Source organism: Streptomyces sp. NPDC059649, from assembly GCF_042734445.1.
Classification (GTDB): Bacteria; Actinomycetota; Actinomycetes; order Streptomycetales; family Streptomycetaceae; genus Streptomyces.
The window spans coordinates 359,000-402,419 of record NZ_JBHWDV010000002.1 but is presented as its reverse complement, the minus strand read 5'-3'; the positions used below and the strand labels follow the sequence as shown (position 1 = coordinate 402,419).

At 71.1% G+C, this 43,420-nt stretch carries 22 protein-coding genes; 7 read left to right on the top strand and 15 right to left on the bottom strand.

All coding sequences use genetic code 11. The features are described from left to right. Positions 1-125: 125 nt before the first annotated feature. The 7 genes from ACFV1J_RS04575 to ACFV1J_RS04545 all read right to left on the bottom strand — a co-directional run bounded on the left by ACFV1J_RS04575 (position 126) and on the right by ACFV1J_RS04545 (position 29,717). Positions 126-1,043 (bottom strand): SAM-dependent methyltransferase, encoded by a 918-nt coding sequence (locus ACFV1J_RS04575; RefSeq protein WP_385855738.1) that lies wholly within the window; start codon positions 1,041-1,043, stop codon positions 126-128. Between the two features lie 57 nt (positions 1,044-1,100). After that, positions 1,101-2,075, bottom strand: coding sequence for a diiron oxygenase (locus tag ACFV1J_RS04570; protein ID WP_385855737.1), 975 nt, complete (start codon positions 2,073-2,075; stop codon positions 1,101-1,103). Positions 2,076-2,233: 158 nt separating this feature from the next. Then, on the bottom strand, positions 2,234-3,436 hold the full coding sequence (locus tag ACFV1J_RS04565) for a multidrug effflux MFS transporter (RefSeq protein ID WP_385855736.1): 1,203 nt from the start codon (positions 3,434-3,436) through the stop codon (positions 2,234-2,236). Positions 3,437-3,685: 249 nt separating this feature from the next. Beyond that, positions 3,686-4,564, bottom strand: a complete 879-nt coding sequence (locus ACFV1J_RS04560; protein WP_385855735.1) for a proline iminopeptidase-family hydrolase — start codon at positions 4,562-4,564, stop codon at positions 3,686-3,688. After that, positions 4,557-20,747, bottom strand: coding sequence for an amino acid adenylation domain-containing protein (locus ACFV1J_RS04555; protein ID WP_385855734.1), 16,191 nt, complete (start codon positions 20,745-20,747; stop codon positions 4,557-4,559). The genes ACFV1J_RS04560 and ACFV1J_RS04555 overlap by 8 nt, the downstream gene beginning before the upstream one ends. After that, entirely contained in the window at positions 20,744-28,033 is a 7,290-nt protein-coding gene (locus ACFV1J_RS04550) for an amino acid adenylation domain-containing protein (RefSeq protein ID WP_385855733.1), read from the bottom strand. The genes ACFV1J_RS04555 and ACFV1J_RS04550 overlap by 4 nt, the downstream gene beginning before the upstream one ends. A gap of 757 nt (positions 28,034-28,790) precedes the next feature. Next, entirely contained in the window at positions 28,791-29,717 is a 927-nt protein-coding gene (locus tag ACFV1J_RS04545; RefSeq protein WP_385855995.1) for an MBL fold metallo-hydrolase, read from the bottom strand. A gap of 225 nt (positions 29,718-29,942) precedes the next feature. Between ACFV1J_RS04545 and ACFV1J_RS04540 the strand changes: the two genes are divergently transcribed. From ACFV1J_RS04540 to ACFV1J_RS04530, 3 genes are all read left to right on the top strand, one after another. Continuing rightward, a complete protein-coding gene (locus ACFV1J_RS04540; protein ID WP_385855732.1) occupies positions 29,943-30,182 on the top strand; it encodes a hypothetical protein in 240 nt (79 codons plus the stop codon). Beyond that, entirely contained in the window at positions 30,166-31,593 is a 1,428-nt protein-coding gene (locus tag ACFV1J_RS04535; RefSeq protein ID WP_385855731.1) for an amidase, read from the top strand. The genes ACFV1J_RS04540 and ACFV1J_RS04535 overlap by 17 nt, the downstream gene beginning before the upstream one ends. A 99-nt stretch (positions 31,594-31,692) precedes the next feature. Continuing rightward, entirely contained in the window at positions 31,693-32,265 is a 573-nt protein-coding gene (locus ACFV1J_RS04530) for a TetR/AcrR family transcriptional regulator (RefSeq protein WP_385855730.1), read from the top strand. Here the strand turns inward: ACFV1J_RS04530 and ACFV1J_RS04525 are convergent. Next, the gene (locus ACFV1J_RS04525; RefSeq protein WP_385855729.1) at positions 32,241-32,726 is read right to left on the bottom strand and encodes a 4-oxalocrotonate tautomerase family protein; all 486 of its coding nucleotides are present in this window, start codon (positions 32,724-32,726) and stop codon (positions 32,241-32,243) included. The two genes, ACFV1J_RS04530 and ACFV1J_RS04525, sit on opposite strands and share 25 nt — an antisense overlap. A gap of 169 nt (positions 32,727-32,895) precedes the next feature. On the opposite strand from ACFV1J_RS04525, the gene ACFV1J_RS04520 reads away from it, so the two are divergent. Beyond that, entirely contained in the window at positions 32,896-33,789 is an 894-nt protein-coding gene (locus ACFV1J_RS04520; protein WP_385855728.1) for a LysR family transcriptional regulator, read from the top strand. Positions 33,790-34,126: 337 nt separating this feature from the next. After that, complete coding sequence (locus ACFV1J_RS04515; RefSeq protein ID WP_385855727.1) at positions 34,127-34,573, top strand: hypothetical protein; 447 nt, start codon at positions 34,127-34,129, stop codon at positions 34,571-34,573. A gap of 100 nt (positions 34,574-34,673) precedes the next feature. On the opposite strand, the gene ACFV1J_RS04510 is transcribed toward ACFV1J_RS04515, so the two are convergent. From ACFV1J_RS04510 to ACFV1J_RS04480, 7 genes are all read right to left on the bottom strand, one after another. Continuing rightward, positions 34,674-35,846 (bottom strand): winged helix DNA-binding domain-containing protein, encoded by a 1,173-nt coding sequence (locus ACFV1J_RS04510; protein WP_385855726.1) that lies wholly within the window; start codon positions 35,844-35,846, stop codon positions 34,674-34,676. Positions 35,847-35,907: 61 nt separating this feature from the next. Continuing rightward, on the bottom strand, positions 35,908-36,801 hold the full coding sequence (locus ACFV1J_RS04505; RefSeq protein WP_385855724.1) for a DUF2268 domain-containing protein: 894 nt from the start codon (positions 36,799-36,801) through the stop codon (positions 35,908-35,910). A gap of 169 nt (positions 36,802-36,970) precedes the next feature. Next, complete coding sequence (locus ACFV1J_RS04500) at positions 36,971-37,384, bottom strand: hypothetical protein (protein WP_385855723.1); 414 nt, start codon at positions 37,382-37,384, stop codon at positions 36,971-36,973. 80 nt (positions 37,385-37,464) lie between these two features. Further along, positions 37,465-37,650: a hypothetical protein gene (locus tag ACFV1J_RS04495; protein WP_385855722.1), complete on the bottom strand. Its 186-nt coding sequence runs from the start codon at positions 37,648-37,650 to the stop codon at positions 37,465-37,467. A 262-nt stretch (positions 37,651-37,912) separates the two neighbouring features. Next, positions 37,913-39,115 carry a CaiB/BaiF CoA transferase family protein gene (locus tag ACFV1J_RS04490; protein ID WP_385855721.1) on the bottom strand — a complete coding sequence of 401 codons (1,203 nt, stop codon included), beginning with the start codon at positions 39,113-39,115 and terminating at the stop codon, positions 37,913-37,915. 69 nt (positions 39,116-39,184) lie between these two features. Next, the gene (locus ACFV1J_RS04485; protein WP_385855994.1) at positions 39,185-40,027 is read right to left on the bottom strand and encodes an SMP-30/gluconolactonase/LRE family protein; all 843 of its coding nucleotides are present in this window, start codon (positions 40,025-40,027) and stop codon (positions 39,185-39,187) included. Continuing rightward, positions 40,027-40,803 (bottom strand): IclR family transcriptional regulator, encoded by a 777-nt coding sequence (locus ACFV1J_RS04480; RefSeq protein ID WP_385855720.1) that lies wholly within the window; start codon positions 40,801-40,803, stop codon positions 40,027-40,029. Before ACFV1J_RS04480 ends, ACFV1J_RS04485 begins: the two co-directional genes overlap by 1 nt. Positions 40,804-41,027: 224 nt before the next feature. Here ACFV1J_RS04480 and ACFV1J_RS04475 point away from each other — a divergent pair, with 224 nt between their 5' ends. Together ACFV1J_RS04475 and ACFV1J_RS04470 are read left to right on the top strand one after the other, a co-directional pair. Beyond that, complete coding sequence (locus tag ACFV1J_RS04475) at positions 41,028-42,182, top strand: mandelate racemase/muconate lactonizing enzyme family protein (RefSeq protein WP_385855719.1); 1,155 nt, start codon at positions 41,028-41,030, stop codon at positions 42,180-42,182. After that, a complete protein-coding gene (locus ACFV1J_RS04470) occupies positions 42,179-43,288 on the top strand; it encodes a zinc-binding dehydrogenase (protein ID WP_385855718.1) in 1,110 nt (369 codons plus the stop codon). The genes ACFV1J_RS04475 and ACFV1J_RS04470 overlap by 4 nt, the downstream gene beginning before the upstream one ends. Positions 43,289-43,420 lie beyond the last annotated feature (132 nt).

Here is a 43,420-nt window from a genome sequence, read left to right as displayed (position 1 = left end):
CTGTCGAGGCGGCGCCCCTGGGCGGTTTTCCGGGGGGTGCGTGGGGTGGGGGCGCGGGGGCCGGTGCGGGTCGTCGCGCCGGCCGCCGCGGCCCGTCGGGGCGGGGGGTCAGATGAGCGCGGGCGTCACTTGACCGCGGTGACGATGGGCAGTACGCCCTGCGGGCTGTAGCGGATGTCCGCGACGCTCAGGCCGGCGGCCGCCAGCTGGCCGCGTACCTCCTCCTCGCTGGAGAAGTTCAGGTAGGTGGCCTGGATGATGTCGCCCATGATGGACAGTTCCCGGCGCAGGTCGGCCTCGGCGATCTGGTACTTCTGCCAGGCCGCGGCCTGCTCCGGGGCATCCCACGGGGGCGGGGGCGGCGGGGTGAGGAAGCTCAGCAGCAGCCGGCCGCCGGGGCGGAGCGCCTGGTGGAAGCTGCGGTAGAGGTCGGTGAGCCGCTCGGGGTCCGACTCGTACATGTTCAGGCCGTTGCTGACGATGAGGTCGAACTCGCCGTCCACGCCGAGGTTCCAGGCGTCGCGCACGTGGAACGTGGTGTGCTCGGCGAGGCCGCGCTCGGCGGCGTTCTTGCGGGCGTAGCCGATGGATTCCTCGTCGAGGTCGATCCCGACGAGGCGGAAGCCGGTGACGCCGTCGTAGTCCTGCTGGAGCAGGTCGTCCATGACGCCGCAGGGGACGGAGGCGAGGGTGGCGCCGTCGGTGATGCGGGCGGCGACCTCCTCCTTGAAGCGGTGGTAGCGCTCGCGGGCCTGGCACAGCAGGGAGTTGTTGAGCAGCCAGTGCTCCAGCGGCGTGGTCGGGCCGGTGGGTTCGTTGCGGAAGATGTAGGAGGTCCAGTAGCCGTTGAGGCCGCGGTTGTGCAGCAGGAAGCGGCCGAGCTCGAACTGCGTCAGCTGCGCGAGGAGTTCGAGGGTCTCGTCCAGCGGCAGTACGAGCCGGTCGGCCTGCCGGAGGCGCTGCTCGATCTCCGCGGCGATTTCCTTGGTGCGCCGGTCGTCGTCGACCTTGGTGGTGGTGTGGTGCGAGATCGTGGAATTCATGATGTTCCTCGTGAGTCCCGGTCGGTCCGGTACGGGTGAAAGGGTGGGCGGTGCGGGTCAGACGGTCCAGCCGATCCGGGTGAATCCGGCGCGGACGGAGGGGTGGTCGAGCATTCCCGCGTTGCGGAATGCGCGCAGGACGTTCTTGACGATCGGCACGTCCGGGGTGATCTCGAATCCGGCGTAGAGCGCTTCCACGGAGGTGCGGGCCTGCTCGCGGTCCTCGATGAAGGAGCCGAGCAATTCGATGTTGAAGAGCTTCTCCGATTCGACGGAGAGGTACCGCACGGTGAAGTCGGCGAGGTGGATGCCGATGGCCTGCCGGTAGTCCTCGGGGATCTCGGCCCACAGGTAGGTCATCAGGTCGTAGAAGAACGCGTAGTGCCGGGACTCGTCGTTCATGTGGTCGTTGACGTAGTACTTGATCGACGGATGGACGCCGGGGCTGTTGAAGAATTCCACGAGTTCGCGGACGAGCGTGGTCTCGAAACAGCAGTTGGCGAGGATCTCGAAGATGTCGTGGTACTTCGGGTCGAGGTGTTTCTTGGTCTCGATGACCGCGCGCCGCGAGTCGGATATCGGGTAGTCGAGCGGCTTGAGGTCCGGGTGGTGCTCCTGCAGTTGCAGGATCATGTCCTGGGCGATGTAGACGTGGTAGTACTCGTCGATGATCACCGAGTAGGTGTTGAGCTTGGTCTCCTCGGAGAACTCCACCGGAAGGTCCGCGTAGAGGATTTTCGAGCAGGCCGAGACGATTTCCTTGATTTCCAGGTTCACGATGTCGTGCAGGTACTTGTAGAAGGACTGCACGAGGATGTCGTTCTTGGCCTTCGGTCCGAGCGAGGCGACCTCGTCGGCCAGCAGCAGCGGCTGCTTGTCCTCGGGGAAGAAGTAGCCCTCCTCCTCGAAGTCGATGGTCTTGCGGGGGCGGGTACGAACGGAGGAGCGGGACTCCCAGCGGACGGTGTACTCGCCGGTCAGGCTGGACAGCGTCCGTCCGGTTTCGGTGGTTTCCTGGCCGTTGGCGTTCATGACGGGCCTCTTTCCGGGCGCGGGGTATCGCGGTGCGGCCCCGCGCCCCTGGTGCGGGTGCATCCGCACGGCGGCTGCCGGTGGGCGCCGCCGTGCGGACGAAGGGGGGAGGGAAGGAAGGGTGGGAAGCCGAACTTCCCGTCGGTGGACGGTGGTTGTCAGCCGGCCTCGGGCACCGGCTCGGCTTCCACCTGGTCCGCCGCGCTCTGCTTCGGCTTGACGAAGGCCAGGGGCGCGGCGATGACCACGGCGACGGCCATCACTCCGGCGGTCACGATCGAGTCACCGGTGAACAGGCTGCTGGCGACGCCGGTGAGCAGCGTCACCAGCAGCGCCCGTCCGCTCATGTTCAGCGAGGATGCGGCACCCTGGAGCTCCGGGAAGACCGCCAGGGAGCGCCCGAAGATGACCGGGTAGACCGCGGCGAAGCCGACGCAGAAGACGGCGATGGGGCCGGTGGTCGCCCATGCGCCCCCGCCGAACACCAGGAACAGGGCGATGCCGACGACGGTGGCGGCGATGCTGTAGACCACCGTGCGCTCCGGACCGCCCAGCACCCCGATGAGCTTCGAGGCGAACAGGCTGGTCACCGCGAACGAGGCCACGATGATCAGCAGATGGCCGGCGAACCCGATCGTGGACAGCCCGTAGGTGTCGGTGTAGAGGAACGAGCTGGACGCGATGAACACCATGTAGGCGGCGAACAGCAGGCTGGGGACGACCGAGGCCGCGAGGAACTCCTTGCTGGACAGCAGCTTGCGGTAGTCCGTAGCGACCTGACGGGCCGTCACCTTTGCCCGTTCGCCCTTGGTCTCGGGCAGGAAGCACGCCATCAGCAGCAGGGAGACCAGGGTGATGCCGCAGACGGTGGCGTAGTTACCGCGCCAGCCGATCGTGCGGTTGATGAGTCCGCCGAGCGCGGGCGCCACCGTCATGAACGTGGACATCGCGGCGTTGGTGAGCCCGAACATCTTGAACAGCTCGGTGCCTTGGTAGACGTCGCCGATGATGACGAAGACCAGGACCACGGAGGTGCTGGCGCCGACGCCCTGGACGAGCCGGGAGCCGAGCAGGAACTCGATGTTCGGCGCGATGGCGCAGCCCAGCGCGCCGGCCAGCATGATCGTGTTGCCGATCAGCATGACCTTGCGCCGGCCGAACCGGTCCGAGAGCGGGCCGTAGACCAGGGCGCCGAGGCAGTAGCCGAAGAAGTTGTAGGTGATCGTCAGCTGTACCGAGGACTCGGACGCCGTGAGGCTGTGGGCGATGTCCGGGAAGCTGGGCACGGACATGTCGAGTTCCATGATCGTGCCGATGAGCGTCACGACCAAAAGGGCAGGCAGATATCTGTGTTGTTTCATGGCCTCATGAAGGACGGACCTGATGGGAAGAAGGGATTGCGGGCACGCTGAGCAGAGCCGTGCCGGGTCGGCAGGCTCTGCGGTGCGGCTATGGTCTTCGGACCAAGGGCCACCAGGTGGCGTGGGCGTTGAGAGGCCGTCGGCTCGCCCGTTCACCACCTGCGGCACGTAATGCCGGCTGCAACGTGTCCCCTTCTGCGTCAAGGCTGTCGTCAAGCCCATCGTATGGGCGTGGTCGGATGGTGCAACTCATTTATGACCTGCGTCGATGCGGGCCAGCAGCTCCTTGGCGAACAGCTCGGGGGCCTCCAGATGGGGCATGTGTGAGGCCCCCGCGATGACCGCGGTGTCCGCGCCCGGTATCGCCCGGGCGTACGCCTGGCCGGCCCGCGGCGGTACGAAGTCGTGCTCACCGCAGAGGATGAGGGTGTCGGCCGACAGGCCGCCCAGCCGGTCGGTGCAGGTGTACGACCGCAGGTTGCCGGTCACCTGGAACTCGGTCCGACCCCACATGGTGTCGCGTACCGCGGCGGCGGTGTCCATGGTGGCGTCCAGCAGGGTGTCCGGCCATTCGGTGCGGCACATGTGCCGCTCGGCGAAGACCATCGCGGCGTCGACGTACTCCGGTGTGTCGTACCGGCCCGTGCGCAGGGCGTCGGTGAGTCCCTGGGCGGTGTCCGGCGGCAGCCGGAACAGCAGCTGCCGCATGTCGTCCTCGTACTTGCGGACGCTGAGCACCGGGGAGACCAGCACCAGCCACTCGGGGCGGTGCGGGCCGCCGCGCAGGGCGTACTCCCCGGCGATCATCGTGCCGAAGGAGTGCCCGAGCAGATGGAACCGCGGCAGGCCCAACTCGGCCAGGAGGGCGGCCAGTTCGTCGACGAAGCGGTCCAGCCGCCACAGCGACGGGTCGGCCGGCCGCTCGGAGCGGCCGCAGCCCAGCTGGTCGTAGACGACCACGGGGTGGCCCGGCAGCAGGTCGGCCAGCGGGCGCAGATAGTCGTGCGGGGTGCCGGGGCCGCCGTGGACGGTCACGACCGGCGTGCCGGGTGCGTCGGGGTTGAGGATCTCGTAGCGGATCCGGCCGCCGGGGACGGCGCACAGGGCCCCGTTCGTCTGCTCACTCACCGTCTTCTCCCTGGGTCGTTGCGAGGTGGGCGCCGACCGTCGCGACGTGCGGCATCCCGTTCATGCTGAGGTGGTTCCCGGGCACCGGCACCTCGGTCCAGCCGCCGGCGGCCAGCCGTCGCCAGTGCCGGGCCTGGTCCGCGGGGAACTCCGGGATCTCCTCCTGGTGCGCGAAGTACACGAGGTCGCCGGCGTAGGGGCGCGGGACGTATCCGTGCATGGCGCGGCCGTGCCGCTGCCAGGTGCGCAGGTAGCGGGGCAGGAACTCGGCCGAGAGCATGTCCTCGAACTCGGTGCCGCGGGCCTTGTCGGCGAGGTAGGCGATCTTCTCGTCGAGGGTGGGCAGCGCTTCGAGCTCGGCCATCGGGAAGTCCAGCCGGGCCAGGCCGTAGCGGAACAGGTAGTCGAGGATGTCCTCGCCGGACATCTCGGCGGGCAGGTTGCCGTGCGCGGGACTGTCGATCAGCACCACCTCGGGGCGGTACCCGTCGCGCGCGTCGAGCAGCTGGGCCATTTCGTAGGCGACGATGCCGCCGAACGAGGAGCCGCCGAGCCGGAACGGGGCCGTGAGGCCGAATTCCGTGAGCTGCTCCAGATAGTGCGCGGCCATCTCCTCGATGGTGCCGAGCTCCGCGGTGCCGTCCAGCATGGGCGAGCGGAGCGCGTAGACCGGCTGGTCGTCGGGCAGGCAGCCGGCCAGCTCGCGGTAGAAGAACACATCGCCGCCGATCGGGTGGACCAGGACCAGGGGCGGCCGGGACTGCGGTTCGCCCTTCTTGACGACGACGACCGACGGCGCGGCCGCCGCGGGGGCGTACCGGTTCGCCAGGTGTGCGGCCAGGTGCTCCGCGACGGCCTGGGGGGTGTGCTGTTCGAGGGCCATGAACTCCAGGCGGACGCCGGTCCGTTGCCGGATGCGGGCGACGAGCTGCACGGCGGCCAGCGAGTCCCCGCCGCGGGCGAAGAAGTCGTCGTCGGGCCGGACGTCCCGGACGCCGAGGACGGCGCGCCAGGCTTCCGCGACGACGGTGCTCACCTCGTCCTCCGCGACCGCCGCGGCCGGTTCTTCGGCCGTCGGCCGCGCCTCGGCCGGGGTGGCCCTCGACGGGGTGACGGCCGCGGTGCCGGTGCGGTCGATCCAGTGCTCGTGCCGCTGGAAGGCGTAGCCGGGCAGCCGCACCCGGTCGCGGGCGGTCAGGCCGTGGAAGGCGGCCGCGTCGACGTCGACGCCGGCGGCCCAGGCCGTGCCCAGGGCCGTCAGCGCGGTGGCCGGTTCCTCGCCGGCCCGGGCGGCCCGCGGCATGGCCGGGACCACCAGGTGGTCGGTGCGCGCTTGGTGGCCGCGCGCCGACCGGGTGAGGATCCCGCCGGGGCCCATTTCCAGCAGGACGGCGCCCCGGGTGCGCGCGTCCCCGTACAGCGTGGTCAACCCGCGGTGGAACTCCACCGTGCCGCGCAGCTGCGCCGTCCAGTACTCGGGGCGGGTCACCTGGGCGGGGTCGGCCCAGTCACCGGTCAGGTTGGACACGAACGGGACGGTGGGCGCGCGGAGTTCGATGCGCGCCAGCACGGCGGCGAACTCGTCCAGTACGGGGTCGAGCAGCCGGGAGTGGAAGGCGTGCGAGACCGCGACCCGGCGCCCGGTGACCCCGTCGGCGGCCAGCTCGGCGGCCAGCGCCTCGATGCCCTCGGGCGGGCCGGAGACCACACAGCTCAGGGCGTCGTTGACCGTGGCGAGGTCGAGGCCGTGCCGGTGCGCCACGGGCCGGATCCGTTCGGCGGGCAGCGGCACCGCGAGCATCGCCCCGGCGCCGGTGCCGGCGAGCAACCGGCCGCGTTCCAGGATCAGGGTCAGCGCGTCCTCCAGCGAGAACACGCCGGCCAGGCAGGCCGCGACGTACTCGCCGAGGCTGTGCCCGATCATCGCGACCGGCCGGACGCCGAGTCCGGTGAACCAGCGCGCCAGCGCGTACTCGACGATGAACAGCGCGGGGTGGGTGTAGCGGGTGTCCCCCACGCGCGCGGTGCGGCCCAGCAGATCGGCCTCGTCGAAGCCTTCGGGCAGGAGCGGCCGGAGGATCTCCAGACAGCGGTCCACCTCGGCCCGGAAGGCCGGTTCGCTGTCGTGGAGCGCCCGTCCCATCTCCTGGTACTGGGCTCCCTGGCCGGGGAAGAGGAACACCGCCGGGCGTCCTTCCTGCCAGGTGATCGGCTCGCGCTCCTCGGTGGTGAGCTTGCCGGCCAGGTCGGCGCGGCTGTCGCCGACGACGACGCGGTGGTGCCGGAAGCGGTGCCGTGCGGTGTGCAGGGTGTACGCGAGCCGGTCGAGCGGGACGTCCGGGTGGGTGGTCAGATGGTCCGCGAGGTCCCGCGACCGCTGTGCCAGCGCCTCCGGTGAGTGCGCCGACAGCATCAGCAGCTGCTGCGGGCGGGCGGGCGTCCCGGTGGACGCCGCGGCGGCCGGTGCCTCTTCCAGGACGACATGGGCGTTGGTGCCGCCGATCCCGAAGGAGCTGACGCCGGCCCGCAGCACGGGGTGCTCGCTGGTCCACGGCGTACAGGCGGTGTTGACGTAGAAGGGTCCCTTCTCCAGCTCCAGGCGGGGGTTGGGGGTGGTGTGGTGCAGCGTCGGGACCAGGGTGCGGTGCTCCAGGCACAGCACGGCCTTGATCAGGCCGGCGATGCCGGACGCGACGTCGAGGTGGCCGATGTTGGTCTTCACCGAGCCCAGCGCGATCCGCCGCGCGGGCACGTCGGCCTCGGCGAACGCCTCGTGCAGGGCGGCGACCTCGATGGGGTCCCCGAGGGCGGTGCCGGTGCCGTGTGCCTCGATGTAGCTGATCGTCGCCGGGTCGATGCCGGCCTTCCGGTGGGCGGTGCGGATCACCGCGGCCTGCCGCTGCCGGCTGGGCGCGGTGTAACCGATCTTCTGCCGGCCGTCGTTGTTGAGGGCGGTGGCCTTGATGACGGCACGGATCGGGTCGTTGTCGGCCAGCGCCCGGTCGAGCCGCTTCAGGACGACGATGCCGACGCCCTGCCCCTCGACGGTGCCCTGGGCGGCCTCGTCGAAGGCACGGCAGGAGCCGTCGGGGGAGAACACCATGCCGTCCTGGTGGACGTAGCCCTCGGTGCCCAGCTTGCCGATCGAGACACCGCCGGCCATGGCGATGTCGCAGTCCCCGGCCAGGAGTGCGGTGCACGCCTGGTGCACGGCGACCAGGGAGGTCGAGCAGGCGGTCTGCACGGTCACCGCGGGCCCGGTCAGGTTGAGCTTGTAGGCGACCTTGGTGCACAGGAAGTTCGCCTGGTTGTTGATCATCGCCTGGTAGCGGGTGGCCAGATCGGCGCCCTCCAGGCCCGGCAGGACGTGGTCCGGGGCGTAGTCGTTCTGGCCCGCGCCCGCGTACAGCCCGATGTCGCCCTCGTAGGTGTACGGGTCGCAGTGTGCGTCCTCCAGGGCGTGCCAGGCGCACTCCAGGAACACCCGGTGCTGGGGGTCCATGGTCTCGGCCTCGCGGCGGGAGTAGCCGAAGAACTCCGCGTCGAAGGAGGCGATGTCCCGCAGTCGGCTCTGCGCCCGGACGTATCCGGGCCGGTCGAGCTCGGCCTCCGGGACGCCGGCGGCCAGCAGCTCTTCCCGGCTGTAGTGGACGACCGATTCATGACCGGCCGTCAGGTTGCGCCAGTACTCCTCCAGGGTGTCGGCGTCCGGGAACCGGCCGGCCATGCCGATGACGGCGATGTCCGTGCCGCCGGGCTCCGCGGTGTCGCGTGCGGCCGGTGCGCGGTCCGGCCGGGTCTCGCCGTCGCGCGGCCCGTCGAGGTGCGCGGCGAGCGAGGCGATGGTCGGGTACGCGAACAGGTCGGTGAGGCTCAGCGTCCGCCGAATGGTCTCCGGCAGCCGGGCGTGCAGCTTGGTGAGCCGGATGGAGTTGCCGCCGGCCTCGAAGAACCGCTCGTGGACGCCGATCTCCTCGACGCCGAGTACCTCGCACCAGAGCCGGGCGAGCAGCTGCTCGGTCTCCCCCGCCGGGGCCACCGGCCGGCCGGTGCTCCGGCGGGCGGGCCGCGGCAGCGCCTTGACGTCCAGCTTGCCGCTGAAGGACAGCGGCAGCGCGGTCAGGTGCACCAGCGCGGCGGGCCGCATGTGCTCCGGCAGCAGCCCGGCCAGGTGGGCCCGGAGCGCCGGCTCGTCGAGGGGGGCGTCCGCGACGTAGTAGCCGATCAGGCTCTGGGCGCCGGCCGAGGTGTCCGGGCCGCCGTCCAGCGTCCCGACGAGCGCCGCGGTCTGTCGCACTCCGGGGAAGGCGGCGAGCGCGCTCTCCACCTCTCCCAGCTCGATGCGGTGGCCGCGCAGTTTGACCTGGGTGTCGATGCGGCCGACGAATTCCAGCTCGCCGTCGTCCAGCCAGCGGGCCAGGTCGCCGGTGCGGTACAGCCGGCCGTGCAGCGGGCTTTCGACGAACCGCGCCGCGGTCAGTTCGGGGTCGTGGAAGTAGCCGCGGGCGAGCCCGTCGCCGCTCAGGTACAGCTCACCCGTCGCGCCCACCGGCAGCGGCCGCAGCCGGGCGTCCAGGACGTGGGCCCGCTCGTTCGGCAGGGCGCGGCCGATGGTCACCTCCGGGCGGGCATCGGCCGCGGCGAGGTACTCGCGGGAGGTGGACCAGATGGTGGTCTCGGTCGGGCCGTAGACGTTCACCACCCGGGGGCAGCGCGCCAACGCGGCGTGCAGCAGGTGCCGTTCGAGCTTCTCGCCGCCGACGAGCAGCCGGGTCCGGTCGAGACCGCGCAGCGCGTCCAGCTTCATCTCCAGCAGGCTGGGCGTCAGCTGCACGAAGTCGTACGCCGAGCAGTCCAGTTCCGTGAAGAGGTGGTCACCGACGGTCATGCTGCCGCCGTCGAGCAACGTCAGACCGTATTCGAGGCCGAAGATGTCGAAGACGTAGTTGGTCATGCTGAAGGTGTGCAGCGGGCCGGCGCCGGGGAAGTGCCGGTCCCGCAGGGCCGCCATCGTCGCGGTGTAGGCGCGGTGTTCGACCATCACGCCCTTGGGCTGCCCGGTGGTGCCGGAGGTGAAGAGCACATACGCCAGGGCGTGCGCGGCGACCGGGAGATCCAGGTTGCCGGCGCTTTCCGCGGCGCATTCGGCGAGGGTCCGCGGGTCGTCCAGGGCGAGCACGGTCAGCTGGGGCCAGCGCGCCCGGACCCGCTCCTGGTGCCGGGAGTGGGTGAGCAGCAGCCTGGCGCCGCAGCTCTCGACGATGCGGGTGGTGCGCTCGTCCGGGTAGCCGGGGTCCAGCGGTACGTAGGCGGCGCCCGCCTTGAGCGTCGCGAGCAGTCCGACGAGGGTGTCGGCGCCGCGGTCGAGGAGCAGCAGAACGGGCTCCTCCGGCGCGGTCGCCACGTGTCGGCGGGCCACCCGGGCCAGCCGGTTGGCGGCCGCGTTGAGCTCCGCGTAGCTGAGCGTGCGGCCGTCGTGGTGCACGGCCGGCGCGTCGGGCGTACGGGCGGCCTGGGCCTCGAAGGCGCGGTGGATGACGGGCTCGGCGGGTTCCGCGGTGCCGGTGTCGTTCCACTGCCGCTGGCGTTCCAGGTCGGCGTCGTCGGCCGGGGCGAGGTCCGCCGGGGAGCTGTCCGGGGCGTCCGCGAAGCGCCGCAGCACCGACTCGACGCCGGCCAGCAGCCGTTCGGCGGTTCCGGGTGCGAAGAGTTCACCGGCGTGGTCGAGGGTGAGCTGGACCTCGTCGTCCTGTTCGGTCACCGAGACGACCAGCGGGTAGTCGCGCTTCTGGTGCCGGGAGACGAACCGGGGGCGCAGCAGCCGCTCGTGCTCGGTGTCGGTGACCGCCGGGTAGTTCTCGTAGATGAAGAGGCTGTCGAAGAGCCGGCGGCCGCCCGACTGGAGGGCCGCGAGGTCCACGACGGGCCGCCGGCCGATCTCGTGGATGTCCTCCTGCAGCCGCTGGACCTCCTCGATCAGGCTGTCGGCGCCGGTGTCGTGGCGGGCGATCAGCGGCACGGTGGAGAGGTAGAGGCCGACCGAGGTGTCGATGCCCTCCACGGGGAGGTCCCGGCCGGCGAGGACGGTGCCGACGACGGTGGTGTCGCAGTGGCCGTAGACGCTCAGCACCTTGTGCCAGGCGTACTGCAGCACGGCGTTGGTGGTGACCCCGTGCTGCCGGGCCGCGGACCGCAGCGCCGTGAGGAGTTCCGGACGCAGCGGGAGGGTCCGCTGCTCCTGGCGGAGCAGGTGCTTGTACGTGCCGAGGTCGAGGTGGCGGGAGTCGCTGTTCAGCAGTCCGCCGAGGTCGCAGCCGTTCTCCACGCCGGCCACGTAGTGCCGCCAGAACGCCTGGTGGTCGTCGGCGTGCCGGTGCAGATGGCGCTGGATCTCGGCGTAGTTCTCCGTCGGGAGTACGGGCGGCTCACCGGCGCGCAGCGCGAGGTAGCAGGTGTGCAGCGCCTGCAGCAGCAGCGGGCTGCTCCAGCCGTCGAGGATGGCGTGGTGGGTGTTGAGGACACAGGTGAAGTGGTCGGCGGCCCGCTTGACGAGGTGGACCCGGAACAGTCCGCCGACACCCAGGTCGTAGGGGATGCCACGGTCGCGCGCCAGCAGTGCGGCGAAGGCCGCGTCGGGGTCCTCGTGGTCGTTGAGGTCGACGTACTGCCAGGTCAGCCGGGATTCCCGGTCGACGACCTGGACCATCTCGTGGCGCCAGTCGAAGCGCATCCGCAGCGCGCTGAACGCCTGCTGGGTCCGGGCCCAGGCCTCGCGGTACAGGGCGGGGTCGATCTCCGCCGCGTAGTCCCAGACCGCCTGTACGCGATAGGCGTCGTCGACCTCGCCCTGGGTGAGGGCGTGGTGGATGAAGCCCTGCTGGAGGCCGGTGGCGGGGAAGACGCCGTCGAGCTCGCCGTGCTCCTGCAGCCGGTCCAGGTGCTCCTGCGGCAGCAGTCCGTCGATGTCGCTGGGCGTCAGGTACGTGCGCGGGCTGCGCGCCGTCGCCTCGACCAGGTCGTCCAGCCGTCGGGCGAACGCCCCGGCCAGCCGCTCGGTGTCCTCCTGCGGCAGCCGGGAGTGGAGGGTGAACCGCAGCCGTCCGTCGCTGACCATGCCGACCGCACTGACCGTGTACGGCAGTTGGTTGTCCGGGTCCGACCAGTCACCGGCCGGTTCGCCGGTGGGCTCCCAGAGGCCGTCGCCGGCCGTGTCGAGCCGGCCGAGGTAGTTGAAGCAGGCCCGGGGCAGGGCCCGGTCGTAGCCGAGCAGCGGGCCGTAGCCGAGGCCCTTGCCGGGGACCGCCCGGAGGGTCTCCTTGACCGAGGTCAGGGCGGCGGCCGGTTCGTCGGACGCGGTCAGCCGCACCGGGTAGAGGGTGGTGAACCAGCCGAGGGTGCGGCTGATGTCCGTTGCCTCGTCCAGTTCCTCGCGGCCGTGTCCCTCGACCATCAGGTGGCTGACGGTCCGGCCGGTCAGGTCGGACAGTGCCTGGGCGAAGGCGGCGAGCAGGAACTCGTCCACGCGGGTGCGGTAGGTGCCTTGGCAGTCGTCGAGCAGCAGCGCGGTGCGCTCCTCGTCGAGGGTGAGCTCCGCTTCGGACGGGACGCCGGTGTCCTGCTGGAGGACGGGCGGTTCGCCGAGGTCGGCGAGTACTTCCTGCCAGTAGGTCCGCTCGTCGGCCTGCCTCTCGGCGTACGCGGTCACGGCCTCGGTCCACTGGCGGTAGCTGGTGCCCTTGGCGCCGAGTTCCCCGCCTTCGTACAGGGTGCGGAGGTCCTCGGCGAGGATCCGCCAGCTGACGGTGTCGACGAGCAGGTGGTGCAGGGCGAGGAAGACCCGGCTGCTGCCGTCGGCGTAGCCGTGCAGATAGCCGAAGGCGTACGCCGGTCCGGCCGTCAGGTCGAAGTCGGCCTGCCAGTCGGTCAGTGCGCGGTGCAGCGCCGCGTCGCGTTCCGGCGTGCCCTCGTCGCCCGGCAGGTCGCGCACGTCGAGCACGCGCAGGGCGGGGACCGGGGCGGTGGTGTCGTAGTGCTGCCGCGGTCCCTGGGTGCCGGCCGTGTCGTGGCGCAGCCGGAAGGCGTCGTGGTGGTCGACCAGTGCGCGCAGGCAGGCCTCCAGACGCGGGAGTTCCAGTTCCGGGGTGCGGATCAGGAAGGACTGGTTCCAGTGCGCCGGCCGGGCGAGGTCCTGGGCGAAGAACCACGACTGGACGGGCAGCAGCGGCACCTCGCCGTCGAGGGTGCCCTGCTCGGCCCGTACGGCCGGTCCGGCGGGTGCGCCGGCGGCGGCCACCACCCGGTCGTGGAACCGTTCCACGGTGCGGTGGGTGAACAGGTCGCGCACCTGGGCCTGGATGCCGAACTGCTTGCGCAGGCGGCTGACCAGCCGGATGGCGATGATGCTGTCCATGCCGAGCCGCATCAGGTCGTCGGTGATGCCGAGCCGCTCGGCGGGGATGCCCAGCACCTCGGCCCAGGCGTCCCGCAGTTCCCGTTCGCGGTCGGTGCGCGGCGGTACGTGGTCGGCTGCGGCCGCCGACCCGGGTGCGGGCAGCGCGCCGCGGTCCAGCTTGCCGTTGGGGCTCAGCGGCAGCTCGGACAGGTGCAGCAGTACGTCCGGGACCATGTACTCCGGCAGGCTCGCGGAGAGCTGTGCGCGCAGCTCGGCGGGGTCGAGGGCGGCCTCGGCGACGTAGTAGCCGACGAGGGTCTGGCGGGGGCGGCCGGCGCCGGTGTCGTCCTCCCTGACCAGGACGACGCTCTGCGAGATCCGCGGGTCCTGGGTGAGGACGCTCTCGATCTCGCCGAGTTCCACCCGGTAGCCGTTGAGCTTGACCTGGAAGTCGTTGCGGCCGATGAATTCCATGTGGCCGGCGCGGGACCAGCGGCCGAGGTCGCCGGTGCGGTAGAGCCGGCCCAGGGTGGGGTGTTCGACGTACCGCCGGTCGGTGAGTTCCGGGTCCCGCCAGTACCCGAGGGCGACGCCGGCGCCGCCGATGTAGATCTCGCCGATGACGCCGACCGGACAGTGTTCGCCCTGGTCGTTGAGGACGTACATCCGCTGGTTGGGCATGGCCACGCCGTAGGGGATGCTGCTCCAGGACGGGTCGACCTCGTCGATCTCGTACCAGATGGACCAGATGCTGCCCTCGGTCGCGCCGCCCAGACTCATCACGACCGCTTGGGGGGCCAGCGCGCGGATGCGGTCCGGCAGGCCGGTGGGGATCCAGTCACCGCTGAGCAGGAAGGCGCGCAGGGAGTCCAGCCGTCCGCCCTCGTCGACGAGGAGTCCGGCGAGCTGCGGCACGCTGTTCCACACCGAGACCCGGTGCCGGGCCACCAACTCGGCCCAGTGCGCGGGGTTCTTGGTCTCCTGCTGGGCGGGGAAGACGATCGTGCCGCCGGCGGCGAGGGTGCCGAACAGGTCCCAGACCGACAGGTCGAAGCTGAGCTCGGACAGCGCCAGCACCCGGTCCTCGGCGGTCAGGCCGAAGCGTTCGTTGACGGCCAGGAGGGTGTTGACGGCCCCGCGGTGGCTGATCGTCACGCCCTTGGGGCGGCCGGTGGATCCGGAGGTGAAGATGACATAGGCGACGTCGTCGGGGTGCACCTCCGGCAGGGTGGCCGCCGGGTCGGGGCCCTGGTCGAGCAGGTCCTCGATGACCAGCAGGCGGGCGTCCAGGGCAGATACGTCGGCCCGTTCGTACTGCGCGCGCGAGACCAGGAGCGTGTGGACCCCGGCCTGGTCGAGGATCTCCGTGACCCGGCCGGCCGGCCAGTCGACGTGCAGCGGCAGATAACCCAGGCCGGCCTTCATGACCGCGGCGGTGGCCAGCACCTGGCCGTAGCCCTTCTCCGCGAGCACGCCGACCAGCCGCTCCCCGGCGGCCCCGGTCAGCTCGCCGCGCAGCCGCAGGGCGAGGGTGCGGGTCTGTTCGGTCAGCTCGCCGTACGTGTGGGTGCGGCCGGTGCCGGCGTCGATGACGGCGGGCGCCTCCGGCCGGCCCTCGGTGCGGTACCGGTCCTCGTAGAGGCCGAACAGGGTGTGCTCGTCCGGTGCGGCGTCGGCGGAATTGGCGGCGGCGATCAGGGCCCGGTCGGCGTCCGGAAGATAGGCGTCGCGGGGCAGTCCGGCCGCCCAGTCGCCGTCCGCCAGACGCTCGATGAGCAGGCAGTAGAGGGCGTTGAGGTGGTCGATGGTGGCCTCGTCGAAGAGCTGCTCGACGTAGAGCCATTTGCTCATGAAGCCGCCCGCGACCTCGATGGCCTGGAGGTCGATCCACGCCTGGGAGGTCTGCGCGCTCCAGTGACGGTCCTCGATCAGCTCGCTGTCGTCCAGGTACGCCCCGCGTTCAAAATCGCGGGTCTCGTTGCCGACGACACCGGTGAAGACGATCGGGGAGACGGCCTTGGTGGTGTCCAGGCCGTGCAGCTTGCTCAGGTCGCGCTGGACCTCCACACCCGAGTACAGCGCATGGCTGATGTCCTCCCACAGCACGTCGTGGGTGCGCCGGGTCAGTTCCTCGATGTCGGCGCCCCGGTCCGCGTAGTGGAAGAGCACGGTGGAGGTGAAGTTGCCGAGCAGGGACTCGGTGCCGTCGAGGACGGGGTAGCGGTTGAACAGGGTGAGGGTGAGCGGGAATTCCGCGGCACCGGAGAAGTACGAGATCACGCTGCCGAAGAGGCTGAGCAGCGCGGAGGACGTGGACACCCCGTGCCGGCGCGCCTGCTCCTTGAACCGCTCCCACACCTCGGGCGCGACATGGCGGGTGTGCTCGCCGAAGCGCGGGTGCTCGACGGTGTCCGGCGACTGGGCGAACGGCAGGGTGCAGCGCAGCGGGAGGCCGGGCAGCTTGTCCTGCCAGTAGGCGCGGTCCGCCTCGTACCAGGCGGAGTTCTTCAGCAGGCCGGTGTAGTCCTGGTAGTCCTTGAAGCTCGCCCGGGGCAGCTCCGGACGCCGGTCGGTGCCGCGGTAGATGTCGTCGAGGCGGCGCAGCACCGCGAGCCTGCTCTGCACGTCGAGGATGATCAGGTCCCAGCTGATGTGCAGCACGCTGCGGTCGCGGAAGCGGCTGACCTCGAAGCTGAACAGCGGGAAACGCTCCGGGTCGTACAGCTGGTGGGAGAGCCGTTCGCGGACCTCGCTCAGCAGCGCCGGGTCGTAGTCGTGCGCGGTGAAGTCGTGGACCGGAACACGGAAGCGCGGGACGTCGGCGACGTCGAGGACGCGCTGCTGGAGCCGTTCGTAGCTGAAGACGGTGCGCAGCACATCGCATTCGGCGATGAGCCGGTTCACCGACTCCGCAAGCCGGTCGGTGTCCAGCTCGCGGTACAGGTGCTCGGTGTAGACGTGGTTGGCGACGTTGCCGATCTCGTAGTTGCCGAGCCGTCCGACGAGGTACGCCTTCTGGATCTCGGTCATGTCGAACCAGCCGGCCGGATCCGCGCCCACGCCCGGCGGCAGCGCGGTGAGGTCGGCCTCGCCGGTGACCTCGCGGAAGTCGCTGGGCGTGTAGCGCACCGCGGTCCGTGCCGTGCAGTGGCCGATGATCTCGACGAGGGCCGCCTCCAGGGAACGGGCCAGCGTCCGAGTGGCGTCGGCGTCCAGCCGGCTGTCGACGCGGAGGTGCAGCCGGCCCTCGGTGACGTACGCGAAGACCGAGACGAGGGCGCCGGAGGCGTTGTCCGCCGGTACGGTCTCGCCGGCGTCCTCCATCACCAGTCGCCAGTCGTCGTCCCCGGACCGCTCCCCGTCCAGCTGGCCGAGGTAGTTGAACCAGATGCGGGGCAGCGGCCGGTCCCGGTAGCCGACCAGCGGGCCGAAGCCCAGGCCCCGGTCGGGCACCGCGCGCAGGCTCTCCTTCACGGCGCACAGGCTCGCGCCGAGGTCGTCCGCCAGGGGCAGCCGGACCGGGTAGAGGGTGGTGAACCAGCCCATGGTGCCGCTGACGTCGAGCGCGGCGCCGAGGTCCTCGCGGCCGTGCCCTTCGAGCAGGACGTGGTGGGTGCGCCCGCCGTCGACGGTTTCGAGGGCCCGGCCTAGCGCGGTCAGCAGCAGGTCGTCGATGCGGGTGTGGTAGGCGTGGTGCGCCGCGCCCAGCAGGTCGCGGGTGTGCTGCTCGTCGAGGGTGAACTCCTCGGCGCGGGCGGGGCCGTCGGGCGCCCGGTCCGGTGCGTCCGGGCGGAAGTCGGCCAGCAACTCGTCCCAGTACGCCCGCTGTTCCGGCCGTGCTTCGGCGTACTCGGCCACCGCCCGGCTCCACTGGCGGAAGCTGGTGCCCTTGGCCCCGAGCTCGCGGCCGTCGTAGAGCGCGCGCAGGTCGTCGGCGAGGATCCGCCAGCTGACGGTGTCCGTGATCAGGTGGTGCAGGGCGAAGAACACCCGGCTGCTGCCGTCGGCGTAGCCGTGCAGATGGCCCAGGGCGCAGACCGGCCCGTGCGTCAGGTCGAAGCCGCGCTGCCAGTCGGTGAGGGTGCGGTGCAGCGCGGTGGTGAACTCGGGGCTGCCCTCGGCGCCGGGCAGGGTGCGGACGTCGAGCGCGTGGACGCCGGGGAAGGCGGCCGCCGGGTCGTAGTGCTGGACGGGGACCGGGCCGGCGGTGTCGCGGTAGCGCAGCCGGAAGGCGTCGTGCCGTTCGACGAGGGCGCGTAGCGCCGCGGTCAGCCGCTCGTGGTCCAGCGCGGGCGTACGGAGGAGGAAGGACTGGTTCCAGTGCCCGGGGCGGGCGAAGTCCTGCGCGAAGAACCACGACTGGATGGGCAGCGGCGCCAGCTCCCCGTCGAGGGTGCCCTGCTCGGTCCGGGTCTCGGTGTGCGGGCCTGCCGCGGCCTGCCGTTGCTGCGCCACGAAGTCCGCGAACGCCTCGACGGTGGGCAGCGAGAACAGGTCCCGGACGCCGATCGCGAGCCCGAGCCGCTGGCGCATCCGGCTGGCGAGCCGGATGGCGACGATGCTGTCCATGCCCAGCCGGGTCACGTCGTCGCGGATGCCCAGTTCGCCGTCGCCGAGGCCGAGGCACTCCGCCCACAGGGCGCACAGCTGCTCCTGGAGCTCGGTGGTGGGGGCGACGCGGTCGGGGGCGCCGGCGGCGGGGACCCCGGGGTCCGGGAGCGCCTTGCGGTCGAGCTTGCCGTTGACGGTGACCGGTACGGCGGTCAGGTGCACCAGCGCGCCGGGGACCATGTAGGACGGCAGGGTGGCGTATAGCGACCGGAGCAGCGCGGCCTCGTCGAGCGGCTGGTCGGCGAGGTAGTAGCCGACCAGCTGCTGGTGTTCGGGGCGCTGCGGATCGGGCCGGCGGACCAGGGCGATGCCCTGCCGGACGCCGGGGCAGCGGGCCAACGCGGCCTCGATCTCGCCGAGTTCGATGCGGTAGCCGCGGATCTTGACCTGGAAGTCGTTGCGGCCGAGGAATTCGACGGTGCCGTCGGGCAGCCGTCGAACGAGGTCGCCGGTGCGGTAGAGCCGGCCGGCGCCGAAGGGGTTGTCGACGAAGCGCTCGGCGGTCAGCTCCGGGCGGTTCAGATAGCCGCGGGCGAGGCCGGCGCCGCCGAGGTACAGCTCGCCGATCGCCTGCGCGGGCAGCGGTCTGCGGGCCGGGTTCAGCACGTACACCTGGGTGTTGTCGATGGGCGTGCCGATCGGCACGGTGTCGGCCACCGGGCCGGTGCAGGGGTGGTGGAGGACGTCGATGGACGCCTCGGTCGGGCCGTAGAGGTTGTGCAGGGCCGCGTCGGGCAGCAGCCGGTGGGCGGCGCGTACCTGCTCGGGCTTGAGCTCCTCGCCGCTGCAGAAGACGTAGCGCAGACTGGCGAGTCCGTCCGGGGCGGGTCCCGCGGAGGTCTCCAGGGCCTCCAGGAAGACGCCGAACATCGACGGCACGAAGTGCAGCACGCTGATCCGCTCGCGTGCGACGAGTGCCATCAGGGCGTACGGGTCCTTGTGGTCGCCGGGGTCGGCGAAGACCACGGCCGCGCCGAACCAGTTGGCCCACAGCAGTTCCCACACCGACACGTCGAAGACGTACGGCGTCTTCTGGAGCACCCGGTCGTCGGGGCCGAGCGGGAAGGCCCGGTTCATCCACCGGATGCGGTTGACCAGTCCGCCGTGCTCGCACAGCACGCCCTTGGGGCGGCCGGTGGTGCCGGAGGTGTAGATGACGTACGCGAGGTCCGCGCCGGTGAGCGGCAGTGCGAGGTCGTCGGCGGTCTGCCGCGCCAGTTGGTCCGCGGTGGCGGTTCCGTCGACGGATGTCACGGGTACCGGCAGCCCTGCCCCGCTGCACCGGGAGAGGTGCCGCTCGTCGGTGAGCAGCAGCGGGCTGCCGGTGTCGGAGAGCAGGAAGCGGAGCCGCTCGTCGGGTGCGTCGGGGTCGACGGGCACATAGGCGCAGCCGGCCTTCATGACGGCCAGGACCGAGATCAGCATGTGCTCGCTGCGGTCCAGGAGCAGACACACCAGGGTGCCGGGCGCGACCTGGTGCTCCGCGATGAGCCAGCGGGCCAGGCGGTTGGCCCGTTCGTTGAGCTCCCGGTAGCTCAGCCGCCGGTCGCGGTGGATGACGGCGGTGGCGTCGGGTGTGCGCCGCACCTGCCGCTCGAACATCTCGACCGCGGTGCGTACCGGCCCGTGGTCCCGCTCGGTGGCGTTCCACCGGTCGAGCTGCCGCAGCCCGTCGGGGCCCACCAGGTCCAGGCCGTCGGTCGGGGCGTCGGCCCCCGCTTCGGCGACCGACCGCAGCACCCGGAGGTAGGTGTCGAAGAGGCCCTCCACGTAGGCGCGTTCGTAGCGTGCCTCGGCGTAGGTGACGGTGAAGGTCACCCGGTCGCCGTCCTCCTTGGCGATGACCGAGATGCCGAACTTCTCCGCGAGGTCGCGGTAGGGCAGCACGCGGTGGCCGGGGGCGGCGCCGGACCGGGCGGGCCGGGTGAAGTTGTGCATCGTGAAGAGGACCTGCAGCGCGTCGGCCAGGTCGGCGGCGCCGCCCGGCAGCGCGTCGGTCAGCATGTTCAGGTTGAGCTGGTGGTGCTGGTTGAGCTCGATGACGTCGTCGTTGACGCGGCGGGCGTTGTCCAGGAAGCGGTCCTCGCCGCGGAACTCCGGGATCAGCGGCAGGGTGTTGATGAACGGGCCGATCGCCGACTGGAAGGCGGGCGGCCGGTTGGCGACCGTGATGCCGACGGCGAAGTCCCGCTGCCCGCCGGCGAAGCTGCCCAGTGTGTGGTACAGGCCGGTGAACAGCAGGGCGTACAGACTCAGCCGATGCGCTCCGGCGAGCTCCTTCAGGGCCCGGCAGGTCTCGGGCGGCAGCTCGTGGACGAGGGTCTCGGCCCGGTTGTCGGCGCCGCGGGCGGGGCGCCGCTTGAGGCGCAGCTTCTCGGCGGCGGCCAGCCGGCCGGCGAGCCGTTCGCGCAGTGCGGTGTAGGCGGGCCGGGCGAGCTCGATCTGCTGCTGGGCCGCGAGGTCGAAGTAGTTCGGCTCGCAGGTAGCGGCGAATGCGCCGTCCTCCGCCTCGTGCAGCGCGGCGAGCCGGTCGGCGAGCAGCTCCATCGAGTAGGCGTCGGACAGCATGTGATGGTGCGTCAGTCCGACGACGACGGCCGGGCGGTCGGTGAGTTCGATGACCTCGGGCCGGATCAGCCGTCCGTCGGCCAGCGGTAAGGCGGTACGGGCCCGCTCCTCACGCAGCGCGTCCAACTCCCCGGCGGCGAGCCGGGTCCGGGCGATCTCGTAGGAGTCCGCCGGCAGCAGCTCGTACGAGAGGTCCTCGTGGACCCGCATCCGCAGCACCGGCTCCGTGGCGAGCAGCGCCCGCACCGCGCGTTCGGCCGCGTCCGCGTCGATGTCGGTGAGCTCGACGAACAGCGGGATGGTGTAGGTGTACCCGAGCTCGTCGATGCGGCTCTGCAGGTACATGCCCTTCTGGATGGAGTGCAGCGACCTGTCGTGGGCGTCCTCCGGCAGCCTGAAGTGCGTGGCCCGCCGGGCCTGTTCCTCGGAGTCGATGCCGTTCAGCGCGAGCAGGGGCAGCAGCCGCGGCTTGCTCTCCTTGACCCGGTCCTTGAGCTCCTGCGGGAAGCCGGTGTCCTGCGGGAAGGAGAAGCCGAGCCGGTCCTCGCCCTTGTTCCAGACGAGAACGCGAGCGGCCCGGAGGTCGTTCAGCAGTTCCAGCTCGGGGTTCACAGCTCTCCTTCTTCGCGGTCGGCGACCACCTCGGCGGCGCCGACGTGCTCAGCAAGCTTGATGATCGTGTCGTTCTGGTAGAGGTCCCGGAGTTTCAGCTCGATCCCCAGGTCCCGCTGGAGCAGGCGCACCAGCTTCATGGCGGCGAGCGAGTTGCCCCCGACCGAGAAGAAGCTGTCGTTGGCGCTGAGGGCGGCGGCGGGGCGGCCGAGGATCTCCGCCCAGACCGCGGCCAGGGCGCGTTCCCGGTCGGTCGACGGCTCGACGTGGACGCCGGTGAACTCGACGGGCGGGAGCCGGTCGGCGGCCAGCTTTCCGTTGGCGCTGAGCGGCAGTGCGTCCAGTACGGCGTAGCCGCTGGGCAGCATGTAGTCCGGGAGGGCCCGGGCGAGTTCCTCGGTGACCGCCGCGGTCAGCGTCAGCGGCTCGGCGGGGCTGTCCGGCGCGGTGAGCGCCGCCTCGTCGACCGCGCCCACCGCCATGGTGTAGACGCCGCCGTCGGTGATCCGCAGGCCCAGTGGGCAGGTTCCCAGCCCGTCGGCCCGCAGCCGTTCGCTCAGCCGCTGGAAGAGGAACCCGGCCGACAGATCGGTGGCCAGGTCACCGTCGGTCGGGCCGCTCTCCAGGGTGAGCAGGCAGCGGGCGCGGCGCAGGATGGCGTAGACGTCGCTGACCCGGTCGAAGACGGGCAGGAGGTCCGGGTCGTAGCGACGCTCGCCGCCGGCCTCGGCGTATCCGGTGCCGTCCATCTGCCGTACGAAGCAGGAGAGTGGGAGCGGCACGGGCCGGAAGCCGCCGCCGGACCCGTTGCCGTTGTCCCCGTCGCTGCCGTTGTCCCCGTCGCTGCCGGTGCCGTCGCCGCTCAGGACGATGCGGCAGAGCAGGCTGTGCTCGTCGTCCAGCCGGCGCTCCTCCGGCACCACCCGGTACGGGATGCCGCGCGCGTCCAGGGCCTCGGTGAGCAGGGCGAGCATATGCCCGGCCTCCAGCCGCGCCAGCCGGCCCGACCGGTCGCCGTACAGCGGGGTGATGGCCGGCCGGTGGAGGACCAGCTGGAGCTCGTCCGTCCCTTCCCCGGGCCGGCCCTTCAGGTCGTCGAGGCGGTGGGCGCACAGCTCGCCGGTCAGGGGGTGGTGGTAGAGGTGCTCGCCCTCCCCCGCCCACTGCACGAAGGTGCGCACCGCGTAGCTGCTGCCCGCGGACGGGTAGCGGTACTTCGGCAGCGCCCGGTCCGGCAGCTCGACCGCGGTCAGCACGCTCAGCAGCTGCGCCCAGTCGCCCGGGCCGAGCCGGACCGGGTCGCGCGTCGGGCGGGCCGTGGCGGACGCCAGGACCTCGGCGTAACGCTTCTGCGGCAGTGCCGGGTCGACCGCCGCATCGAGGAAGTGCCGGTAGCTCTTCGCCCGGACGTACGCCGCCGGGTCGGGCCGGCCGGCCGCGGGGACCCGGGGCTCGGCGGTCGCCAGCACGCCGGGCGCACCCAGCAGGAACGCCTCCTTGTCCAGGTCCGGGTCGCCGTCCCCGGTCAGCGGCCGGTGGTCGCCGGCCGGGACGAGGTAGCCGACCAGCCGGTCGTGCTCCTCGCCGGGCTGGATGCGGGCGACCGCCCGGTCGACGCCCGGCAGCCGGGTCATCTTGGCGGCGATCTCCTCCAGCTCCACGCGGTAGCCGTTGAGCTTGACCTGGAAGTCGTTGCGGCCGATGAACTCGATGTGGCCGGCGTCCGACCAGCGGCCGAGGTCGCCGGTCCGGTAGAGGCGGCCCAGCCGGGGGTGCTCGACATAGCGCTCGGCGGTCCGCTCCTCGTCGCGCCAGTAGCCCAGCGCCACGCCCGCACCACCGATGTGGATCTCGCCGATCACCCCGACCGGGCAGTGCTCGCCCTCGGCGTCCAGCACGTACATCCGCTGGTTCGGCATGGCCACGCCGTACGGAATGCTGCTCCAGCCGGGATCGACCTGTCCGATCTCGTACCAGATCGACCAGATGCTGCCCTCGGTCGCGCCGCCGAGGCTCATCACCACCGCGTCCGGCACCACGGCCCGGATCCGGTCCGGCAGACCGGTGGGGATCCAGTCGCCGCTGAGCAGGAAGGCCCGCAGGGAGTCGAGGCGTCCGCCCTGGTCGACGAGGAGTCCGGCGAGCTGCGGCACGCTGTTCCAGACCGAGATCCCGTGCCGCTCGACGAGTTCGACCCAGTGCGCCGGGTTCTTGGTCTCGGCCTGCGCCGGGAAGACGACGGTCCCGCCGGCGGCCAGGGTGCCGAACAGGTCCCACACCGACAGGTCGAAGCTGAGCTCCGACAGGGCCAGCACCCGGTCCGACGCCGAGACGCCGAACCGCTCGTTCACCGCGAGCAGGGTGTTGACGGCGCCGCGGTGGCTGATCGTCACGCCCTTGGGGCGTCCGGTCGACCCCGAGGTGAAGATCACGTACGCCACGTCGTCCGCGGCCACCGCGGGCAGCACCGGCTCGGCGACCGGCTCCCGCTCCAGCAGGTCTTCGATCACCAGCAGACGGCACACCGGTTCCAGGGCGCGCACGTCCGCGCGCTCCCACTGCCCGCGCGAGACCAGCAGCGTCCGGGTACCGGCCGATTCGAGGACCTCGCCGATCCGGGCGCCGGGCCACTCCACGTTCATCGGTACGTACGCCGAGCCCGCCTTCATCACCGCGAGCGTGGTGACGACCTGGAGGTAGCCCTTCTCGGCGAGGACGCCGAGAGTGTCGGGCCGGCCGGGCAGTGCGCCGGCGAGCCGGACGGAGTCGTCGTGCAGTTGGTCGTAGGTGTACGTCCGTCCGGTGGCCGCGTCGACGACGGCCGTGCTCTGTCGGCACCCGGGCTCGTCCAGCCGGCTTTCGTAGAGGCTGAACAGGGTGTGCTCGCTGGTCGGTTGGTCGGCGGCGTTGGCCGCTTCGATCAGCGCCAGGTCCTCGGCCGGCACCGGCAGCGACGGGAAGCGGCCGGTCTCCCAGTCCAGTGCGGCGAGTTGTTCGATGAGCCGGCAGTAGCCGTCGTGCATGGCGTCGATGACCGCGGGGTCGAAGAGCTGCTCGACGTAGTCCCACTCGGCGACGAAGCCCTCGTCGGTCTCGTACGCCTTGTTGTCGAGCCACACCTGCGGGGTCTGCGAGATCGCATGGTCGATGCCCAAGTAGCCGTCGTCCAGGGGCAGTTCGAACATGCTGGCATTGCCCTTGGCGCCCAGGGTGCTGGTCAGCACGACCGGCGCGACGATCTTGCTGACGGGTATGGAGTGGCGGGTCTTCAGCAGCCGCTGGAAGTCGACGCCGTCGAAGAGGTTGTGGTCGACGTCCTGGAGCAGTTCGCCGTGGGTCCGGCGGAGCTTCTCGGCGATGCCCAGCTCGCGGTCGATCCGGTAGTCGAAGAGTTCGAGGACGGTGAAGTCGCCGATGACGCCGTTGATGTCGGGGTGCAGCGGCAGCCGGTTGAAGAGCGTGAGGTTCATGCACAGCCGGTCCTGGCCGCTCCACTGCCCGAGGACCCGGCTGAAGAGCTCCACGACGAGGGCGGTCGGGCTGATGCCGTGGCGGACGCACTTGGCCGACAGCGCGTCCCACACCTCGGCGGGGATCACCTTGCTCTTCCGCCGGAAAACGGGGCTGCCGATGTCCGAGGGGCGGGCCCGCAGCGGCAACCGGAGGTCGAGGTGGTAGTCGTCCGCCTTGGCCTCCCAGTACTCCTGGGCCGCGCGCATCAGCGGACTGTCGCGGACCCGCTCGTACTGCAGCACATAGTCCCGGTAGCTGATGCCGAGGTCCGGCAGACAGCGCCGCGGGTCGGCGTAGAGCTGGGCCCACTCGTCGAAGAGGATGTCGAAGCTGCCCATGTCGATGATGAGCGCGTCGAAGCTGATGTGCAGGCGGTAGATGCCGTCGAGGCGGCTGAGGACGACGTCGAAGAGGGGGTACTCCTCGGGGTCGTAGAGCTTGTGCGAGTAGGTGCCGCGCAGCCGCTCCAGAGCGTCCTGGTCCGGCAGTTCGTGGTAGGCGATCCGGTAGCGGGGGACCTCGTCCTCGGCGAGGAAACGCTGCTGTCCGTCGGTGATGACCGTGCGCAGGGCGTGGTGGCGCCGGATGAGGCGGTTGTACGCCTCCTCCAGCCGCGCGTGGTCGACGTGCCGGTACCGGAACTCGCTGTAGACGTGCGTCGAGACGCTGCTCAGCTCGAAGCTGTTGAACCGGCCGAGGTAGTAGGTCTGCTGGACGTTGGTGAGCGGGAACGGCTCGTGGAGCTCCGCGGTGTCGGTGCCGTCGAGCACGAAGTCGCGGTAGGCGAAGTCGCCGAGGCTGCCGGCGACCAGCGGCGCCAGGCTGCGGATCGTCTTCTCGCGGAACAGGTCCCGGATGCGGATGTCACAGCCCAGCACGCTGTTGATCTTGTTGACGAGCTTGATGCCGAGGATGCTGTTGCCGCCGAAACCGAAGAAGTCGTCGGTGACCCCGACGGCCCGGCCGCCCTTGGCCGTGACGCCGAGGACCTCGTCCCAGATCTCGCACAGCCGGGTCTCCAGTTCACCGGACGGTGCCAGGTAGCCGCCGGTGAGGAACGCGGACGGGTCCGGCAGACGGCTGCGGTCGATCTTGCCGTTGACGTTCAGCGGCATGCTCTCCAGGTGGATGAGCACGGCCGGCACCATGTAGTCGGGAACGCGGTCCGCCAGGTGCTGCTGGAGCTCCTCCTGCGCCACCGGTTCGGCGGCGACGTAGTGGCCGACCAGGAAGCGCGCCTCGTCGCCCTGGGCCCCGGCCGGTTCGTGGACGGTGACCAGGCTCTGCTCGACGGCGGGGTGGGCCTGGAGCGCGCTCTCGATCTCACCGAGTTCGATCCGGTGGCCGCGCAGCTTGATCTGGAAGTCGTTGCGGCCGAGGAACTGGAGGTCGCCGCCCGGCAGCGCGCGGACCAGGTCGCCGGTGCGGTAGATGCGCTCCTCGGGTACGGACGGGCCGTCGCCGGCCGTCGCCGGCGGCGGGGTGAGGAACCGGCTCGCGGTCAGCTCCGGCGCGCCCAGATAGCCGCGCGCCAGCCCGCTGCCGCCGATGTACAACTCACCGGCCACGCCCGGCGGGAGCGGCTGCAGTTCCTCGTCGAGGACGTAGACGCGGGTGTTGGCGACCGGCCGGCCGATCAGCGGCTCGGGGGCGTCCGGCGTCAGCAGGTGGCGGGTGGACCAGACGGTGGTCTCGGTGGGTCCGTAGACGTTCCAGCAGACGTCGACCGAGGCCGCCAGCACGGCGGCGAGCTGCGGCGACAGCGCCTCGCCGCCGCACAGCGCACGTACGGGCAGCCGCTTGCCGTCGAGGCTCTGGGTGATCAGGTGCCACAGCGACGGGGTCGCCTGGACGATCGCCACGCCCTGTTCGATCAGGCCGATCAGCTTGCCGACGTCGAGCAGGTCGGCGCGGCCGGCCAGGACCACCGTGCCGCCGTGCAGCAGCGGCATGAAGAGCTCCAGGGTGGAGATGTCGAAGGCGATGGTGGTCACCGCCAGCATCCGCTCCCCCGGCCGGAAGTCGAGGCACCGGCCGATGTCCTCCGCGATGTTCAGATAGCTCTTGTGCTCGACGGCGACGCCCTTGGGCCGGCCGGTCGTACCCGAGGTGTAGATGACATAGGCGAGGTCGTCGGCGGAGACCGGGGTGTCGAGGTCCTCGTCCGAGAGGGACGGGTCCGGGCCCGCCGCCCATACGGCGAGGAGGTCATCGGCGTCCATGGCGACCACGGAGGCGCCCGCACTGCTCCCCGCCAGCCGGTCGGCATGCGCCCGGTCGCTCACGACCAGCGCGGGCGAGCTGTCGGCCAGGATGCCGGCGGTCCGCCGCAGCGGGGAATTCAGGTCCAACGGCACATACGCACAGCCCAGTTTCAGCGCCGCGACGGCCGCGATGAGCAGGTTCTCGGTGCGGTCCAGATACAACGCGATCAGATCGCCGGGCGCGACCCGGTACCGGGCGTGCAGCAGCCGGGCGAACCGGTTGGCCGCCGCGTTGAACTCCCGGTAGCTGAGGGTGGTCTCGCCGCAGATGACCGCGGCCACGTCCGGATGGAGGGCGGCCTGCTCCTCGATCAGCCGGTGGAGGGGCCGGTCGTCGCGGTAGGGGGCGTCGGTGCGCACCCGCTCCTCGTCGAGCCGCGCACGCAGTCCCGCCGGCAGGGCCAGCAACGCGCCGAAGGGGACGGCCCCTTCGGCGAACCGGTCCACCACGTCGAAGAACCCGTCCAGGTGCTCCGGCAGCACCGCGAGGAACGGCAGCCCGGCCGGAGCCACGATCTCCAGCACCCCGCCGTCGTGATCGGCCCGCAGGCTCAGCAGCGCGGGAGGACGCTCACCGTCCTCGTCGCCCGCTCCCGAAACGTCCCAGCACACCTCGACCCGCGGATCCCAGCTGTCACCGAATACCGCGTCGAAATCGTAGAAGGGATTGGCGCAGACGGCCGGACGGGCCACGGAGATACGTTCATCGAGAGCGTCGGCCCGCAGCGCACGCGCCACCTCCAGATAGCTGCGTATGCGCCCCTGCGGAGTGCGCAGCTCATATCCGTAGAGCCCGGCCCTACGGGAATTCAGCAGCGTCTGCAGAGCGAGGGCGAGCCATTCGAGACGGGTCGCGTCGAGGGCCGCGCGATGCCGCTCCGGAATCTCGTACCGAAGGGTCGTCAGGGGTGGGTGACCTTCGCCCGTTTCGGCGCCCAGGAGCTCCGCGAGGTCACAGCGGTCCGGATGCCGTTCCGCCGCCCGCGCCGCGGCGGCGAGTTCCTCCGCCGCGGCTGCCATCTCCAGGTAAGCGGCCAGGTCATGGGGGCGTTCCTCGCCCCGCGGAACGAACTCCAGCCGCTCCGCGCCTTCCCGGGAGAGGTGGATCAGCGCGTCGACACAGACGTCCAGCAGCGCGCCGCGCAGGGCACTGACCGAGGGGGCGCCGCGCACGGCGGCACTCCGCACCAACGCCTCCTGCCCCGGAGTCCGCAGATAGCAGTCGACGGCCGGCGCCTTGTGCAAGGCATGAATTTCCGGCGCCAGAAGCGGCGCCTCGACTCCCCGCAATGCGCCGGAGAGACCCACCACACAGTCGATCCGCCGACCGGCCAGACCGTCTTCGTCAACGACCATCGCATTGTGCGTGAAGTGCTTGCGCCACTCGTCCGACCCGACCGGATCGCCCGCCAGGAGATAGACGAAGTGCCCGGCATCCACCAGGTACTCGGCGATATCCGGCCCGAGCGCACCTAACTCCGACCCGACCAGCACATGGAGAATCTTCATTTGCGGATATCCCCCGCTCCCATGACAAATGCAGCGCACAGGAAGGGTCCGCGAAGGGCCCCCCGTACACTTCTATCCGTATCGAGAAAGGAAACGTAAAAACGCAGAACAGTTACCGGCTCAATCGACCCAGATGAGCTCGCGCATGGCGTTCAGCACCACACGGAGCGGTCGACTCGACCTTCATCCCACCCGCTTCAAAGGCGCCAAGGCAGGTCCTCCCCCGCTTTCATGTCCGCATTTAGGCAATCACCAGGCGCTACGCGGTGTCAAGCGCTGCCTAAAGGTCAAAGAAAGGCTCTTCCTCGATATAAGGAGTTTTTAGAGGGAGCAATAGGGAGGCTTATCACCGGGCCACGGGCGCCCCGGCCCGGCGACGGCCCGGACACCGCCCCCGGGAGCCCCGAACTCCCGCCCGGCACACGGCTGACGTGCACCTTCCTCGTACACCCAGGCCGGCCCCGCGCCCAGCAGGCCGGCGTCACTTGGGTGCCGGGAGGGGCGGTACGAGGGGGACGCCTGGCGAGATGAGGGGGACGCCTGGGATGCACGGAAGCTCCGCCACCCCCTCCCTCCCCTTTCCCCGTTCGGCCCCACTGACCGAGATCCGACGCCCGGCATTTCTGGTCTATGCGGTCGGTTTTCCGTCCGGCCTATCGGGCGCCCACCCGGCCTATAGCGCAAGGGACTTCGGGCATTTCTCCAAAGGACGGGCCGGGCCGGAAAGGCCGGGCGCCGCTACCGCGCCCGCGAAGGGTCAGCGCGAAACCCCGGGGACCGGCAGCAGCCGGTAAGTGCCCGCCTCCGCGGTGACGAGGCCGGCGGTCGGCGGCGGGAAGTGGCTGCCGAGGAGCAGGCTTTCGGTTCCGGCGAGCGAGGCGATCAGTTCGCGGCGGCTCCGGACGGCCCGGGCGGGGTCGATGTCCACGCAGCTGGTGATGCCGGGGCGGTGCAGCTGCACGGGGTGATGGACGCAGTCGCCGGTGATGACGGCCGAGCGGGCGCCACTGCGGAGTTCCACCGCGATCTGACCCGGCGTATGCCCCGGGGTGGGCCGCAGACGGATACCGGGGGCCACTTCACTGCCCGCGTCCGGGACGTCGACCAGGTCGAGCAGCCCGGCGTCCCGCACCGGATGGACCGAGTCACGGAACATCTGTTGCCGCGGCTCGTCCATCGTGACGCCGGCCCAGTAGTCCCACTCCGTGCGCGCGACCAGATAACGGGCGCGGGGGAAGGCCGGAATCCAACTCCCGCCGCTCTCCCGGGTGTTCCAGCCGACATGATCGGTGTGCAGATGCGTCAGGATGACCAGGTCGACGCTTTCGGGCGCGAAGCCCGCAGCGGTGAGCCGTCGGAGATAGGGGGTGTCCAGATGGTCCCAGGCCGGGTCGGCGCGGGTCTTGCCGTTGCCGATGCCGGTGTCGACCAGCACCCGCAGACCGTTCGCCTCGACGGCGAAGCTGTGGCTGGCCAGTCGCAGCACACCGTCGGACGTGGCGAAGTCCGGCCGCAGCCAGGGGGCGTCGCCCACCACGGCGGGAGTGGCCTCGGGCAGCAGCCAGCGGCCGGTCGGCGGCGGGAGTTCCGTCTCGTCGACGCGGTGCACCAACAGGTCACCGACGGCCCAGGTCGGCCCGGAGCCGTGGGCAAGGGCGTGCGGGGGCGGCGTGAACTGACGCATCACGTCCTGATGCATGGCATCCCTCTCCAGCTAAAGCAGCTTCTTTGCGTTAGCGGCACCGTATGCCGTACGGTCCCTTAACGCAAACATTCAGCTTTAGGGCGCACCCCGACACCGACTCATGCGGCCCCGACCCGCTTCACACCCTCCCGTCCCACACCCTCACGCCCCACACGCTCACGCATCTCTCTCACTCCACTCACGCCCCAGGAAGGGAGTTCCGCAATGCCCGCCGAAGATCTCTCCCCGCAGGAAGCGGCCCGTTGGGCCCTGCGGGCCGGCCTGCCCGTGGAATCCGGGCGGCTCGACCTGATAGCCGCCACGGCGAACCACATCCAGCACGTCCTGCGCCCGCTGCGCGAACTGGACCTGTCGGACACCGCCCCCGCCGTCGCCCCGCCAACTCCCGCCCCCACCAAGGCACTCGTCGCCGGAGAGGAGCCGACCGATGCACGTGCCGTATGAGCTGTCGCTCGCCGACGCGGCCCGGGCGATCGCCGCCCGCGAGCTCTCGCCGGTGGAACTGACCGACTCGGTCCTGGCACGGATCGAGGAGGTGGAAGGCGACCTCGGGGCCTACGTCACGGTACGCGCGGACGAGGCACGGAAGGCCGCCGCACAGGCGGAACGGGACATCGCGGCGGGCCGGCACCGCGGGCCGCTGCACGGAATCCCGATGACCCTGAAGGACCTCATCGACGTCGAAGGGCTGCCGACGACGGCCAGTTCCCGGGTACGCGCCCGCCACCTGGCCCTCGCGGACAGCACCGTCGCGGCACGCCTCCGAAGCGCCGGGGCGGTACTGCTGGGCAAGACCCATACGCATGAGTTCGCGTACGGCCTGACGACCCCTCAGACGCGGAACGCCTGGGCCGCCGACCGGGTGGCCGGCGGCTCCAGCGGCGGCTCGGCGGTGGCGGTCGCGGCAGGGGAGGCGACCTTCGCCATCGGGACGGACACCGGCGGCTCGATCCGTGTTCCCGCCGCCCTGAACGGCGTCGTGGGGCTCAAGCCGACATACGGACTCGTCCCCATGGACGGCGTCACACCGCTGTCCTGGTCCCTGGACCACATCGGCCCGATCACCCGCACGGTCCGCGACGCGGAACTCGTACTCGCCGCCCTCACCGGTCACCACACCACGGAAGGCCCCTCCCCTACGGTCGCGAGCCTGGCCGGCCTACGCGTCGCCGTCCCCCGCAACTACTATTTCGACCGGGTCGCCCCCGAGGTCGCCGCCGCCGTCCGCGCGGCCATCGCTCAACTCTCCGCACTGGGCGCCGAGTTGAGCGAGATCGACATCCCGATGACCGAGTACGTCCAGGCCACCCAGTGGGGCGTCATGGTGCCCGAGGCCACCGCCTCACACGAACAGACCCTGCGCACGTCCCCCGAGCTCTACGGACCCGACGTCCGCGTCCTGCTGGAGGCGGGCGGACTCATACCGGCGACCGACTATCTGCGCGCCCAGCGGGCCCGTGCCCTGATGCACCGTGCCTGGGCGCGGCTGTTCGATGAGGTCGACCTCATCGTCGCACCGACCGTCCCCTGCACGGCCGTCCACCGCGACCAGGAGGAGATCAACTGGCCGGCCACCGAAGGCACCGAAGGCACCGGAAGCACCGAGAGCGTGTCCGACGCGTACGTCAGGCTGTCGGCCCCGGCGAACCTCACGGGCCTGCCGTCGCTCTCCCTGCCCGTCGGCCTGGACAGCGCGGGGCTGCCCATCGGCATGCAGCTCATCGGCCGGGCGCTCGACGAGGCCACCCTCCTGCGCGCCGGACGCGCCTACGAGACGACCCATCCGCCCGTCACCCGCTTCGGCCCACCAGCCGGTCACGGCGCGCCCGCACCGAGCCTCGCCCCAGCCCCCTAGCCACCCCTGTTCCCTAGCCACCCCCGTTTCCCTGACCCGTCCCATCCCATCCCACTGCCATTGCCACTGACGCAATGATTTTGCGTTAAGCTGGAGGGCATGAGTCCCCAACCAGCTGCCCGGCCTGGAGGCCGCAGTGCCCGCGTACAGCAGTCCGTACACGCGGCGGTGCGCGCACTCCAGGCCGAGCAGGGGCGCGGCGACCTCACCATCCCCCAGATCGCCGCGCGGGCCGGCGTCACCCCGTCGACCATCTACCGCCGCTGGGGAGACCTCCAGGAGCTGCTCTCGGACGTCGCGGTGGAACGACTGCGGCCCGAGGCGCCCCCGGCCGACCACGGAAACCTCCGCGCCGACCTGGAGCACTGGGCCGCCGCCTTCTTGGAGGAGATGTCGTCCCCGCCGGGACGCTCGTACATCCGCGACGCCCTGGCCGGCGATCCGGACGGCAGCAACCCCGGGCGGTGCTCGGCCTACGCCGTCGACCAGGTCGACACCATCCTCACCCGGGCCGCGCAGCGCGGCGAACACGTACCGGACACCGACACCGTGATGGACCACGTCGTGGCGCCCGTGATGTACCGCATCCTCTTCCGCCCCGGCCCCCTGGACCCGCAGTACGCCCGCGACCTGGTCGCCACCGTCCTCTACCGGCTCATGCCGCTGCCCTGACCCAGTAGCGGCGTGCCGGCTACGTCCCTGCCTGCTGGGGTAGCTGCCTGCTCGGCACCTGCCTGCTGCGTCCCTGCCGGCCGGCGGTAGAAGTCGAATTGGGTGACTCCGTGGTAGCCGTAGCTCTCGGGGTGCAGCTCGTGCAGCGCCACACCGGCTCGGGCAAGCGGACCTAGGATCTCCGTCAGCAGTTCGCCGGCCCGGGCGATGAAGTCGGCTTTCTCGGCAGCGCTGTTGGTACCCAGGGTGAGACTGCCTTCCACGTGCGCGTCACGCCGGCCGGTCAGCGCCTTGCCGTCGACGAAGTAGCTGCCGGCCGCCACCAGGTTGAACTGGACGATGGTGCGCGCGCTGGACTTGTTCAGGGCCGAGACCGCCAGCTGGGTCAACCCCTCGGCGAGGGCGCGCTGGACGTCGGCGGGGAGGTCGGGATCGGGAACGGTGACCCGGAAGTACGGCATGGCAGGCCTCTCTTCTACCTATCGATGCGCTGCGTGTGGATGCTCCGCATCTGATTGCTCTGCGCCGCTGCGTGGTCCCTTCCCGGAGCCGGCGTGGCGCTCAGCAAGCCTCCCCGACCTGGCACCATAGATCCAACGCATACCTGTCATACGCATATGAGGCCGACGCATGACCGTGAACCTTCCCCAACTCAGGGCCTTCCTCGCCGTGGTGGACGCGGGCGGCTTCAGTGCGGCGGCCGCCGAGTTGGGCATGAGCCAGTCGGCGGTGTCGCACGCCGTGGCCTCCCTGGAACGCGAGCTGTCCGCCCCGCTGCTGGTCCGGGCCACCCCCGCCCGTACCACCGCGCTCGGCGAACGGGTCCTGCCGCACGCCCGCCTCGCGGTGTCCGCGGCCCGGTCCGTGGAACGGATCGCGGCCAGTGCCACCGAGACCATGACCGGCATCGTCCGGCTGGCCGCCACGCCCACGGTCTGCCAGGGGCTGGTGGTCCCCCGCCTGCTCCGGCACTGGCGCGAGGAGCAACCGCGCGTCACGGTCCGGGTCTTCGAGGGGGACAGCGCCGAGATCACCACCTGGCTGGACGAGGGGACGGCCGATGCCGCCGTCCTGATCGATCCGGAACCCGGTCCCGGCATCCAACTCGCCGTGGACGGCTACCGGGCCCTGCTGCCCCGGGACCATCCCCTGGCGGGCGAGCCGGCCGTCGACATCCGCGACCTGGAGGACGACCAGCTCCTGATCTCACCGAACGGATGCGAGGCCCGCGTCCGTACCATCCACCACCTGGCCGGCCTGCGCTTCCATCCCACCCACCGGGTACGGGACCTGGCGACCCTGATCAGCATGGTGCAGGCCGGCATCGGCGTGACGATACTCTCCGAGGTCTCCCGCACCCTCGTCCCCCCTGACCTGGTCCTGCTGCCACTGGCGCCGGAAACCTCGCGCCGCCTCGTACTGACCGGCCCGCAGCACCGCCCCTGGCACCCGGCCCTCCGCACCCTGGCGGAGTCGGCCGCCGACCTCCTGGCCCACACCACGTCCCCGTCAAACGCCTACTAGGGGCTGTCCGGTGGATCGTGTGGACCGGATCGACGGGAGCATGGTCGGCGTCGACTCGACCCGTGCCGTGACCACCCGCTCCGACAAGCAAGGGGGAGTACGTCTTCCACCGCACTGTGACCATTGCTGCCCTTCGCCTCGCCTCCGGCTCTGCGATGGGGAGGGAGATTCGCAGGTCAGCACTGACATCGCAATAAAGTCCGATTAGTCTTAGCCGTAACCGATTTGGCAGTTTCTTGTCTTTTGCGGCGTCTGGGCGGTCCTTGATGGTGAGACCTGCACCGGTGGCGACATGCCAACGGTGGAGGCGAACCGTGAGAGACAGGAAGCCCCGCACATGGCTCCGATCCCTGTGAAGCCCGGCATTTACAAGATCCACGCCCACATCATCGGCCCGACCTCCCTGGTAACAGCCACCGAGTACGCCACGAAGAACGGCGCCCCGGTCATCACCGACCGGCTCAATCCCCTGCCCATCGAGCAGGAATGGATCATCGAGCCCGCTGTACCCGCGCCGGGGGCACCGTATGTGATCCACCTCGCCTCTCACGAGGGCGCTGGACTCGTGACCCCCGAGGACAAGCTCTGGGTCAACAGCGTTCCGCGCGACGAATGGGCACAGTTCACGTTCGAAAGGGTGATCGGCGGGGTCAAGATCCTTTCGGGCAATGGGCTCGCCCTGCGCTCCGGGCACCGCGGCGCACAGATCGAACTCGTCAAGCCCACTCCCGAGTTCCAAGAGACCTGGACCCTGGAATTCGTGAGGCCACTCGACGAGGAGTAGCAAGCAGCCCATTGGGGCGACCCGGTACAGGCAGCCGGGTCGCCTCGGGTACGTCCCCTCGGATACGTCCCGTTGGGAACGTCCCCTTGTGTGCGTCCCGCTAGCCCGGCAACAGCCGTACCTGGGCCTCGCCGGGCAGTGCGAGCTTGCCCCACCAGTGGTGGAACCGGCGATAGACCTCCGTCTCACGGTCGGCCAGCAGGGCCGTCATGGAACGGGCCTCCGCGGCGAGCCCGTCCCAGGCTGCGGCCGGGAGCGCGTGGAACGCCGTCGCTTCGATGCCTCCGTCGACCGGCCGCCACACACCGGCGACATACCCGTCGACCAGCAGCGTGGGCAGCACGTCGCCGTTGGAACGGATGACCAGCCGACGGTAGGCCGGGGGTATCACGCGGCTGCGGTCGGCGTAGGCGAGCAGGACGCTGTCCCACATCGCCATGAGCCGGGGTGGGGCCGGCGTCTCCGCGGGTGGGCGCGGGGCACCGGGAAGGTCGAACAGCGTGCTGCCGTCCGGGCCTTCGAGCCGTTCGACGGCACCGCCGAGGGTGTCGAGGGCGGTGAGTGCGGTGAGCACCTGGCGGACCGGCGCGCGCTGAACCGTGGCGAACTGCGCCATATCCGCCACCGACGCCGGACCGAACCCTGCCAGATAGCGCAGGACGAGGGTGGTCAGCGCCTCCCTCCTCGTCTCCCGGCCCGTGGGTATGGGGCCGGTGCGCGCCGCGACGTACGACGGCCGGATGCCGAACGACCATGGGCCACCCGTCGGGACGTGCAGCAGCGGTGCGTACGCCCGCAGTCCCCACCACGCCCCGGCCTTCCGGTCCGCCCCGACCTGCCGCTCCACCCACTGCTCCATCTCGGCGGCGGTACGGGCCCGATCGGCGAACTTCACCGCTTCCGGCACCAGCGCATCGCCGTCCGCGGGGGTGAGTCCGGTGGCGGCGAAGTGGTAGCCGAGCCGCGAGGCGTACAGCGTCGGCTGCATCGCCTCGCGGAAGACCTGGTAGTCGTCGGCGTGGACGGCATGCAGCGTCATCCGCAGCAGGGTCGCTTTGACGGCCGCGCCCCGGGCGAACGCGTCGTCCATGTCCGCCGCCTTGAACCCGGCGATCCGGTTCCACAGCGCGAGGTACGGTGATGCGGCGTGCTGAGCCTGCAGCGCGACGACCCGGCGAACCACCTCGACCACACCCAACTCGGCCCGCTCAAGAAGGAGTTGGCGGCTCAGGGTGGCCCGATTGAGTTCGCGCGCGGTGACGTTGACCTTCACGGCCGCGATTCTGCCGTGCCCGGCCCCGCCTCCGCCAGCGCTGTCGTACCGCGTTCCGCTCTTACGCGCGGGTCGCCACGCCCGCGTTGCGAAGTACCTCCCGCGCCGGCAGGGCGACGCTCTCTGCGGCGGTCAGGCCGGATGCCTTCAGATGCGCGTCCACGATCCGCAGTCCGACCCCGTACCCGGCGAAGTCCGGCAGCCCGACGGTGGGTTGCCCCATCCGCCGCGCAGTGCCATCACCGAGCACATACCCGGTCAGGTGCTGCATCCCGGCCACGTCGATATCGGCAGTGATCTTCTCGTACGCGCGGTCCAACGCGGCACCGCTCAGCGCCGTAGCCCACGGCCCCATGGCCTCTTCCCCGGCCAACTCCCGTACGAACGTCTCGGCCAGCCCTTCGGCGACGACCTGTTCCCCGACCGTGACGGCCATCGGGTTCCAGACCACGTTCGCGTACCGCACGTTGTGGTGGATCTCGTGCGCGGCAGCGTGACCGATCTTCGCGAGGCTCGTCTCGGTGGGCCACATCACCAGTTGGATCGCCCCCGGGAACCCTCCCAACCCGAAGTAGCCGCGACTCCGCACCGTCAGGTGTTCATCATCCGGGTCGCCCAGCACCAGGACGACATGCACGGTCTCCGCATGCTTGATCCCCGGCACCGCCCCTTGGATCCTCTCCCACGCCGCCGCAAGCGACTCCTCGATCCGCTCCCACACTCTTGCGTCCCGCATCTGCCGCACGGCGGGCAGATACCGCTCATCCTCCCGATCGATCCGAAAGCCGCTTCCCGTCCCCCGGTGCATCTGCACCATGTCGAAGTCCCCCATCACAGGGCCCATCACGTCCTGCAACGGACCGAGCATCTCCCGCAGCGCCTCGGGCCGCTCCTCCAACGGCCGCTGCAGGAGATCGATCATGGCGGACGCGGTGTCATGCACAACAATCTTCATGCCACGGGACCGTAGGGCCTCCTGTTACGGGAGGGTCAAGCGTCCTTGAGTTGAGGGAGTGGGCGTGCCACAGCCGGTTTACACCGCCCTCAGGTACTCCGCGGCATGCCAGAACTGCGGTGCGCGGGCGGAGTGGTGGGGTGCGTCGAAAGCAGCCCTGCCGTCACGTTCAACGGTCGTGGCAGGTGTAGGAGCCGTTCGGGTTGTGGGCGAGGGACTCGTGGCCCCAGCACTGGAGCATGGGGGCGAGGGTGTACGCGCGACAGCCGGCCGCGGTGAGCAGGACGGTGCATGCCAGGCTGACCACGGCCGTGGTCAGCCTGGTGCGGGAGAGGCGCAGCGCGATCGCCACGGCACCCAGCAGTGCTGCCAGCCCGAGGACCAGGATCATCAGCACCAGGACGCTGCGGTTGTCCTTGATTCCCGGGAAGGCCTCGGGTGAGTCGATCTCGGTGGTGGCCGCGAAGCTCACCAGGAGCAGCAGGGCGCTGAGCACCATCAGGCCCACGGTCAGGCAGCCGCCGGCGATTCTGCTCGTCGCCTCGGCGGCTCGTGGGGTTCCTGCTGTCGTGTCGCGCGTCATCCGGTCATCGAACCCGAGGGCCTGGACCACCAGCAACACGGCCCAGGCCCCCGGCCGAGCAGCGGAAGGGCCGCCGACGGTCAGAGCGGTCCCTGCAGACCGCCGCCTCCCGTCGGGGAAGAGGGTCGGTAGTGGTAGATCAGGCCCGCGTGCTGGTTGGGCCGGGCGGCCCGGTGCGAGTCGGGATGGTCGAGCCGGGGCCGGCGCCCGCGGAGCACGAACTGCGCCACGCGGGAGGTTAATCGGCTGAGGCCGTCTGCGGTCATCGGTCCTCCATTCGGAGAAGTCAGTGGTACGGCGCTCCACCTTACGGAAGGCACGTCAAGTTCGCGGTGAGCGGGGCGAGTTGAGCTCCTACTGGAGGGTGATCATGTTGACCGCGGCCTTCGACGTCGGATGGGCGAGGCCCGGGGAGGCGTACGCACGGCCGAGCCCGGCACCGACGACGCCGAACGGCTGGAACTCCTCGCCGTTCTGAGCACGCAGACGATGGTGGGTCGAGGCACCGACGGAACAGGGCGCGCGGGGTCAGATGACGCCGTTGGTTCGCAGGTCGGCGATGTCGGCGGTGCGGTAACCCAGTTCCGTCAGGACGGTCTCGGTGTGTTCGCCGACGGCGGGTACCGCGTCCATGCGCGGGGCGGTGCCGGTCAGGTCCGCGGGGGGCAGCAGGGCGGGCACCACGGATCCGCCGGGTATCCGCACGTCGCGCCATCGGTTCCGGGCGCTGAGCACGGGGTGGGCCAGGAAATCCTGGACGTCGTTGACGCCGGCGTTGGCGATGCCCGCCTCGTCCAGCAGCTTCATCACCTCCTCGCTGGCCAGCTCGCCGAACCGCTCGGCCACGATCGCGTTCAGCTCGTCGCGGTGGGCCACGCGGTCGGAGCCGGTGGCGAAGCGCGGGTCGTCGACGAGCCCGGGCCTGCGCAGGAACCGCTCGCACAGGGCGGCCCATTCCCGCTCGTTCTGGATCGAGAACAGCACGTCCTTGCCGTCCGCCGCGGTGTAGGCGCCGTACGGGGCGATGGTGGCGTGCTGGGTGCCGATGCGCGGGGGCTGGGTGCCGCCGTACCGGGTGTAGTAGGCGGGCTGGCCCATCCATTCGGCCAGTGCCTCGAACAGGGAGACCTCCACGGCGCGGGCGACGCCGGTGGTCGCCCGGGTGAAGAGGGCGGTGAGGATGCCCGAGTAGGCGTACATGCCGGCCGCGATATCGGCGATCGAGACCCCCACCCGCGCGGATTCCTCAGCGGTGCCGGTCAGCGAGACCAGGCCCGTCTGGCACTGCACCAGCAGGTCGTACGCCTTGCGGCCGGCCCACGGTCCGCTGGTGCCGTAGCCGGAGACGGAGCACCGGATGAGGGACGGGAAGCGCTCGCCGAGGGCATCCGCTCCCAGGCCCATCCTGGCGGCCGCGCCGGGAGCCAGGTTCTGTACGAACACATCGGCGCCGCCCAGGAGTTGCTCCAGGACCGCCCGTCCCCGGTCCGACTTCAGGTCGAGCGTCACGGACTCCTTCGACCGGTTGAGCCACACGAAGTAGCTGGACTCGCCGTGCACCGTGGTGTCGTAGCGCCGGGCGAAGTCGCCGCCGCCCGGGCGTTCCACCTTGATGACGCGCGCGCCGAGATCGGCCAGCTGGCGGGTGGCGTAGGGAGCCGCCACCGCCTGCTCGACGCTGACCACGGTGATGCCGGACAGCGGCAGCCCGCTTTCGGGGAGCTCGGTCATGGGGTGTGACCTCCAGGAGCGTAGGAATTCCCGTCGTGTTCGCCCGAAAGGGGCCTCGGACCGAGCACTTCAGCCGCCGAAGGCCACCCCCGGCATCCCCTGGCCCGCCCCCGGGAGCACCAGGACGGAGCCTTCCAGGGGGTGGGGGTGCGGGGAGCGGGAACGGGCCGTGGTGATGTACAGGTCGCGCAGGGACGGGCCGCCGAAGCAGCAGGCGGTGGGGCGTGGGACGGGGAGCGGGAGGGTGCGGTCCAGGTGGCCGTCGGGGGTGTAGCGGCGGATCTGGGCGCCGTCCCAGAGGGCGACCCAGAGGCAGCCGTCGGCGTCGACGGTCAGGCCGTCGGGGTAGCCGGTGCCGGGCTCGATCTCCACCAACGTGCGCCGATGCGAGGGCAGTTGGGCGTCCATGCGGCAGACGTCGATGCGGCGGGTCGGGGAGTCGATGTAGTAGAGGCGGGTGCCGTCCGGGCTCCAGCCGATGCCGTTGCTGACGGTGACGGACGGGAAGATGAGCTGTGTGTCGCCGTCGGGGGTGAGGCGGGTGAGCGTGCCGCCGCCCGGGGCCTCGTCGTCGCGCATGGTGCCCGCCCACAGCGAGCCGTCGGGGGCGACGGCGGCGTCGTTGCCGCGGCGGCCGGGGACCGGGTCGCGTACGAGCCAGGAGAACGCCCCGTCGGCGTCGTAGCGGCCGATGCCGTCGCGCAGGTTGACCACCAGTCCGCCCGCCGCGCGCGGTTTGGCCGCGCCGACGTGCTGTTCGGTGGCCATCACGGTGCACCGCCCGCTGGCCGGATGGTACGTGTGGATGCGGGAGCCGAGGATGTCGACCCAGATCAGGCGGTCCGCCGCCGGGTCCCAGGTGGGGCCCTCGCCGAGCGTGGCCGAGGCGCGGACCGCGACCTCGGGCCTCATCATCGGTGGCCGCCGCGGTGCCCCAGACGTACGGAGAGGTCGTTCGCGCCCTTGGCGGCCAGCTCGGCGAGTTCGGCCTCGCGTTCCTCGCTCCAACGGATCACGGGTACGGAGACGGACAGGGCGGCGACGACCCGGCCGGTGCCGTCCCGTACGGGCGCGGCCACGCAGTTCACGTCCGGGTTGGACTCCCGGTACTCGACCGCGATACCGCGCTCGCGGACGACGGCGAGTGCGGCCCGGAGCGCCTCGGGGTCGGTGATGCTGTGGTGCGTCAACGCGTCCAGCTCGCCCGCTTCCTCGATGCGGAGGTCCAGTTCGTCGGGGGGCAGGGCGGCGAGCAGCATCTTGCCGACCGCGGTGCAGTGCGCGGGCAGCCGGCGGCCGGCGGCGGAGACCATGCGGACGGCGTGGACGGAGTCGACCTTGGCGATGTAGATGACGTCGAGGTCCTCCAGGATCGCGACATGGACGGTCTCGTCGCAGGTCTCGGCGACCTCGCGGGCCACCTGCTGGCCTTCCGCGGCGAGGTCGAGTTGTTCGGCGTAGCGGCTGCCGAGCTGGTAGGGGCGGACGCCGAGGCGGTAGTGGCCGGGCCGGCCGGGGGCGGGCACCAGGTACGAGCGGGCGGCGAGCGTGGTGATCAGCTCGTGCACGGTGGTACGCGGCAGCTGCAGGGTGCGGGTGATGTCGGGCGCGGAGAGGGTTCCGTCGCCTTCCAGGAACAGCTCCAGGATGTCGAGCGCCCTGGTCACCGCGGGGACCAGACGTCCCATGTGCGTCACCACCCATGTCGTTCGAGAAGTCGGTCGTCGTTCGAGCAGTCGGCTGCTGACCGGTATGCCGAACGCAGGCTACGCACAGGGCGGTTCGCCGGGCAATGGTGAGGACGCGCCGGCCACCGGGCGACCCATTGACACCCCTGTCGGGAGGTGACTACGGTCACGCCACGATTTCGAACGAGTGACGAAATTTCGAACGGCAAGGAAGGGTAATTGCCGTGCGCATCACGGGAATCAGCACACACGTCGTCGGAACCCCCTGGCGCAATCTCACCTACGTACTCGTCCACACCGACGAGGGACTGACCGGGGTCGGTGAGACCAGGATGCTGGGCCGTACCGATGCCCTGCTCGGCTATCTGCGCGAGGCGGAGGCCAACCATCTGCGCGGATCGGACCCGTTCGCGGTGGAGGATCTGGTCCGTCGGATGAAGTACGGGGATTACGGGCGGGCCGGCGAGATCGTGATGTCCGGGATCGCCTGTGTGGAGATGGCCTGTTGGGACATCAAGGGCAAGGCGCTCGGGGTTCCGGTGTGGCAGTTGCTCGGTGGCCGGGTCACCGATCGCGTGCGGGCGTACGCCAACGGCTGGTACACCACCGAGCGCACCCCGGAGGCGTACCACAAGGCGGCTCAGGAGGTGGTGGCGCGCGGCTACCGGGCCCTGAAGATCGACCCGTTCGGGACCGGGCACTTCGAGCTGGACCACCAACAGACCCTGGAGTCCGTGTCGTTGATCGAGGCGGTACGGGACGCGATCGGCCCGGACATCGAGCTGATGCTGGAGATGCACGGCCGCTTCAGCCCGGCCACGGCGGTCCGGCTCGCCCGAGAGCTGGCGCCCTTCCGGCCCGCCTGGCTGGAGGAGCCGGTGCCGCCGGAGAACCTGAAGGCCCTGAAGAAGGTCGCGGACAAGGTGGAGCTGCCGGTGGCGACCGGTGAACGCATCCACGACCGGATCGAGTTCCGGGAGCTGTTCGAGGCGCAGGCCGCCGACATCATCCAGCCGGACCTCGGCCACATCGGCGGCATCCTCGAAGCGCGCAAGCTCGCCGCGACCGCCGAGACGCACTACGTACTGGTGGCCCCGCACAATGTCGGCGGCTCGGTACTGACCGCGGCCTCGCTCCAACTCGCCGCCTGCACACCGAACTTCAAGGTCCTGGAGCACTTCAACGACTTCGCGGACGCGGAGATCACGAAGGTGGTGCGGGGCGCGCCGTACGTGGATCCGGAGACCGGCTGCTTCGCGGTGTCCTACGCACCCGGGCTGGGCGTCGAGTTCGACGCCGATGCCGCGGCCGAATTCCCGAAGCAGCAGGCCCGGTTCGACCTCTGGGCCGAGGGCTGGGAGCAGAGGCGGCCGCGATGAAACGGGTGGGCGGGGACGCCTCGGACAGCCGGGAGGGCGGGGATACGGTGCCGCGGGACGGTGGGGATGCGGTGCCGCGGGACGGTGGGGACGCGGTCAGCCGCTCGATCGTCGTCGAGCGGCCCCGGCGGCACCGCCTGGTGTACGGCGCGGTGCCCGGGCCCGGGAAGGGCGAGGTCCTGGTGCGGGTCGCCGCCGCCGGGATCTGCCTGAGCGACCGCGAGGTGTACGAGGGCCGGCGCGACGCCGGGTATGTCCACTACCCGCTCGTACCCGGTCATGAGTGGTCGGGCACGGTGGCGGCGGTCGGCGCGGGGGTCGATCCGGCGCTGGTGGGGCGCAAGACGGTGGCCGAGGGGTTCCGGGCGTGCCGGACGTGTGAACGCTGCCGGGCCGGCGAGACCAGCCTGTGCACCAGCGGCTACGCCGAGACCGGGTTCACCGAGCCGGGCGGGTTCGCGGACCATCTCACCGTCCCCGCGGCGCTGTTGCACCCGCTGCCGGACGACGCCGATCTACGGGCCGCGGCACTCCTGGAGCCGGCCGCGGTGGTCGCCGCGGCGGTGCGGGCCGGGCGGCCGCGGCCCGGCGAGCGGATCGCGGTGGTCGGTGCGGGCACCCTCGGGCTGCTCGCGGTGCAGCTGCTGGCCGCGGCGGAGCCCGCCGAACTCGTGGTCGTCGACCCGCGGTCCGGGCGCCGGGCCCAGGGGCTGCGGTTCGACGCGAGCGCGGCGTGTACGCCCGAGCAGGCGACGCAGCGCAACGGCTGCTTCGACCTGGTCGTGGAGACCGCGGGAGCACGCTCGACCGCGGCCTCGTCCTGTCTGCTGGCCCGCCGGGGCGGCCGGGTGGTGCTCACCGGGATGTTCCCGCCGGGCGCGGCCGGGATCGACCCGGTCCATCTGTCCCTGAGCCAGCTGGAGATCCGCAGCATCTTCGGCGCGCCGTCGACGGCCTGGTCGTACGCGGTGCGCGCCTTCGGCCGCGGGCTGCTCGATCCGGCACCGCTCATCACCCATGAGTTCCCCCTGGAAGGGTTCGCCGAGGCGATCGCGCTGGTCGGCGACGGCGACCCGGGGGTGGGAAAGGTGCTCCTGCGCCCCTGAGCCACTGCCGCACCCGGGCTGCCGCTGCGGCCCTGAGACGTGCGGTGGTACGGGAGCAGGGGCCCGCCCCCGACCACCCCCCCCCCCCCCCCCCCCCCCCCCCAACCCCCCCCCCCCCCCCCCCCCCACCCC

Excerpts from the sequence above, each read along its gene's own strand:
- ACFV1J_RS04535 (WP_385855731.1), top strand. The coding sequence starts at position 30,166 with ATGCACGTGCCGTATGAGCTGTCGCTCGCCGACGCGGCCCGGGCGATC.
- ACFV1J_RS04565 (WP_385855736.1), bottom strand. The coding sequence starts at position 3,436 with ATGAAACAACACAGATATCTGCCTGCCCTTTTGGTCGTGACGCTCATC.
- ACFV1J_RS04540 (WP_385855732.1), top strand. The coding sequence starts at position 29,943 with ATGCCCGCCGAAGATCTCTCCCCGCAGGAAGCGGCCCGTTGGGCCCTG.
- ACFV1J_RS04570 (WP_385855737.1), bottom strand. The coding sequence starts at position 2,075 with ATGAACGCCAACGGCCAGGAAACCACCGAAACCGGACGGACGCTGTCC.
- ACFV1J_RS04490 (WP_385855721.1), bottom strand. The coding sequence starts at position 39,115 with ATGACCGAGCTCCCCGAAAGCGGGCTGCCGCTGTCCGGCATCACCGTG.
- ACFV1J_RS04500 (WP_385855723.1), bottom strand. The coding sequence starts at position 37,384 with ATGACGCGCGACACGACAGCAGGAACCCCACGAGCCGCCGAGGCGACG.
- ACFV1J_RS04520 (WP_385855728.1), top strand. The coding sequence starts at position 32,896 with ATGACCGTGAACCTTCCCCAACTCAGGGCCTTCCTCGCCGTGGTGGAC.
- ACFV1J_RS04515 (WP_385855727.1), top strand. The coding sequence starts at position 34,127 with ATGGCTCCGATCCCTGTGAAGCCCGGCATTTACAAGATCCACGCCCAC.
- ACFV1J_RS04550 (WP_385855733.1), bottom strand. The coding sequence starts at position 28,033 with ATGAAGATTCTCCATGTGCTGGTCGGGTCGGAGTTAGGTGCGCTCGGG.
- ACFV1J_RS04525 (WP_385855729.1), bottom strand. The coding sequence starts at position 32,726 with ATGCCGTACTTCCGGGTCACCGTTCCCGATCCCGACCTCCCCGCCGAC.
- ACFV1J_RS04505 (WP_385855724.1), bottom strand. The coding sequence starts at position 36,801 with ATGAAGATTGTTGTGCATGACACCGCGTCCGCCATGATCGATCTCCTG.
- ACFV1J_RS04480 (WP_385855720.1), bottom strand. The coding sequence starts at position 40,803 with ATGGGACGTCTGGTCCCCGCGGTGACCAGGGCGCTCGACATCCTGGAG.
- ACFV1J_RS04575 (WP_385855738.1), bottom strand. The coding sequence starts at position 1,043 with ATGAATTCCACGATCTCGCACCACACCACCACCAAGGTCGACGACGAC.
- ACFV1J_RS04470 (WP_385855718.1), top strand. The coding sequence starts at position 42,179 with ATGAAACGGGTGGGCGGGGACGCCTCGGACAGCCGGGAGGGCGGGGAT.
- ACFV1J_RS04545 (WP_385855995.1), bottom strand. The coding sequence starts at position 29,717 with ATGCGTCAGTTCACGCCGCCCCCGCACGCCCTTGCCCACGGCTCCGGG.
- ACFV1J_RS04485 (WP_385855994.1), bottom strand. The coding sequence starts at position 40,027 with ATGAGGCCCGAGGTCGCGGTCCGCGCCTCGGCCACGCTCGGCGAGGGC.
- ACFV1J_RS04495 (WP_385855722.1), bottom strand. The coding sequence starts at position 37,650 with ATGACCGCAGACGGCCTCAGCCGATTAACCTCCCGCGTGGCGCAGTTC.
- ACFV1J_RS04530 (WP_385855730.1), top strand. The coding sequence starts at position 31,693 with ATGAGTCCCCAACCAGCTGCCCGGCCTGGAGGCCGCAGTGCCCGCGTA.